Origin of the sequence: Streptomyces sp. NPDC046821 (assembly GCF_040645335.1) — a bacterium.
GTDB lineage: Bacteria > Actinomycetota > Actinomycetes > Streptomycetales > Streptomycetaceae > Streptomyces.
Window position 1 is genome coordinate 1 of the sequence record NZ_JBEYYB010000003.1, and the last position, 55,184, is coordinate 55,184.

Sequence of the window (55,184 nt, forward strand, 5' to 3'; positions counted from 1 at the left end):
GGAGGAGATATCCGCGAAGCGGCCCCCGCGGGGGCCGCTTCGCGGATATCTCCTCCAAAGCCCACGGGCCTGTTACTGGGGGTGTCTGCCGCCTAGCGAGTACACAGAGTGATGGCAGGCGGGGTCACCGGCTTGTAGTGTGCCGGGATCCGTAGCGCAACCTGAGGTCGCGGCGGCTATGAGTGGCAGCGGTGAAGCTCCGGGGTGCTGCTGAGGCCATCGACGTACGTGACCTGGAGAACGTGCCGTTGCCGGTCGCCCGGCAGCAGATCGCGCGGGGCAGCGCGGGCGGCATCATGATCAGGACGTCCCCCGGGTGTGCCGGACTCCGTCGACATCATGTTCTTCGACGGTCAGAGCCGATCTGTCGCAGGCCGGTCAGCGGAAGCTGGACAGGATCTTCGCGCGGCCGGCACGGGCGTCTGAGCGGCCGCCATATACCGGGTGGGTGCGGCGGCCGTGGGTGGGATCGGTTCCTGGTTTGAGTCAGTCAGCCCGGAGCAGGGTGTGCAGCTCGGTGGTGTCGATCATGTGGGCCCGTGAGGGAAAGACATGGTGGAGCAGGACGTTGTGGACTTCGGTGTCTGGGTCGGCCACTCCGTCGGACAGGACGTAGAGCTGGTAGTCGCGGTCGGCCGCGTCGATGACGGTGGACAGGACGGCGCCGCTGGTGCTGACGCCGGAGACGACCAGAGTGGTGATGCCGCGCTCGCGTAGTTGCTGGTCGAGGTCGGTGGTGGACATGCCGCCGTAGCGGATCTTGCGCACGACGATGTCGCCGTCCTGGGGAGCCAGGCGCTCGTGGATGGCGGTGGCAGGGTCCTCGTGGTGCATGACGCGGTGTTGGGCCAGCGGGGCGAAGGACTTGTTGGAGGCCGGGATCGCGTCCCAGTCGGCATCGGTGAAGCCGACGCGTACGTAGGCGATGGTGCCGCCATGTGCGCGAACGTCGGCGATGGCCCCTTCCACCCGACCGAGCAGCGCGTTTCGGTCCTCACCTTCGGGCACAAAGGCCAGGATCGCGGGCTGGTAGTCCATGACGAGAAGAGCGGTGTGGGCGGGGTCAAGCGCGGGGGCAGTGTTCACGCGAGTGTTCTCCTTGCTGGTGGTGTGCCTGGTCGACGCGGATACGCGCTGGCGGACCGGCTGCGGCCTGCGGGTGGCAGGTTGTGGTGCCTCATGAGTGGCTGCGGGACAGTTCCGGCTCGTGTTGCGACGTCTGGTCCTGTCGGGGAAGCAGGAGCGGTGTGGTCAGGATGAGCAGTCCTGCGACCGTGAGAGCGGTACGTGGGCTGGTGACGTCGGCGAGTAGCCCGGCGAGTGCGGTGAGGACGGCGATGGACGCCTGCTGGCCGATCGACCAGGCCGACAGGGTGCGGGCGACGAGATGCTTGGGGGTGTGTTCGAGCCGATAGGTGGCGAGCGCCGGGCTGTACAGGCTCATGTTGATGATGATGGCCAGCTCGACGGCCATCACGGTGACGAGTCCGACGACGCCGGGACGGACAAAGGCCAGGCCGATCAGCCAGATGGCGCGCAGGGTGCCGACGGTCCGGAAGACCCAGTGCCGGCCGAAGCGTGCCACGACACGGCGGGCCAGCCGGGAGCCGATGAGTCCGCCGAGGCAGGGGCCGGCGAAGGCGAGGGCGTACTGCCAGGGTGGGAACCCGAGCTGGCGAAGCAGGAGTACGGCCAGCAGCGGCTCGGTGGCCATGATCAGACCGCCGACGAGCATTTGGTTGAGGTAGAGAGGCCGCAGACCGGGGTGGCCCATGATGTGTCGCCAGCCGTCGAACAGTGCGCCCGCCCGGACCGGGCCCTTGTCGGTCGTTCGCGGTGCTTCTTCCTGGCTGCGGATCGCGGTGATGCCCAACGCGGAGAGCAGGTAGCTGAGCGCGTCGGCCACCACGGTCGTGACCGGCCCGAACAGGCCGATCGCCGCCCCGCCCAGCGGTGGCCCCACTGCGATGGAGCTCCAGTTCGTGGACTCGAACCGTGCGTTGGCGACGAGCAGGTCATCCGGTCGGACGAGGGCCTTGAGGTAGGCGCCGCTGGCTGCGTTGAAGGCGATCTTGGCTGCGGCGACCACGGCCGAGACCACGAGCAGTTGGACGAAACTGAGCCATCCGAAGGCGTAGGCGACGGGGATCGTCGCCATGGCCGCAAACCGGGCCAGGTCCATCATGATCATGACCGGGCGCTTGCGCCGGAACTCCACCCACGGCGCGAGCGGCACCGCGATCAGCGCACCCACCGCAGGCCCCACCGCGGACAGCGCGGACACCTCAGCGGGTCCGGCATGCAGCACCAGCACGGCGATCAGCGGCAACGCCCCGAACCCCAGCCCGGACCCATATGCGCTCACCGCATATGACGCCCACAGCCAGCCGAACTGCCGGCCCAACCGTCTCCTGCCCACCATGCTCAGCGCACTCCCCTTGAGGTCCCGAACAAACTGACGTTGACCAATGAGAGATAAGCGGGCAGGACAACAGCAGGTCAAACAACTGCTCCGCCAGCAATCCACAACAATCAGTTGTTCACTAAGGTGGGTCGGCATGGATCTCGAAGCAGTACGTACCTTTGTTGCTGTCGTGGAAGCGGGCCAGTTCCAGAAAGCCGCCGACGACCTGTCGATCACCCAGCAGGCCGTCTCCAAACGCATCGCCACGCTGGAGCGCACCCTCGGCGTGCGCTTGTTCACCCGTGCCGCACGCGGCGCTGAGCTCACCATCGACGGGCAGGCGTTCCTGCCCCACGCACGCGAGCTGCTGCGCGTCGCCGACCGCGCGGGCGCGTCCGTGCGCCCCGGCCGCCGTCCTCTGCGCGTCGACGTGCTCGCCTCGCGCAGCGCGCAGTCGGGCCTGATGCGCGGCTTCCACCGGGCACACCCCGAGATCGACCTAGACGTGATGATGCTGTTCGACATCGAGACGGCCGTCACTGCCATTCGCTCCGGTGCGATCGACGCGTCCTTCCGCGCCGTCGCCGCGCCCGGCCGCCCCCTTCCCGAGGACATCGCCTCCGTCCGGGTGCTCGACGAGCCGCTCCAACTCCTCACCGGCCCGGCCCACGCGCTGGCAGGCGCCCAGTCGGTGACCCTCGCCCAACTCGTCGGACACCGGATCTGGATGCCCGGCATCGCCCCCGGCACCGAGTGGGCCGCCTACTACGACGGCCTCGTCGCCGAGTTCGGCCTCACCATCGAGGCCACCGGCCCCAACTTCGGCACCGACGCCCTCCTCGACACCATCGCCGACACACCAGCCCTTGCCACCTTCATCGGCGAGCCCACCCGCCTCATCTGGCCCGCCGACCACGGCCTGCGCCGCATCCCGGTGACCGACCCGACGCCCGTCTACCCGCACTCGCTCCTCTGGCACCGCGACAACCCCCACCCGGCGCTGGCCACCCTCCGCACCTACCTCGCCGCCACGACGGCCGGCCACGACGCCGCCGGGACCTGGGCACCGGGCTGGGTGATTCCGCGCTGAACGCCCCGCCCCTGCGGGCCAGCCCTGCCCTGCGTAGGCGGTCAACGGCGGTCGTCGCCGGGGGCGAGCAGGCTGGTCAGCTCGGAGATCGCCTCCGGGGAGGGCTTGAGGCAGCGGCGGACGTTCTCCGGCTTCTTGTGCCGGGACTTCGTCATCCTTTGTTCGATGCCGTCAGGCCGGTTGCGACGATGAGGTCGGGGCCGCGCCCCGGACCGCCTTGGCTCAGCCCAGCGCGTCCATCAGGGAGGTGACATAGGTTTCTTTCCTGCTTTCGTCACCAGGCGCCATCGTTCGACCTGCGATGCAGGCATGGCAACCCGACTTTCCTTGAGCCCGTCTGACGCCTGCAGGTCCACGCCCCGGTCACACGACATTCGCGCGTAGGCGCAGGGTGCTGTCATACGGGCCGGGTGGGATGTGGAGGGTGGCGGTGTCGTAGTCGCCGAAGCGGAGCACGTTGTCCCTGCGGTGCGGGCTGAGCGCGGCGATGTCGTCGGGGTTCGGCTCCCAGCCTTGGGTGGTCATCTGCCGCAGTGCATCGGTCATGTCGACGGTGGTGGAGAAGATGATGCTGCTGGCCATCAGGTCGAGGAACTTGACTGCCTTCTCCTGGAGTTCGGGATCGCGGGAGCGCAGGTAGCCGTCGCCGCCGAAGTGCAGCCACTTCGTGTACCCGTTGTAGGCCTCGGCCTTGTTGGTCGCTCTGGTGATCTGCTCCCGAAGTTGTGGATCCGAGAGATAGCGGAGCAGGACGATCGTCCGGACGGCGCGGCCGACCTCGCGGAAGACCTTGTAGATCTGGTTCTTGTGGGAGTGGTTGTTCAAGCGCCGTAGGAGGGTGATGGAGGACACGGCGCCTTCCCGTACCGACAGGCCGACCTGCATGAGGTCTCTCCATCCGTTCTCGATGAGCTGCCAGTCGATGCAGGTACGCGGATCAGCGGAGAACAACGCGTCGATGTGCTGGTAGCGCGCCTGCGGGTCGGGACGGTGGAAGGTGAGGTCCTGGAAGTTGCGTATCCGCGGCAGCAGGTCGATGCCGAGCAGGTGGGCGAGTCCAAAGACAGGGAAGGACTGGCCCTGGGTGTCGGCATGCACGGTGTCTGGCTTGACCTCCGCGACGTTGGCAAGGAGCGAGTCGATGAGGTAGACCGCCTCCCAGACCCCGCAGGGGATGAACCGGGAGAAGAGCGCGACGTAGGTGTCGGAGACGAGATGGTGGGCGATCCCGCCGTAGCCGCCGTAGCGGATCGAGGTCTCGGCGAGGAGGTTGTCGATGACGGTGTCCATCATGGTGCCGTCCACCGCCGCCACCGACCCGTCACCCCACGCCGCCGTCAAGTCCAGGCCGATGTGGGCGTTGACAATATCGGCCCCGCACCGGTTGAGGACCGGGAGGGTGAAGTGGCGCTTTGCGATCGCGCCGAGCTCGTGCGCCGTCACGCTGCCCCGCATGTGGCGCACGGCCTGGGCGGGGCCGAGCCCGGAGCCGTAGACGAACGCGGTGGTCACGTAGCGCGGCAGGGGTTCCTTGAGTTTCGGCTCGCTGCCCGAGCGGGGGCCGGGCCGTTTCCACCAGTCCGTCCAGTGCGCCGCCCGCGCCAGATGTTCCAGCACACTGCGGGCTGGAAGACGCTCGGAGAGAGCTTCTTCCAGCTTCTCCGCGGAGGCGGTGCGCTCGCCTGCTCTGCGTACGGCAAGAGAGGGGACGCCGGTGACCAGGTCGATGGTGAGGTCCTTGTTGTCCGGATAGCCGGCGTCCACGGTTTCGGCGATCATGGTGAGCCGCTCGCGCAGCCGAACCGTGAACTCGCTCGCGGTGGCCGGGAGGCCGGCCTGCTCGCAGAAGCCCGCGAGCTTGGGCTCGCACTGCTCCCAGGGCAAGAGCATACGGGTCCAGTCACCGTAGTCCTCGGCGCCGATCACGGCGACGTCGCCACAGCGCAGCTCCTCCACGAGGCAGGCGAACACCATGGCCTCGAAATGGCGGCGGACCAGCATCCCCGGCTGTTCACGGGAGTAGACGGTCTTCAGCCACATCTTCGGCGCGAACGACAGGTCCAGCCGTACCGACTCCCCGTTCTTGTCCTTGCGGGTGGGATGGGTGTCCGCCACGAGGGGCCGGGTGAGGTGCTGGTAGGCGAGGACGTGGTCCAGCGAGTCCAGCACGCTGCGGTCGGTCGAGGTCGCGGTGAACGACAGACGGCGGGCGATCTTGAACATGGTCGGCCGGTCCGGCTTGAAGAAGCGCTCTACCAGTGCCGTGTAGTTGCTGCCCCGGTAGGCGTCCAGGGCCTCCAGCTCCGCCAGTTGGGCTTCGAACCCGCCGGCCGCCTCGATGGCAGCCCGGGCGTCCTTCAGCGCCAGCAGGTCATCCAGCGACGCCTCCCCCTCCCACCCGCCGACAGCGGCCTCGCCGCTGCCGCGCAGGGCGGTCAGCACGTCCCGGAAGGTGGTCAGGAGCTGCTCGGTGGTCTCCTTCTGCCGCTTCTCGATCTCCAGCAGCTCTTCCTGGGCCCGCTTGAGGTGCCGGGACAGGCGCTTGGAGAGCATCACCACGGTCTCGTCCCGCACCGCCGCCTGCACCTGCGCGAGCAGGCACACGGTCATCGCGGTGCGGCGGGGCTCGGCGATGTCCTTCATCTCGCCCACCGACAGCACCCTCGCCTGCTCGGCCAGCGCGGCCACCTTCGCCGACGGTGTCTTCCCCACCCAGAAGACGGCATCCCCCAGCCCGTCCACCCTCTCCATCCGCTCCGCATGGGCCCTGAACCGCGACCACGTCGCCCGCCGGGCGGGCTGCTTGATCCACGCGAACAGGCTCTGGTACTCGCCCTCGACGACCTCCAGCATGCCCGCGACCCGCTCCCGAGCCGCATCACTCATGCGCGCGACGATCGCCTCGCACTGCGAGGCTTCCACCTCGGAACGGATACGAGAAGCCATCCGGTCCAGGGTGGAAAATGCGGGCAGCTCCAGCCGCTCCTTCTGCCGGACCAGCTCCTCCAACGCCACATTCACCAGGTCCGCGGTATGCGCCTTCACCGGCGCCGCCACCCGCATCGCCGCCTCCGCGACCGCGCGGGCCTCACCTGGCTGGTACTTCAGCTCCAGCCGGTCACGTACGGCCGACCGGTAGCGCTCCTCACTCCGCTCGGAATCCGCCTCTGGAACCGTCCCCGCGGTGAGCCCCGCCTGATCGTGTACATGGGCCACGACCACCTCGGGTATCTCCCCAATCTTGGGGACACGGCCCAGCCGCGCGGCGGACTTCAGCATCACCAGCAGCGCCAAGACCCGGCCCGGGCGGTCATGCGTACGTTCACGAGCCCACGCCGTCTCCTCCGCCGACGGCGTGAAGTACTCCCGCAACTCCCGTTCCGAGATCAGCCTCTTGAACCTCGGATACGCCGTCCGCTCCAGCGACGCCACACCAACCGCCCCACGCCCGACCGCCTGACAGCGGCCACCATAAACAGCGACGATCCCGGTAGCGGGGCCAGGGTCAGATCACGGAGCGTACGCACACTCACCGTATTTGAGCGTCACGCTCTGCTGTGAAGTGGCGGCTATCACGCGCATCTCCTCCGCCCACCAACGGGCGGATCTCACAGCCTGCCCGCGACTTCGCCCGCAGCCGGCAGCTGGACCTGGTCGACCGGCGCGTGCTTGAGCAGTGGGCCCGCGGTCGGCGCCCGTTGTGGGAGGTCCTCCCTGCCGTCCCGCCGCCGCGGAAACCCCCTCGACTGAGGTAGGGGCCTCGGGCCCTCAAGGCATACAGCGCGAAAGGGTGCCCGCAGCCAGCTCCAATGACTGCGGGCGCCCTTTGTGTGCTCGCGGCGGTCAGCGCTCGACGACGTCCTTGTCGAGGTCGCGTCGGCTACCGGTGCGGGCCCGGACGAATGCCGCACCGCGCAGCGGTGCCCGTCACAGTGCCGCCGCCCGCGCACAGCCCTGCGACGACCGCCGCGTCCCGTATGTCAAGTAACGACGCGCCGAAAGTTCCCGCGGTCAGGGTGAGCTGGCATCAGGAGATCACCTTGAAGGGTTAATAGAAAGTCAATTGCCAATACTAGATATTATTTTGACAGATCATCAGTTACGCGCGGCATGGCGATCGGGTGCACTGCCTACCCCGATCGGCTCTCTGGAAGCAGCGCTCCCGCTCCGCCCGAAATGACAGCCCTGGGGAGTCTGCGTACGTTCAGTCACGGGTCGGCTACCGAGCCGATCTCTCGGTGAGAACAGGAGAACCACCCATGATCATGACCCGTTCCCGCGTCGCTACCGCGGCCGTCGCTGCCGCCGCATCGCTGACCGCGGTCGGCATCACCTACGCCACCGCCGCTCCCGCTCCGCAGGTCCAGACGGCCCCCGCCGCCGCGCACGGCGCCCCGGCGCCCGCCGCCGCGCAGGTCGCCCCGGCGCCCATGGGCGGCGACGGCGGCGGCAAGGGCAACGAGGGCAACGACCGAGGCAAGGGCAACGAGGGCAACGACCGCGGCAAGGGCAACGAGCGCAACGAGCGCAACGACCGCCGCGGCAGGGAATTCGATGAGGGCTGGATCCACATCAACGAGCGGTCCTACTCCGCTCAGCCTGGCGGCTGCATGACCGTGGTCAGCGGCCTGGGCTCCAAGAGCCTGAACATCCGCAACGACAGCCGCAGGACCGTCGAGGTCTTCCGCGGAGTGACCTGCGACAACGGCGCCCCCATCGCCACCGTCGGCCCCCACAGCTCCAGCGACGGGGTCCACCCCGGCCGCACCAAGGGCGTGCACGTCTGGGACGGGGTAGCCGGCAGCTTCCGCGTCATCAACAACCACAGGGGCGACGAGCGCGACTGGTGATTCGCAACCAGCGCACCACCGCACGACACGCCGCATGACGCAGAACCCCGGCCCGCCGTAATCGGGCCGGGGACCGCAGGACGCATCGCATGACGGAGAACCCCGGCCCGCCGTAATCGGGCCGGGGTTCTGCCACTCCATATTAGAGGCGGCCAGCAGGCCCCGCGCGCCTCCTCGAAGGTGCCCTTTGCCCGCCTCGCCGGCTCACCCACCGGACGACTCCCGCCCCACCACGCCCCGTTGACACGAGGGCCCGGGCAACAGCACCCCTGCTTCACCGGTGACCGGGCACACCCGAACAGGTGAACCGCACCTTCCCCACCCGCCACGCTAAAGGATGAGTGACATGAGCATCCGCCTTGTGGAGGACGCGAGCGACGACACCTACGTCCTGGACATCCACGACATCACCCTGATCCCGTCCTAGCCCTCTCCTGCGGCGGCGAGGCGGCGAGGCGACGGTGATGTTCCGTCCGATGACACTGCCCGACGTCGACGTCGACCTCGGGGGACCGGTGGACGCCGTCATCGGTCGTCTGGTCCTGGGCCACGTTCCCGACCCGGTGACGGCGCTGCGCCGTCTGTCCAGGCTCGTACGACCCGGCGGACTCATCGTCTTCCAGGACTTCGACAACTTCCCGCTTCGCGTGGAACCTCACATCCCGCTCACCGGCGCCGTCCTCCAGGCCATTGCCGCCGCCCTCACGGTGAACGGCAGCAGCCTCGGAACGGGGGTGCGCCTACACGGCCTCTTCCGCCGGGCGGGCCTGGCCGTGCCCGGTCTGTCGGCGACGGCACCGATGGGTGGCGCCGAACACGACACCGTTCTCCCTCTCGTCGCCCAGACCTACCGCGCGCTGTCCCAGGCGGCCCTGCCCGGAAACGCCGACGCCGGCGACCGCGTAGCGACCATCGGCGACATCGACACCCTGCTCAACCGGATGCGCACCGAAGCCGCGGAGACGGACGCGGTGGTCGTCATGCCGACCGCAGTGACGGCTTGGAGCACGCTCCCGCTGCTTGAGGACCCCACGACCTGAGTGCCCGTCGCCCGGCTAGTTGCGAGCGTTCGGCGCCGAGCGACCGTTCGGCGCGGCGTGCATCGCGAATGCAGCGCGACCGGGACCGGTGCGAGCCGTGGGTCAGGCTTCTTCTGCGCGGCCGAGCAACTCCCTGACACGCGGAACGACTTCGGTGCCGTACAGCCGGATGGAGTCCATCAGCCAGCTGTGCGGCATCGGGCCCATCCCGTACTTCAGGTCGAAGCGCGAAGCACGCAGGTTCTTCATCGTCCGAGCCACCTTTGAGGCGACCGTGGCCGGTGAGCCGACGTACAGGGAGCCGTACTCGAGCTCGTGCTCGTAGAACTCGCGGGTGATCGGCGGGAAGCCGCGTTCGTAGCGGGCTTCGAGCAGGTACGTCCGGTAGTACTCCCAGTACTGCTCGATCGCCTCCTTGTCGGTGGCCGCGACGTGTCCGGGTGAGTGCACCCCGATGGGGCGCTCCGCGAAGCCGTTCTTCGCCAGGCTCGCCAGGTACAGCTCGGAGAGCTTGGCGAACCGGGCCGGGTTGCCGCCGATGATCGCGAGCATGAGGTTCAGGTCGTGCTTCGCGGTACGCACCACGGACGCCGGGTTGCCTCCGACGCCGACCCAGGTCGGCAGTGACCCGGACTCGGTACGCGGTACCACCGGCAACCCGTCGAGGGCGGCTCGCACGGTTCCGTGCCACTTCACCGGCTGCTCCCGCCGGAGCTCCGCGAACAGGTCCAGCTTCTCCTCGAAGAGCACGTCGTAGTCAGCGAGGTCGTACCCGAAGAGCGGGAACGACTCCTTGCTGGAGCCGCGCCCCAGGATGACCTCCGCGCGCCCGGACGAGAGCGCGTCCAGCGTGGCGTACCGCTGGAACACGCGGACCGGGTCGTCGGAGCTGAGCACGGTCACGGCCGAGCCGAGGTGGATCGTCGAGGTCCGGGCCGCGACCGAGGCCAGTACGAGGTCAGGGGCGGAAAGCGGCATCTCCGCGGTGTGGTGCTCGCCGAGGCCGAAGAAGTCCAGGCCGGACCTCTCGGCCAGCACCCCTTCGTCCACCAGTGCGCGGGTCGCCTCGGCGTCGTGCAGGGGCCGGCCGGTCTCGTCGACCGTGATGTCCCCGAAGCTGTCGATCCCGAACGTGTAGGTGCTCACGGCTTCCTCCCTGGTCAGTTCTGTTTAGTTGACATGTCAATCGTGCCGCCGTACGGTTGACATGTCAACAAGCGAGTTGAGTGAAGGGACCGGCCATGAACGACATCGCCCCCACGATCTCCGTCCTCGGCGCGGGCCGGGTCGGCTCGGTGCTCGCACGTGCCGCCGTGGAAGCCGGGTACGAGGTGAACGTCGCCGCGTCCGGCAGCCCCGCCGACCTTGAGCTGATCGCGAGCATCGTGATGCCGGGGACGAAGCCGATGTGGGCCGCCGACGCGATCGCGGCCGCCGACATCGTCGTGCTGGCGCTGCCGCTGCACCGTTTCTCCACGCTCGACCCCGCCCTGTTCGCGGGCAAGACCGTCGTCGACGCGATGAACTACTGGGAGCCGATCGACGGCCGCCAGGAGTTCTTCGAACGGGACGGCCTGAGCAGCAGCGAGATCGTGCAGCAGCACCTGGCCGCCGCGACTGTGGTGAAGACCTTCAACCACCTCGGCTACCACCAGATCGAGGAGGACCGGCGTCCCTCCGGAGCCCCCGGCCGGCGGGCGCTGGGAGTTGCTGGGGACGAGCCCGTGGCGGTCGACCTCGTCGCGACCCTGGTCGACCGGATCGGCTTCGACCCCGTGATCCTCGGCTCGCTGCACGACGGCCGCGCCTTCCAGCCCGGCGAGCCCGTCTTCGGCAATCCGCTGAGCCGGACCGAGCTGACCGCGCTCGTCGGTCAGCCGGCCGCCGCCTGACCTTCCCAACTGAATCGCGCAAGGAGCGCATCATGGCTGATCAGCCTCGTGACTACACCTTCGGACTGGACACCTTCGGCGACATCTCCAGCGCCGCGGACGGCAGCCCCTTCTCCCACGGGGACGCAATCCGCGCGGTCGTCGAGCAGGGTGCGCTCGCCGACAAGCTCGGCGTCGACCACTTCAACATCGGCGAGCACCACACCACGGACTTCCCGATGCCGGCCGGCGACCTCGTGCTCGGCGCCATCGCCACCCGGACCGAGCGGATCGGGCTCGGCTCCGCGGTGACCGTCCTCAGCTCCGACGACCCGGTTCGCGTCTTCCAGCGCTACTCGACGCTCAACGCGATCTCGGGCGGCCGAGCGGAGGTGACGTTGGGCCGCGGCTCCAGCACCGAGTCGTTCCCGCTGCTCGGGCACGACCTCGCCGATTACGAAGTGCTCTTCGACGAGAAGCTCGACCTGTTCGCCGAGGTCCTCAAGGGCGGCCCGGTCACCTGGGAGGGCACCGTGCGGCCGCCGCTGCACAACCAGGAGGTCGTCCCCGAACTGGACAAGCCGCTGCCCGTGTGGGTCGGCGTCGGCGGCAACCCCAACTCCGTGGTGCGCGCCGCGCGTTACGGCTTCAATCTGCGGCTCGCCATCATCGGCGGCCCGCCGGACCGCTTCGTACCGCTGGCACAGCTCTACACACAGGCGGTCGCGAAGTTCGGGTACGACGCCCGACCCATCGGCATCCACTCGCCCGGTCACATCGCCGCGACCGACGAACAGGCCGTCGAGGAGTTCTGGCCGCACTACCTGGACATGATCACCCGGATGAGCCGGGTCCGCGGCTTCGCGGTCCCGACGAAGGAAATGTTCCTGCACGAGGTCGGCCCGCAGGGCTCGCTGTACGTCGGCTCGCCCGAGACCGTCGCCCGGAAGATCGCGCGCACCGTGCGCGCCCTCGACGCCGGCCGGTTCGACCTCAAGTACGCGATGGGACGCCTCTCCGAGGACCGGCTGCGCACGAACATCGAGCTGTACGCCACCGAGGTCGTACCGCTGGCGCGCAAGCTGCTCACCGGCTGAAGGATCTGCCGGGCGCGGTCCGGTGACCAGCGCATTCGCCACCTCGTAGTGACTTGTCGATAAGGCGCTGTCGGGCGCCTTCCACACCAGAAGGAGTGAGGCACATGACCACCAGCCAGCCCGTCGAGGAGACTCAGGACCACATGTCGCCGAAGGAGGTCGCCGCCGCGTTCTACGCCACCTACAACGGCGATCTGGCCGCGGGTTTCGAGCGGTACGTCTCGAAGGATCTCGTGCTGCACGGCTTCGACGGTCCGAACCAGCGCGATGTGTGGATCGACGGTGACGTCGAGCTCACCAGGTCGCTCTCCAACTACAAGATGGAGATCTATGACCAGTTCGCCGAGGGCGACATGGTCGTCACCCGGTGGGGCTTCGGCGGCGTCCACACGGGCACGATCCTGGGCATCCCGCCGTCGGGGCGCGAGGTCTACCTCAGCGGCATCTCCATCGATCGTGTGGTGGACGGCCAGTCGGTCGAGCACTGGTCGGACGGGAACTTCGGCAGGTTCCTTCAGGAGATCAGCGGCGAGGTGCCGACCGCCGGTCGTGCCGCGCCCGTGCCGCACAAGTGAGGTCGGCACCACTGCCTGACAAGTGCGCCGGGGCCGCGCCCGGGCCCCGGCGGAACACAGCCCCGGCGCCTGCCGGCAGTCGGTCGGATGAGGCCGACGCCGTCGATTCCCGTACAGCAGTGAACTCCGTGAGGAAGAGGTCTCCGAGATGAACAGCACAGCACAGGGGGGCGGGACGGACCGGAAGGTCGCGGTCGTGACGGGCGGTGCCGCCGGTATCGGTCAGGCTTACGCATTGCGCCTGGCGCAGGACGGACACGCGGTGGTCATCGCGGACCTGGGTCCCGCCGACGAGACGGAGAAGCTGGTCCGCGAGGCCGGCGGAGAGGTGCTTTCGGTCGAGACGGACGTCGCCGACGCCGAGAGCGTCGCTCGTCTCGCCTCGGCAGTCGCGAAGCGCTTCGGACGTGCCGACATCCTCGTCCACAACGCGGGCATCTATCCGGTCGTTCCGTTCGAGGAGACCGACTGGCCGACCTGGCGGAAGGTCATGGGCGTCAACCTCGACTCGGTCTACCACCTCACGCGCGCATTCTTGCCCTGGATGAAGGCGAACGGCTGGGGCCGCATCGTCTTCGTCGCCTCTACGGCGTTCCACACGGGGCCGGCCGGGCTCGTCACTTACGCGGCCAGTAAAGGGGGAGTGATCGGCTTCACGCGGAGTCTTGCGACCGAGGTCGGTGACTTCGGTGTCACGGTGAACGCGATCGCTCCCGGCATGGTGCGAACACCCGGTACGCTCGCCGGTCCCCAGCAGGATGCGGGCCTCTTCGACGCCGTGGTGGCGACCCAGGCGGTCAAGCGGGTCGGTGTCCCCGAGGACCTGATGGGCGTGGTCTCGTACCTCACCTCGGAGGCGGCGAGCTTCATGACGGGGCAGACGCTGGCGGTCGACGGGGGCGTCGCGCGCCTTTGACGGGCGACGCCGCGCGGATACTCTCGGGCCGCTGCCTGCGGCGTATCGACGGAGTTCACGACGATATCCTTGACACGTCAACCCCGCAGGAGGGACCGCAGATGAAGGCCGATCGGCACGGCGCCGACACCGGACGCCTGGCGCCGCACGAGATGAAGACGTGGCGGACGCTGATCGACCTGACCGCGGACCTGCGCAAGGTGCTCGGCGCCGAACTGCAGGACGTGGGTGTGTCGCCGGGGGACTACGCCGTACTGCTGGCGCTCAGCGAAGCCGAAGACTGCGCCATGCGTTCCTCGGAGCTGGCCGAGGCCATCGACTGGGAGCGCAGTCGGCTGTCGCACCATCTCGGGCGCCGGATGGAGAAGTTGGGCCTGATCCGACGCGAAGCCTGTGACGGCGGCCGTGGCACGCTCATCGTGCTGACCCCCGCCGGCCGTGACGCGCTCCGGAACGCGTCCGGCCCCCACCTCGCGGCAGTGAAGCGCTACTTCGCCGACGCCCTCAGCCGGGACGAACTTGAGCAGCTCTTCACGCTCCTGGACCGAGTCCGTACGCACTTCGACGGCGCCCGGGAGCGCGCGACCGACGAGGAATGATCCGCGCCCGGGACCCGCCGAGGGTTCTGGCAGGCGACCGTCGAGGGTGCCGTCTCATGGCGTGAGCGCGTGACGCCATTGAATTCGGTGGTCCACACGGTGCGCTTGAACCGAGCAGTCCCGAGCGGTCGTGAGCGAAGCCGGCTGGTGACTGCTGAACAGTCGCTGGATCTCGTTGCAGGTGAGCGGGATGAGCCCGTCAGGTGCGGGGTGCCGGGCGTGTTCGTCGGCGCGGACAACGGCGAGGAAGGCGTGGGCGAGCATGGCCAAGGTGACCCAGCGGGACCAGGAGGTGTAGGGGCGGACTTGGTGCTCGTCGAGTCCGGCCAGGCCCGTTCCGGATTGGAAGGTCTCCTCCACTCGCCACCTTGATGCAGCGACACGGATCAGGGAGGCCAGGGACACTGGGGCGGGTGAGGTGCAGCGGTAGTAGGCGAGTTCACCGGTACTGCGGTTGCGGCGGATCAGCAGCTGACGGCTGCCGGGGCGGGGTTCAGCCAGGTCGATGACGGCCCAGTCGTAGAGTCGGTGCCCCTTGGCGCCGGCTCCGTCCGACAGCTTCTGCCAGGACCGCTTGGACACCTTCGCGGCCAGGGCATCCGCGCGGAACTTCCCTGCATTGGTGGTGACTTCATGTGAGGAGGCGACGGCGAGCACGCAGCACGACCTGGCACTCTTCCAACGCGGTGCGCAGCTTCGGGTTGCCGCCGTAGACCTCGTCGCCTGCGACCCAGCCCACGCGGTGCCCGGCGTCGAGAATCCGGCCGATCATGCGGGCGGCCAGTTTCGGCTTGGTCGCGAAGGCGGTGTCCTCGCCCAGTCCCGCGGCCCGGCAGCGGCGCGGGATGTACAGCTCCCCGGTCCACCATCAAGATCACGGTCTACGGCTGAAGGTCGCGCTGGTACCAGGTGCCTTGCTTGCCGCCGAGATCGGCCGGGGTGGCAGGGCCAACCGGGACGAACCCGGCCTTGGTCAACACCTTCTGGGACGCAACATTGTCGTGGGAGGTGGCAGCCCGCAGGGTGCGCAGCCCGTGCCGCGCGGCCGCCAGCCGGCAAAGCTCCTGGACGGTCGTGGTCGCCATGCCGCGGCCGGCGACCTGCTGCGCGACCCGGTACCCGAGTCTGGCAATGCCGTCCTCCAAGTCGTACAGGTTGAACCTGCCGAGTACCGAGCCGTCCTCGGCGACGAGCACGTAGAAGGCGCAGATGCCGGCCTCCTGCTCGGCCAGCGAGGCGTTGTACCGGTAGGTGAACTGGTCGAAGAAGTCGTCGCCGCGGTCGGAGATCGAGAGAGCGAAGTAGGTGCGATTCGCCAGCTCGAAGGCCAGGACCGCCGGGGCGTGGTCGGCATCCAGCCGCTTCAGCTCGGGCATTGCCCGACTCTACCCAGATCGTTCGCTGAGGCCACCTGAGTTTCCGCCAGTGGCCGACAGCCCCAAGAGCAGGGCACATAACGATCTACGGCTGGAGTACTAGGCGTATGTCAGGTTCGGGCGTGGAGGAATTCCTCGGCGAGGATCCTGTTGTAGCGCTCTACCTTGCCGTTGTGTCTGGGCGTGTAGGGCGTGATGCGCTGGTGGCGTGAGCCGAGTAGTGGATGGGCGATGGAAGGCGTCGGCCCGGTAGCAGGCACCGTTATTTGTGACGATCCTTTCGATGCGGTGTATGCCGTGGGCTGCGAACCACGCGCGAGCTCTGTGCATGAACAAGACGGCGGTTACGGCCTTCTCGTCGGAGAGTGCCTCGGTGTAGGCGAGTCGGCTGAACCCGTCGACGGCGGAGTGGAGGTAGACGTAGCCGCCGCGTTGATTCTTCTTCTTGTGCCGCGCGGCGCTCTTGGCTTGTTCGCTTCCACGCCCGTGTACCCGCCGGCCGCCGTCGTCGGGGATCCGACCCACCTTCTTCACGTCGATGTGAACCATGTGCCCGGGCCTGCGGGCGTTGATCTTCCGTGGTTCCCGGTTCGATTCGCCGTTCGGGTCAGTAGGTGCCGTGAGACGGTTCCGTGACTGGTCGAGACGCCCGCAGACCGCAGCTCAAACGCGATCCGGGACGCCGACCACTTCTGAGTACGGCGGAGCGCCTCGATCCGGGAGGCGACGTCGGGGTCGGTCGCGGTCGGCTGGTGTCGGGGTGTTGACGGCCGGTCCATCAGGCCGAGTGCACCGTTGCGGCAGTAGCGGTTGACCCACTTGGAGGCGCAGGCCCGGGAGATTCCCATCTCGGCAGCCACATGGGCGATCGGGCGGCTCTCGCAGCGTTCGATGAGGCGACGGCGTCCTTCGACGGACTGGGGTGCGTTGGCGTGTGGCGAGGGGAGTCTTCCGGCAGTGATTGCGGAGCATGGGCGCAAGGCGGGATGCGCTTCAGAAGGTGATGAGGATCTTGCCGAGCAGGCCGCCGGCTTCGAAGCGTTCGTGGGCGGCGCGGATGGCGGTGTAGGGGTAGCGGTCGGCGATCCGTAGGTGTAGTTCGTTGGTGTCGACGAGCTTGGCGAGGTGCGCGAGGTCGGTGGCGTTCTCCTGGACGTAGCTCTTGCGGGCGCCGGGTACGTCGGGCAGGGGGTGGTCGGCGATGGAGACGTAGCGTCCGCCGGGGGCGAGGGCGGCAGCTGCGTCGATGCCGGCCGTGTCGAGGATTACCGGATAGCGGCCGTGGGGCAGGTCGTCGCGGCGGTGCCAGACCTCCTGGGCGCCGAGTTCGCGGGCGGCGTGTTCGTGTCCGGGGCGGGAGACCAGAGCATCAACCTGAGCGCCGGTTTGACGGGCGAGTTGGACGGCCAGGCCGCCGACCGCCCCGGCCGCGCCGATGACCAGGATGCGCTCGCCGGCGGTCAACTCGGCGGTGCGTAGGGCCTGCAGGGCGGTCACCCCGGCCAGGGGCAGAGCCGCTGCGTCGGCCAACGGCACCGTGGCCGGCGCGGCGGTCACCAGATGGCCGGGCAGGGCCACGTGCTCGGCCCACGCACCGCGGCCGGTGGCGATCTGCGCGGACATGGCGACCACCGGCCGGCCTACTTCGTGGGCCGGGTCGGTGCTGGCGACGATACGGCCGGCCAGGTCCCAGCCGAGCGTGGCCGGCAACGGCGGGCCGACCTGCCAGGCGCGGGTCTTCCAGTCCACCGGGTTGAGACTGCTGGCCGTAGTGCGGATGAGGACTTCGCCGTCGGCGAGGGCGGGTACAGCGATGTCGCGGACGGTCAGGGCGTCGGGGCCGCCGTGGCGGTCGATCTGAACAGCATGCATGGTCAAGAGAGGACCTTCCGGGGAGGGGTGGATGTTCAAGCGGCGGTAGAGACGGCGGCGTTGTCGGTACGCGACGCGGTACGGGTGCGGGGCAGAATCAGATAGGTCAGGGCCAGACCGGTCAGGCTCAGCACGGCCCCGGCCAGCCCGGTCCAGCGCAGCGCGCCCGCGGCCACGAGGAGCCCGCCAAGAGCGGAGCCGACGGCGGCGCCGAGGTTGAACGCGCCGACGTTGACGGAGACCGCCAGGGCCGGTGCTGCCCCGGCGTGGCGCAGGATCAGGCCCTGCAGCGGGGCGATGGTGGCGGTGGCGAACAGGCCCAGGACGAGAACAGCGAGGACGGCGGTGGGCTGCCAGGCAACAGCGAACGGCATGGCCACCAACACGCCGGTCAGACCGCCGAACACCCCGCGCACGGTTACGGACATGGACTTGTCGGTCAGCTTGCCGGCAACCAGGTTGCCCAGGAAGCTGCCGGCGCCGTAGGCCAGCAAGAGGGCGGAGACGGCGGCCGGGGAGAAGCCGGCGAGGCGGGTGAGCAGTGGCGCGACGTAGGTGAACACGACGGCGACGCCCGAGAAGCCGACCGCGGTCGTGGCGATGGCCAGCAGCACCGGCTTGCGGGTCACCACCCGCAACTCGTCACGCAACCTCGAAGCCGGCGCCTGCTGTTCAGGCAGGGCCAGCGCCAGCAACGCGACGGCGGCCAGGGTGAGCGCGGTGAGCACCGCAAACGGGGCGCGCCAGCCGGCGGCATTCCCCAGCAGCGAGCCCAAGGGCACTCCGAGCAATGTGGCCACGGTGAACCCGGAGGCCACGGTGGCAATCGCCGAACCGGTCTTGTGCTCGGGCACCAAGCTCGTGGCCATCACCAGTGCCAGTGCCAGGAACGCGGCGTGGCTGAGCGAGGAGATCACCCGCCCTGCCAGCAGCATCTCGAACGATGAGGCCAGGGCGCTGAGTGCGCTGCCCGCGGCGAACAGCAGCATCAGACCGAGCGCAAGGCCCTTGCGCGGCAGCCGCGCGGTCGCCATGGTCACCACGGGACCGCCGAGTACCACTCCGAGCGCGTAGGCGGTCACCGCCTGCCCGGCAGTGCCTTGCGACACCTGAAGATCCGAACCCACCTCGGGTAGCAGACCTGCGACCAGGTACTCCGACGTTCCGACAACGAAGACGCTCGCACACAAGGCGGCGAGCGAGGCGAAGCTTTTACTCATACCCGGGACGCTAGAGTCTCACATCGATGTGAGAGTCAAGCGGAGTTGCCGCCGCCACAGCATCCCTAAGGAGAAGCACGTGCGGATCGGTGAGCTGTCCCGCAGAACCGGCGTACACGAACGACTGCTGCGCTACTACGAGGAGCAGCACCTGCTCCAGCCCGAGCGCCGCCCCAGTGGCTACCGCGAATACAACGAGGCGGACGTGGACACCGTGCGCCGCATCCGCAGCCTGCTCGCCGCCGGTCTGAGCACCGCCACCATCGCCACGATCCTGCCCTGCCTGCGCGACGAGGACGAGCGCCTGGTGCCGACCTGCTCCGACCTTCTCGCCGACCTGTTCAAGGAACGCGAGCGGATCACCAAGGCCATCACCGACCTGGAAATCTCCCGGTCCGCGCTCGACAACGTCATCGCCGCAGCCCCCGCCGACGTCGCTGAACGCGCGACCGACGGAACGACGGCTCCCGCATCCGCACGGTGACTGCCACCGTCTGCCCCGGGCAGCGCTGACCGTATGGCGGGGACAGCCGGCTTCTCACCGATGTCAACAACGTCATGTCCCGCAACACCTAGGTGTAGGAGGAGGCGACGACAGTCCAGCCCTCGTTGGAGACGTCCCCGGTGGGGAAGATGGGGAAACTGGGCGTCATTTCCTACTCCTTTGGCACAGATCGTGGCTTGAATCAGATGGGATTCGATGGCTCTTCGCCCTGCCTGAGGGAGGGGCGTCGCGATATTCCGTCGTACAGGAAGCAGCGGAGTCATTCACTCCGAATGGGCACGTGGAGGCAGAAGTTGAAAAAAGCTCTGCATTGACATGCCGATCGATGCAAGAATCCGTCCGTCGGTAGATGTTGATCGATTCAGCCTTTAAAGCTAGGAGACTTCATGTCCGCACGCACACTTCTCCGTCTCGGTGCCCTGGCTGCTGCGGCGCTCGGTGTGGTCGGCGCCGTGGCGACCCCCGCAGCTGCTGAGTACAACCACGTCGATATTGTCGACAACGGGAGATATCTCGGGGCGATGTTCTGGAACCGTGACCCGTGGAGCGGCACCCCGGGCGACTCATTGCAGATGTGCGACGACTACCCAGACGGCATTGGTCTCGAAGCCCGCTTGATTGTTGGCGGTAAGGTCGACCGTGTCGCCTCTACCGCTGGCCACAACTCCCCCTATTGCAGCCCGTGGAAGTCCGGTGACCTGCCCGAGGGCCATCACTACATCGTGAAGGTGTACAAGGTTAAGGGTGGCGTCTACACCTGGTGGAATGACTACGACGTCTGGAGCTGACGTCACCAGGCCGAGAAGTGATGGTCTGTCTTTGGTTGTGGTCAAAGCTCGGTGATCGCAGCCCAAGACCGGCCCTAGGTCAGGCGGCAACCAGTTCCTTTGCTGAGCATGATGCGCAGCTTCGGGAGCACCTCGCTGTCGAGCTTCTCTACCGAGTGCTTGCGACAGGTCGTCAGAACCGTGCTGCTGGGCGAAGGCCCGGTGGCCTGACCTCTGACTTCAGGGCCCGGTGCCGGGTGCCGCACTCCAATGTGTGCGCGCTCGGCCACCGAGAAATGAGCTGGCTCGCGGAGCGTTGCTGACTTGAAGGGGATTTTGCGCGGGGTTCCCGCAAAGGCATTGCCAGACTCCGAGAGCGTATTTGCCGCCGTCGGACGTCTCGCGGTCGAAGCCGAATCGGGCCCAGTCCGAGTCAGGCGGTGAGCCGACGCATTGTTTGCGATGCTCCACGTCGAGCAGCACCGTTGGCCCCGCGTCAGCAGGTCACTTGGTGACCGCCTGTGCCACCTCTTTCAAGGCGTCGAGACTGGTCGTAAATCTCCCGGAGGAGGCTGACTTGTGTGGAGATTCCCCATGCTTCAGCGTTTTGAGTTCGGATGACCGGGCGGTGACGATGGTTCCAGATGCATTCGTGTCGAGAATTCCCTGGTCGCCGCCGACCGGAGTCCAAATGTCCTGTGTGATGCTCGTGATTCCAGGGTGCTCCGCCACGGAAAGATCCGTTCCGTACATGACGACATAGCTACCTGGCGTCAGCGGGGAGGTGCTTTCGAGGTCAACCTTGGTGGTGTCGACATTCCCGATGATGATCTCTTGCCTGTCGACGGGGTCGGTGCCTTGATTCATGGGAGGGACATAGATTTCGTACAGGATGGTGGCCCTGTAGAAGACCATGGGGAGGCAGTCGGCGTTCGGTGCTTCCCCGCCCTCGTTGCCTTGAGGCGGCGGGCTGACACGCGGGGTGGGAGAGGCGTCCTCTGGGTCGGTGTCCTCGGGGCCGGGAGTCGGTTCTCCTCCATGCCCCTTGGCGTCACCGCCATCGTCGCACTCTCTGCCGACTTCGTTGCCGATCTTGACTTGATAGGCGGCGCTCGAAGCTGTTGTCAGGTCTTCGATGCTGGAGTAGACCTCGTAGTCGGCGGCACCCTGCAGCTTCCCCTCCTGCTCACTGTTTCCGCCGGAGGAGCAGGCAGCCGCGCACAGCACCATGGTGGCCGACAGTGCGGCCAGAGCCAGCTTCTTCGGCATTGATCCCCTCCGTTTCCTGCTCGCGGAGCACACACGTTTTGGTTCACGGGGTGCACTTGACACTGGCGCCCCTGATGTACGCCCGAACAACATCAGCCCGGCCACCCGCGCCCCTCCGTGATCGCTGCGAGAAAGACCGATCGACGGAGGGCCCCGGGCGCCCCCAGGGGCGAGGCTAATCGAACGCCCCGCTCAAAGCCGCGTCGGGAGCCGCGAGTTGCTTGTCGTCGCGCGATCCTGCAACGCGTCGATGACCAGATCAGTGGCACTCGGCAGGGGTTCGACGATCTCGACGAAGTCCAGGGCCGCAAGACGTCGGGCTGACTCGCTGAGCGGCCCACCCGCGATGATGACCGCCTCGGCGCCGTCCTCCTCAGCGCACGCGCGCACCGCTGCCGCCAACTCCCGGTACTGCCGCTCGGGATCGGCTGCCAGCACCAAGGGTTCCGACCGAGTGAACCGCACCCCGGTGAACGCCTTTGAACCGTCGTGCTCCTCGACGAGCCCCACAAGCGAGCGGGCGAGCAGCGGGGTGCTGGGCGCCATCCCGAACGGACGGCCGATGCCTGACGCCGCCAGGATCGAGGCCTGACCGATACCGACCACGGGAATGTCTAACTGCGCGGCCAGTTCCGAACGCCCGGGATCGCCCACCGCCCCGACAATCACCGCGACAACGGCGCCTCTCGTGGGCTCCGCCAGGCGCCGGAGGACCGTATCGACAACATGCGCAGCAGCATCCGCGAGCGATTCCGGGTCCACGATCATGGAGGGGCCATGGTCGACGGTGACCCCTTCCACCGCCAGACCCATCGGTGCGAGATGCGCCCGCCCCAGGTCGGCCATCATGGTGGTCGTGCCCTCATTCGTGTTCGGATTCACGACGAGGACGATCGGCAAAGCGACTTGCGACAAGGACTGCCCCTCTCCCGGTTGGATTCTTGGTTGAACTGCGGAGTGGCTGGTGAGATCCCGGCTACCGCCCGATCCACACGATGCCGCGTCACTCCCGGAAACCCGCCTCGGAGACAAGGCGGGCATACGCACCGGTCGGTCGCGGGCACATCGCCTCGACCCATGTGCCCAGTTCAAAGAGCGTGGACTCGGCTCCCCAGTCCCCGGCCAACTGGATCCCGACCGGGAATCCGCGATCGTCGCGCCCGCACGGCACCGTGATCGCAGGCTGCCCCGTCACATTGAACGGCATGGTCAGGCTGGAGTACTCGGAGAGAGCCGCTCCCAGGTCACCCTCGTCGAGCGGTCGGGGTCCTACGGGGATCGTCGGACTGGCCAGCGCGTCGAGGCCGTGATCCAACATGACGGACCGGACCGATGCCGCCAGCCGGTCACGCGCAGCCCGCGCTTCCGCGAGTTCCTTTGCGGTGATGCCGGCTCCGGTGGCGAAGGACTCCCGGGTGCGCGGCTCATAGGCGGACCCGCTGGTCTCCAGCAGACGTGCATGGAGGCGATACGTCTCATGCGCGTGGATCGGGCCGAAAGCGGCCTGAGCCTCACCGAGCGCGGGCAGATCCAGGTACTCGACAGTCACCCCTGCGCTCGCGAGCGCTTCGAGGCCGTCCTCGAACGCCGACGCCACCCCGGCCTCGACGTATGTCAGCAGATTGAGGGGAACACCGATTCGCCGCCTCGTGCCCGGTTGCGGTGTGCCGCCAGGGCGGGCCAACGTCTCGAACAGCAGCCGAGAATCCGCGACGGTGCGGGTGATCCACCCCACGTGATCGAGCGACGTCGTCCCCGGCACCACCCCAACCAGTGGGACTGCGCCGCGAGTTGGCTTCAAGCCGACGAGACCATTGAGCGCGGCCGGCTTCCGGACGGAACCGGCGCCGTCGGTGCCGAGCGCCGCAAGACTGGTGCCCAGGGCCACCGAGACCCCACCGCCGACGCTCGACCCTCCCGGATAGCGGTTGAGATCCCAGGGGTAGCGGGTCGGGGGTGTGGCCAGGCCGCAGCCGAACTCGTGGGTCCAGTGCTTACCGTGAATCACGGCCCCGGCCGCCCGGAGCCGACGGACGGCCTCGGCGTCGTAGCGCTCTCCTGCACGCCACCGAACCCTGGAACCCGCGGTGGTCGGCTGGTCGACGGTCTCGAACAGATCCTTCACTCCGATCGGGATTCCGTTCAGAGCCGGCGGGACACCCTCCTCGCGACGCCGATCGGCTGCCCGGGCCTGAACGCGGACGAGATCGGGGTCGAGGTGCACATAGGCGTGCACGATCGGTTCGACCTCGGCGGCCCGGGCCAGCATTGCTTCGGCCAGCCCCACCGCGGTGAGCTCCCCGGTCCCCCTGCTTCCCCCGGTCTCCTCGGTCCCCCCGGTTCGCATCGACGCCAGCGCCGCTTCGATGCTCAACTCCTCGAGGTCCACGCGACCTCCTCGCGGAGGCGAACCCGTGGCAGCGACCGGGTCACACTTCCCCATGCAGCTCCTCCAACCCCCGGCCGAACGTTTCCGGGACGAACGGTGCGAGGAACACCACCACGGCGTACATCACCGCGACGAGGATGAAGACCGACACCGTGCCCGAGAAGTCCAGGAGTTTGCCACCCAGGAGCGGCATCAGGGCCATGGCCAGCGAGCCCACATTGACCACCAAGGAAGTGCCGAAGGCGCGCACCCGGGTGGGGTACAGGCTGGGTATCCACGCCCAGACCGTGGTGTTGAGCAGCAGTACGAAGAACTGGAAGACGGCACCCAGGATCAGCGTCGAGACCACACCGCGTGACAGGAATCCGAACGCGAGGGCGGCCGCGAACGCGACCACCGCTCCGATCGTGACGATCCGTCGGAACGGCACCCGCGAGGTGAGCCGTGCCGCGACGAGGGCCCCGGCCAGGCTGCCCATCTGCATGACGAAGGTGAAGCCCAGGCTGGACGCGATGTTGTACCCACGATCGACCAGGATGATCGGCATCAAGGTGAGGACCACCAGTTGCGCGCCGAAGCACATCCACGTGACGAGGCTGATCTTGAGCGTGTCGCTCCCCAGCTTCCCTCTCGCCACCTCGGCCAGCCGAACCTTCTGGGCCTTCGCCAGCTTCTCCGTCGTGGAGACGAAGTCTCGCGTCAACAGCCCCTTGGGATTCAGCCGTCCGGACTCGAGCACCGACAGCACTCTGTTCGCCTCATCGATCTTCCCCTTGGCCACCAGGTACCGTGGCGTCTCCGGCAGGTGTCTGCGCAGGTAGAGGACCAGGAGCGCCGGCAGCGCCAAGGTGCCGTAGTACCACCGCCATGAGTACGCGTTGCCGCCCAGTGCGGCCCCGAACATGCCCATGAAGACGAATCCGTAAGCGAAGGCGAGTGGGTTGCCGAGGCCGCCGGCGCCGACGTTGAACATCGACACGGCCGACCCGCGGAACGAGGTCGGCATCAGCTCGCTGAGCAGCGTGATGGCGATGGCGAGTTCGCCACCGAGCCCGAGCCCGACGACACCACGACCGACCAGGAGGACGTCGTAGTTCGGCGACAGCGCGCAGAGAAGCCCACCAACGCTGTAGATGGCCAGGTTGAAGGTGAACAACGTCTTACGGCCGGCGAGGTCTCCGATCGCGCCACCGAGAATGCCACCGACGACCAGGGCGATGAAGGTAGCGGTGTTGAGAAGCCCGATGTCGCCGTTGGTCAGGTGCCACGTCGACTTCAGCGCGGGCGCGACAATGCCGATGCTGTCCTGCTCGAAGACGTCGAAGAATCCGCCCATCATGACCAGGGCCAAGATGACTTTGTGCGCGCGGGTTAGCCCGATCTCGTCGAGCACCTCGCCGACGTTCTTGGTGCGTGCGTTCTCCGGGTGTGGCCGACTGTCGTGTTCCGGCAGCGGTAGTGGGCTTGCGTCAGCCATTTCCGAGTCCCTCGATTCTTGAGTGCGCAACGTTGTCCGCGGCGTCAGCCGGTGCCCTGGTGAGGTGGCTCTCCGGTCGGACGGCGACCTGGATCGGCAAAATCCCTGTGAAGTCTCAGCGCCTACGAGCGGTCACATGTCCCCTCCCGACCACCGTCGACGAGCACGTACAACTGCGAAGCCGCGACCCATCACCGTGCGCTGCTCAGGCTTGCTCCATTCCGGAACACACCTTGTTTACGCACGCTGCGTCTGGCCGGCGGGGCTCCGCCGTGGTTTGACGAAGCCCGACATGAAGGCCATCGGCCCGGAGCCGCGTTCCTCACCGCGTGCTCCAGCCTTCCGTGATACGGAAGTGATGACCCATGAGGAATTAGGAACTTGGGATCCCATGACGGTAGTCCCGGCTGCGCGGCGCCGTCAATGGGCGGGATCATCCCGAAATTGAAGTCTGACGCGACCCATTTTCGGCACGGGTGCTTGTCGAGGTTCGGGCTGTACAGGGGCCGTTGGTGATCAGGGGGGAGTACTCCCGGTGCGTGGCGTTGTCGGCAGCGTCAGAGTGGTCGCGGGCCCACCCGCCCATGCGCGAAGCCCTGCGCGCAGGCGCACTCGGCTACGTACTCGCGTTCTCCCGCTGCCACCACATCCCCACCCCGGTCGGCCCGCAGCGCGCCGCGACCTGGACGGGCACATCCCGCGCCGGTCCTGACGGGAGCTGTCCGCCGGGAGCCGGTGTCAAGGATCAGGGATGCTGCGGTCCGGTGCAGGTGTGGATCAGGCTGAGGAGGGTCCGGCGCAGCTGCTCGGGCGTGAGCCGGTGTGGGGCTGCCGCCGTCAGCTGGTTGAAGAGTATGCCGTCTAGGAAGGCCACGAACGCGTTCGACTGAGCTGCGGGGTCAAGCGCGCCCGCGGCGGCGAGCATGTTCTCGGCCACGGCCCGGTGGCGACTGCCCGCGGTGTGCAGGGCTGCACGGAGTTCGGGGCGGCGGGGCGCTTCCAGGGCCAGTTCGTAGCGGGCCAGCATCCGTTCGCGTCCAGCGGTGGTCCAGTGCTCGATGAGGCCCGCGGTGGCCTCCGTGATCTGGGCGATGCTCGCGGGCCCGGTGAGGGCGGGGCGCTCGTCGATCTCGGCGATATCCAGTTCAGCCAGGCGCTCGACGGCGGCTTGCAGGAGCTCTTGGCGGGTGCGGAAGTAGTACGAGCACGAGCCCGCCGGGACTTCGGCGGTCTGGTCGACCGCGCGGTGGGTGAGTCCGCGCATACCGGAACGGGCCAGGGTGCTGATCGCCGCATCGGCCAGCCGTTGCCGCCGGAGCGTGGTGTGGGCCACTGGTTTCCTTCCTCGTCCCGACCTCTGCCTCTACAAGTGTAGAGTCAACTGGGATCCACTACAGACGTAGAGGGAGTTCTGATGGGCAAGGCAGGGCAGGCCGGCGATGCCAGGGAACGCTCCGCGATCGTGGTCGGCGGCGGGATCGGTGGTCTGGCCGCCGGAGTTGCGCTGACGCGGCGTGGCTGGCGGGTGAAGGTGCTGGAGCGCGCCGCCACCTTCGGTGAGGTGGGAGCCGGGCTCTCGCTGTGGCCCAACGGAGTGCGCGCGCTGGACGCGCTGGGCGTGGGAGGCCAAGTGCGCGAGCAGGCCCTGGTCGAGGCCCAGGCAGGCATCCGGGACACGTCCGGCCGTTGGCTGTCGCGGACCGACGCCCAAGAGCTGGCCAGGCGATTCGGACCTGTGGTGATGATTCACCGGGCTCGGCTGTTGGACATCCTGCGCGCGGCCCTTCCGGTGGGCGTGCTGTGCGCGAACGCCAGGGTTACCGGTGTCGGTCTTCGCGAGCGACGGGCCGAGGTTGAGTTCGAGCACGGCACGGGCGCCTCTCAGGCTGATCTGCTGGTGGCCGCCGACGGGATCGACTCCACCGTGCGGCGCTCCTTGTGGCCGCAGGCCCCGGCGCCGCGCTATGCCGGGTACACCGCATGGCGCCTCGTCGTCGACACAGGCCGACGGCTGTCAGCTGGAGGCGAGAGCTTGGGGCGCGGTGAGCGAGTGGGGATCGCTCCGCTCGCGGACGGCCGCACCTACCTCTTCGGCGTCGCCAACGCCCCCGAAGGACAACGCAACCCCGGCGGCGAACTTGCCGAGATACGTCGACGCTTCGGGCGTTGGCACGACCCGATTCCTCAATTGCTCGCGGCCGCAGACGACAGCGCGGTGATGCGCCACGACATCTATGAGCTGCCGCCGCTGGCCAGTTTCGTCACCGGGCGCGCCGCACTGCTCGGCGACGCCGCGCACGCCATGACCCCCAACATGGGCCAGGGGGCCAACCAGGCGCTGGAGGACGCAGTCACGCTGGCCGTGCTCCTGGACGCATCCCCAGACGTGGAGTCCGGGCTTGCCGCCTACGACCGGCACCGACGCCCCCGCACCCAGCTGATCGCCCGTCGCTCCCGCTGGATCGGCATCGCCGCGCAATGGCACTCAGCGCCTGCCGCCACCCTGCGCGACCTGATGCTCCGCCGAACTCCCGGTTCGACCATGCTCAACGCCCTCGCCCCGGTCCTCAACTGGCAGCCGCCCGACCGCGACAACCTCATCACGGATCACGTCGGCTGAGACCCACAGAGGCGACGACACGCAAGGGGCGGCAGCCGAACAGAACTTTCTGGCCCGCGCCGTTGGTCGTCGGTGTTCACCGCGGCTGTTGTTCCGTGATGACCGCCCAGTCGTCCGCCCCGCGACCGTCGGCGATGGCCTCGTCGAAGACAGTGCGCAGAAGTTGACCGATCGGGAGAGGAATGCCTTGGTCGGTCGCTGCGTCGAGCGCGAGGTGGAGGTCCTTGCGGCCCAGGATCGTGGTGAATCCGGCAGGCTGGTACCGCCGTTCGGCAATCATCGGCCCGTAGCCGGTGTAGACGGCTCCCGGGAAGAGCGTCGAGGTCAGCAACTCGATCAACTGGCCGGAGTCGACACCGGCGCCCTCCGCGACGCTGACGGCCTCGCCCAGCGACTGGATGGCGCAGGCGATCAGGTAGTTCCCGAGGATCTTCACGATGTTGGCCTGCTCCGGGCGGTCGCCCAGTCTCCAGGTCCGCGAGCCGATCACGTCGAAGAACGGCTGCACGCGGTTGAGCAGCGCGTCCTCGCCGGCCGCAAGGACGTTGAGCGCCCCGGCTTCAGCGACCGGAACACGGCCGAAGACCGGTGCCGCGACATATCCGACACCATGCTCGGCGTGTGCTGCGCCTGCACGGCGAGCCAGGTCCGTACTCACCGTGGCGAGGTTGACGTGAACAGTCCCGCCCGGGGTCTGAGCGAGGACACCGGAGTCGATGAACGTCTCAGTGACCGCCCGGTCGTCGGACAGGGCCGAGAAGACCATCGGCGCCTGCATGGCCTCGGCCACCGAGGCGGCACGACGGGCACCCACGGCGACCAGTTCGACCGTGGGACCGTCGGAACGGTTCCACACCACGACGTCGTGCCCGGCCTTCAAGAGGTTGCGCGCAATAGGTCGCCCCATGGCTCCCAAACCGATGACCGCAATGCTGCTCACGCCGAACGCCCCTTCCCTTGAACCGTCTGAAGCGGTTCAAGGATGCCATGGAGTTACGATCGCCATGAACCGTCTCAAGCGGTTCGGCATGTGTTGGGTGCTCACTGCGGAGGCTGGAATGACCGAGGACGTACGTCGTGTGTTCCGGATGGACAACGAGGTCCTGGCGTTCCGGTTCACCGCCACCGTCAGCGATCGCGCGGGCCAGGCGCCGAGGGAGCGGCTGACCGATACCACGCGGCTGAAGATGTGGCTGGGGGCCACGGGGCTCGACGTCACACATGTGTCGCCGACCGACCTGAAGGACGCCGTCGAACTGCGCGAGGCGATCTACCGAATCGGGTCGGCGATCGCCGCAGGTGAACAGTCAGAATCCAAGGATGTCCGCACCCTCAACGCGATCGCTGCCGCTGGGAACGCGAAGGCTGCGCTGGAACACGAACGCGCCGGATGGCGCCTGACGGAGACGACTCGTGTCAGTGACGCCCTCGGGGTCCTGGCCACGGATGCCATCGGCGTCCTGGGTGGCCCCGACCGCGGCCGCATCAAGAACTGCGAAGGCCCCGGATGCGCGGGGCTGTTCCTCGACACCAGCCGCGGAGCCAACCGCCGGTGGTGCTCCATGAACACCTGCGGCAACAAGGTCAAGAAGTCACGCCTCACTGCGAGTTGACCAGCCGGTGCCACGATCGAGCCCGTCAACGCATCGCCGGAACTGCTGGACGCGACGATGCCGTACTGGGACGGTCATCTGGCTGATCTGGTGGCAACAGGCCTCCGCCGAACGGGACTTGCGGGGTTCGGTCTCACCTTGGAACGCTTCCGTTCGAGCGAGATCCCCGGGTCACACACCGAAACCGTTCGGCAGTGATGAGGCAGGCCCGTCGTCGGTGGTGGGGTGGATGGGCTGTTCGGCCCAGATCGTCTTGCCGTGTTGGCCGTAGCGGCTGCCCCAGCGCGTGGTGAGTTGGGCTACGAGGAACAGGCCGCGGCCGCCCTCGTCGGTCGTGTCGGCTCGGCGCAGGCGTGGCTGGGTGTTGCTGGGGTCGGTGACCTCGCAGACGAGTACGTTCTCGCGGATGAGCCGCAGGCCGACCGGGCCTCCGGCGTAGCGGATGGCGTTGGTGACCAGTTCGCTGACCACCATTTCGGTGGTGAAGGAGAGGTCGTCGAGGCCCCAGGCGGCGAGCTGGTCCGTCGTCGCTTTCCGCGCGTCGGACACATGGGTCGGGTCCGCGGGGAATTCCCAGCTCGCGATGTTCTCCGGTGGGACGGCGCGGGTGCGCGCGAGCAGCAGGGCGATGTCGTCGCGGGGTGGCTGGTCCGCTGTGTCCGGGAGGAGGGCGCGGCCTGTCTCGTGCAGAGAGTCGTCGCGGTGGCAGTGTGCGGTGAGGTTGTCGGTCAACTGCCGTAGCCCGGCGGCGATGTCGTGGTTCTCGCCTTCGGTCAGGCCGTTGGTGTAGAGGGCCAGGACGCTCCCGGGTTCCAGTTCGACGGTGGTGCTCTCGAACGGCATTCCGCCGACACCGAGAGGAGGGCCGGGGGAGAGCCCGAGGACTTCGGCGGTGGCGTCCGGCCGGACGGCGATGGGTGGTGGGTGGCCCGCACTGGCCAGGGTGGCCCGGCGGCTGACCGGGTCGTACAGCGCGTACAGGCAGGTGGCGCCGACGGCCTCCCCGGTTCCGGGTGTCTCGGCCGCGATGCGTTGGACGAGGTCGTCGAGGTGGTTGAGGAGTTCGGTGGGTTCGAGCTCCAGGTCGGCGAGGGTCTGGATGGCCGTGCGCAGCCGGCCCATGGTGGCTGTGGCGTGCAGGCCGTGGCCCATGACGTCCCCGACGACGAGGGCGGTCCGCAGTGAGGGCAGGGGGATGACGTCGAACCAGTCACCGCTGATGTCGGCACCGCCACCCGCGGGGACGTAGAAGCCGGCGGTCTCGGCCGCCGACGTCTCGGTGGTGGCGCGGGGGAGCAGGAGTCGCTGGAGTGCCACGGCGGCGCGGTGCTCGCGGGTGTAGCGGCGGGCGTTGTCCACGCCCAGAGCGGCCCGGGAGGCGATCTCCGCCAGCAGTTCTTTGTCCTCCTCGTCGAAGGGATCCGGCCGGTCGACGCGCCAGACCACGGCGACGCCGAGGACCAGGCCGCGTGCGAACAGGGGGGACGAGACGAACGAGTGCCCACGCTCGGGAACGAAGAGCCGGGTGAGCTCCGGGTCGTGGATCATGGGATGTTCGGCCCGGCCGCCCGCCACGGCCATGCCCTGCTGGAGGCTCCGCATGATCGGGCCGTCGGGCAGGGGAGGGCAGGCCGCACCGGGTGGCAGGAGTGGTGCGGGAAAGTTGCCGTCGGCCGCTGCCACCGCTGCCCGGCGAATGTGCCACAGCCCGCCGCCGGCCAGCTTGGGCGGCTCGTCCCCGTCGAACGCGGCTTCGGCGATCTCCACCCATGCCAGGTCACCGAAGGCGGGCACCAGGGTGTCGGCAAGGTCCTGGGCGGTTTCGGTGAGGTCCAGGGAAGTGCCGATCCGCTTGCTGGCCGACTCGATCAGGTCCAGGTGGCGGCGGGATCGCTCCTGTTCGGTCGTGTCGGTGAACACCGTGGCGACGCCGGTCGGGTTCCCCGTCGCGTCCTCCAGCCGGAAGGCGGAAAGGGAGAAGGTCCACTGCCGGCCCGGGACCCGTGGCGACCGCACTCTCTGGGGCCTGTCGACCAGTGGGATGCCCGTGTCCAGTACGTGACGCAGCGCCGACTCGACGTCTTCGGCGTCCTCCGCGGCCAGCACCGCCCGCAGCCGACTGCCGGGAGGCGCGGCCGGCAGCCCGCCGAACATCCCTGTCCTGAGAGTGGTCCGCACGATGTTCAGGTCGGTGTCGTGGATGCCGACCCCGATCCGGTCCTGGGAGAACAGCCCCCTGAAGAAGGCCATGCTCTGTTCCGAGTCCGTCACGTAGCGGGTGGGGGCGGCCATGACCAAGAGCTCGGAAGACCCCTCCAGGGGTACCGCCCGGAAGGCCACGTCGATCGTGTCGCCCGATCGGTGGCGGAGCCGCGTCCGGCCTGCCGCCGGAATCCCGGCGTCGTGACGCGCGGCTTCCGGGGCGGCCTCGCAGGAGAGGTCGTCGTCCAGGAGTTCCCGGACCGGGTGTCCGCAGACCTCCCGGCTCGATCGGTCCAGCAGGTCCGCTGCCGCGCGGGACCAGCGCACCACCGTGCCCTCGCTGTCGAGCACGGCCGTTGCCAGGTGGCTGAGGGGAACAGCCCGGTCGCCCGCTTGGTCCATAGAGGCGCTCATTTCACTCCTCGTCGCGAGTGAACCGCCATGTAGGGACGTTTCCACCATTATCGGCGTTTCACCCTTCTGGTGCGGGCGGGGGTGTCGTCGTCGGCGCCTGCGGCGGGACGGGTGCTGCGGGTTTGTTCGAGCTCTGCGCTCCGCGTTGTGCGAGGAACACGGTGATCATCGATTCGAAAGGTCTCATCGTCATCGTCCGCTGAGGGCTCTGACCAGGGAGAATGGAGAACTGGCGCCGGAGTGCCTAGGGTCACCGCGTGCCTTTTATTATGGTCTGCGAAGATGACGCGGCGGTCCGCGACGTCCTCAAGCGCGCCCTCGAGCACGACGGCCATACGGTCGCGGTCGCTTCCACGGCGGACAGCCTGCTGCGGCGCCTCGAACCGGCACCTCACCTGGTCGTCCTGGATCTGGGGCTCCCGGACGCGGACGGCCGCGATGTCTGCCTGGCCCTGCGGGCACGTGGCGTCGACGTCCCGGTGCTGATGCTCACCGCCCTGGACGGAATGCACCACAAGGTGGGCGGCTTCGAGGCGGGAGCCGACGACTACATGACGAAACCGTTCGACATCCCTGAGCTGCTGGTGAGGGTCCGCGCCCTGCTGCGCAGAACGACCGCGACGACCCCGCCGAACGGCGTCGTTCTCGATCCGGCGAAGCACGTCGTGATCCACGGTTCGACGAGCGAGAGCCTGACGCCGACCGAGTTCCGGCTGCTGGGCAGGCTCATCGCCTCGCAGGGCGACGCCGTACGCCGCCACGCCCTCGTCGCCGCCGGCTGGCCGCACGGCGCACAGGTCAGCGACAACACCCTCGACTCCTACGTCCGCCGGCTACGGACCAAACTCGGTGCGCTGGGCGTGGCCGATCGCCTGGCGACGGTCCGTGGGGTGGGCTATCGATGGGAGTGACGGGCTTCCGCGGGAGGGTCGTCGCGCTTGCGGTCCTGATCGCGACAGCCGTGGTCGCGGTGCTGGTGGTGGTCTCGCACGTGCTGCTGAGCCAGGTGAGCGACGCCGACGCGAACGCTCTGGCGCATACGCGTGCGGAGGCGGTGGCGACGAACGTGACCGTACGCAAGGGCCACGTCGCGCTGATCGAGAGCGGCAACGAAGCGCTGGACACGGTCTCGTGGGTGTACGCCGACGGTCACCTCGTCGACGGGCTCGTGCCGGGCGGCATCCGTGACCGCGTCGACGCGCTCGCCGACTCCGGGCGCTCCCGGTCCATCACGGTCGGCGACTACCTTCTGCACGCCCAGCCGATCCCGCTCGACGGCCACCACGTCGTGGCCGTCGTGAGGGTGGATCTCACGCCGTACGAGACGTCGGAGCAGCGCAGCCTGGCGATGTCGCTCATCCTGGGTGGCCTCTCGATCCTGCTCGCAGGTGTCGTCGCACGCGTCGTGGTGGGTCGTGCGTTGCGCGTGGTTCACGAGATGGCCGCTCTCGCCGACGACTGGGGCGATCACGAACCCGGACGCCGGTTCGACCTCGGCGTGCCCCGCGACGAGTTCGGGGAGCTCGGGCGAACCCTCGATCGCCTGCTCGACCGCGTGGACAACGCGCTCGCGGACGAGCGCCGGCTCACCGATGAGATCGCCCACGAGTTGCGGACGCCTTTGACGGCGCTGCGGGGCGAGGCGCAGTTGGCGCAGCTCTCCGGTCACCAGGTGCCACCCGAGGCTGTGCTGACCGAGGTCGACCGCCTGAACACGGCGATCACGACGATTCTGAGTGCCGCCCGGACGCGCATCGACGGCGGTACCCGTTGCGATCTCAGGGCGGCGGCGCGGCAGGCGATCGCGGGCCGCGCCATCGAACTCGCCGTCCCGGCCGACGTCGACGTCGCCGTGGCAGGCGAACTCGTCGTCGCTGTGTTGTCACCTCTGCTGGAGAACGGCCTGCGGCACGCGAATTCGCGTGTCTGGGTCACAGCGCGCGTCGAGCCCGAGGGCGTATCGGTCGATGTCCTCGACGACGGCCCGGGGTTCGATCCGGCGGAGGTCGACCGGGTCTTCGAAGCGGGCGTGACCAGCGGCGACGGGCAGGGTCTCGGACTGGCCGTGGTGAAGCGTCTCGCCGCGTCCGCGGGTGTGGCGGTCCGTGCGGTCGCCGACGGCCACGGTCGCGTCGAGGTGACCTTCCCCACGCCTGAGGCGGCCGCGTAGTCAGGTTGTGTGCAGGTTCCCCACGGGAACCTCCCTGCATGACAACGACAACGGAAGCGCCCCCACGCAGCGGGCGGCTCATGCTCAACAAGGTCCCCGAGGTCACCATCTGGTTCTGGGTGATCAAGATCTTGTGCACGACCGTCGGTGAGAGCTTCGCCGACTGGATCAACATGAAGCTGGGCGTCGGCCTGGTGAACACGGCATGGATCTTCACCGCCGTGTTCGTGGTGGTTCTGGCCGTGCAGCTCCGGCTGAAGCGGTACGTGCCGTTCCCGTACTGGCTGACCGTGGTCGTTGTCAGCGTGACGGGCACGCTCTACACGGACATCCTGACCGACCAGCTGAACGTGCCGCTGTGGATCAGTTCCGCGGTCTTCTCCGTGCTGCTCGCCGTGGTCTTCGGCGTGTGGTGGCTGCGTGAGCGCACGCTGTCGATCCACTCGGTCACCACGCTTCCGCGTGAGTCGTTCTACTGGCTGACCGTCCTGGTCACCTTCGCGCTCGGCACCGCGACCGGCGACTGGACCCTGGAGCTGACCGGCTGGAGCCCGGGTGTCTCGGTTCTGCTGCCGCTCGGCCTGATCGCGGCGATCGCGCTGCTGCGGAAGTACGGCGCCAACCCGGTGCTGTCGTTCTGGCTCGCGTACATCCTGACCCGCCCGCTCGGCGCCAACATCGGCGACTGGCTCGCCTCCCCCAAGGTCGCCCAGAGCCCGGGTGACCCGACCGGTCTCGACCTGGGCACGTTCACCACCAGCCTGATCTTCCTCGGCCTGATCCTGGCGACGGTCGTGTACCTGACCGTGACGCGCTCGGACGTGACCGAGACCTACGAGGCGGCCCACGCCGCTCAGGCCGCCGGCAACCCGCGCAAGGAACGCGTCGCGCTGGCCGGCTTCGGAGTGCTGGCCGCCGCCACCGCGGCCCTGCTGATCTGGGCCCATGGGCAGCCGCACGTCGGACCGGCGCCGGAGACGGACGCCACCTCCGCCGTCAAGCTCGCCCCCGGCCAGGCCGTGAAGAAGTTCCCGCCGAAGAAGGTCGACGCACTCAAGGCACTCGCGTCGACGTCGCTCAAGGACGCACAGTCGGGGAACGCGAAGGGGGCCCACGCGGCCGCCCAGTCCCTGCGCGACCTCTGGGACGCCGACCAGGCCTCGCTGCAGCCGCTGGACAACACCGGCTGGACGTCCATCGACGCTCAGATGGACCAGGTCCTGAAGACCTTCGGCATCGACCACCCGAACCCGCCGATGTCTCCGGCCCACCAGCAGGCCGAACTCAAGGCCCTCCTCACGGACATGCGCTGACGGCCTCTGATCGGCGGCGACTTCCCTGAGGTCACCGCCGATCAGGCCCTCGCGGGGTGCCGTCCCCTCCGGCCAGGTGCCGCGCGTCCCTTATGGGCGCGCGGCACCGGCGTATGACGAGTCCGCTCCTACGGACGTCGAGACCAGCAGCCAAGTTGCCGTTGATCAGGGCTCGTTGAGCCGTAAGAATGATGGTCAGTGGCACGGTGCGCGTGGTGACGCGTGAGGGACATACGGGGGGGCAGTGGTGACGAGGGGTCGTGGCGCGGGGGCGGTCTTGATCGCGGGGATCGCGGTTCTGGTATCCGCGTGCAGCGGGGGTGACGGCGGTACCAAGGTGCCTCCGCCCCCGACCGCCGCGACCACCCCTGCTTCCGCCACTCCCACGGTCGCGGCGCATCCCGCCGCGACGGATGCGAGCGACCTGAGGTCGTACTGCTCCAAGGACGGTCCCCTCACGCTCCTGACGGGTCAGCCGGCGTACAGGGGCAAGGGGCCGCATCCGGTGCAGCTCGACACCTCGAGTCCGACTCCCTTGAGCGCCACCCAGGCCCCGCTCCCGTCGCCGGGTGAGACGGCGACGCCCCAGGCCCCCGACACGTACCACCCCGATCCGGCGAAGGTGCAGCTCGTCGCCTGTGTGGCCAACGTAGGCAAGGGCAAGCTGGTGCAGACGTGCCGGTACTCCGGCGACTACGTGCGCTACTTCCGGCAGGGGCACTACGACGTCACGGTGTACGAGGCGAAGACCGGCCACAAGCTCGGCACCGCCAAGGTGACGGGGGACGATCACTCCTCGTGTCTGCCCCAGGTGACCTTCTTCCAGGGAGAGCCCCAGTCGAAGACGGAGTGGCTGGACCCGGGCCTCCCGGCGTTCCGCAAGGCGCTGGCTCCCTGGGTGAACGCGGCGAAGTCGTAGGCGTACGTCCCTGGTGGGCGCCGCTCCTACGTCGTGTCCTCGGGCCGTACCGTGCGGGCCCGGAGGTGTGCGCGTTCTCCCTGGTGGCCGAGGAGGCTGAGGACTTCGACGGGGTTGTCGTCGGCGTTGCCGAACCAGTGGGGCGTACGGGTGTCGAATTCGGCGGCTTCTCCGGGCCCCATGACGAGATCGTTGTCGCCCAGGACCAGGCGCAGGCGTCCGTCGAGGACGTAGAGCCATTCGTAGCCTTCGTGGCTGGACGGTTCGGGCTCGGTCGGGCGCAGCCTGGGCGAGATGATCAATTTGTACGCTTGCAGGCTTCCTGCCCGCCGGGTGAGCGGCAGCATGGTCATGCCGTGGCGGGTCACGGGTTTGAGGTGCAGGCGTGGGTCGCCGGTCTGCGATGCCCCGATGAGCTCGCCGATGTCCACGCGCAGTTCGCGTGCGAGGGGGAGCAGAAGCTCCAGGGTGGGGCGGCGCTGACCTGATTCCAGTCGCGAGAGGGTGCTCAGGGAGATCCCGGTGGCCTGCGCCAGGGAGGTCAGCGACCAATTGCGCTGTGCACGCAGCCCCTTGAGACGGGGGCCGACGGCCGCCATCGTCGACGCGGTCTCATCATCCATCCCTCAACCTTGCCACCGCGGCAAGGATCTTTGCATCTCCGCTCGGGTGGGCCGACGGTGTCGGCAGGCGCCCCGACACGGGCGAACGACGCCGCAGGACCGGAGATGCGTGATGACCCGAGACAGCTTGCCCACCGCCCCGGTGGGTGGGACCGACACGCAGCCGGCGCCACCGGCGAGGGCGATGGTGGGCGTTCGGCGCGGCTCGGTGACGTCGGCCGTGGTGATCCTGGTGCTGACCCAGCTGATGTTCGTCGTGGACACCTCGATCGTGAACGTGGCCCTGCCCGACATCGGCCGTGACCTGGCGTTCTCCAGCACCGGCCTCTCCTGGGTCGTCACCGCCTACGCGCTGACCTTCGGCGGCCTGATCCTCCTCAGCGGAAAGATCGGCTCCATGATCGGTCCGCGCCGGGCCCTCGTCCTCGGGGTGACGCTCTTCGTGATCGCCTCCGTCGCCGGAGGTCTTGCCACCTCGGCTGTGTTCCTCGTGGCCGCGCGCGCTCTGCAAGGAGTGGGGGCCGCCGTGGCCGCGCCCAGCGTGATGGTCCTGCTCATGGGCATCACCACCCCCGGCCCGCAGCGCTCACGGGCGATGGCGATGTTCGTCCTCGCCGTCGGCGCCGGAGCCGCGGTCGGCCTCCTCGCCGGCGGGGTGCTGACGCAGACGCTGGGATGGCGATGGGTGATGTACGTCAATGCCCCGATCGGCGTCCTGGTCCTGGCCGGCGCCCTGCGCAACCTGCCCGAGACGGTACGTCGGCGTACCTCCCTGGACGTCGGCGGAGCCGCTGCCTCGATCCTGGCGATGGTGGCCCTGGTCTTCGCTTTCACCTCCGCCGCCGACCGAGGTTGGGCCAGTTCCCTGGCGCTGGGTGCGTTCACCGTCGCCGGGGTGTCCCTCGTCGTGCTGGTGGTGTGCGAGCGCAGGCATCCGCACCCGGTGATGCCGCTGGCGTTCTTCACCGCCGCGCGCAGTGCGGGACCCCTTCTGGCCATGCTGGTCGTCCCGGCCGGTCAGGTCGGGTTCCTGTTCTTCACCACGCTGCTGACCCAGCAGGTCCTCGGCTTCACCCCGATCCGGACCGGGCTCGCGCTGGTGCCCTTCACCTTCGGGCTGATCGCCACCAACCAGCTCACCCCGAGGCTGCTGCCGCGACTGGGCGAACGTGTCATCGGCAGCGCCGGCCTTTCCGGTCTGGTGCTGGGAATCGTCTGGATGGCGCTGGTGGCCGCGGACGCCGGCCCGGACACGTCGATCGTCACGGTGCTGCTGCCCTCGGTCCTGCTCGGCGCGGGTGCGGGCGCGACCTTCGCACCGGTCACGGCCGTCATCATGCATCAGGCCCCGGCCGAGCACGTGGGCGCCGCGGCCGGCCTCAACCAGGGCCTGCAACAACTCGGCGGAGCGATGGGCCTGGCCGTCCTCACCAGCGTCCTGGCCGCCACCGGAGGCCTGAAGCACGGGCTTGGCGCGACCCTCTTGGCCACCGCTGCCTTCCCGCTGGCCGGCCTGGCCCTCTTCGGAGTGTGGGCGCGCCGCATACCCGCCCCCGACCCCACCCACGCGTGATCGTTTTTCACCAGTCGAAGGAGTATGTGATGACCGAGCACGACCCGCGCTTCAGTGCCGAGTTCTGGGACCGGCGCTACACCGGCCCCGACCGGGTGTGGAGCGGTGAACCCAATCCCGCGCTCGTCGAAGAGGTCACGCCCCTTGCGCCCGGGACCGCGCTGGAGGCGGGATGCGGTGAAGGCGCGGACGCCATCTGGCTGGCCGGGCAGGGCTGGCAGGTCACCGGCGTCGACTTCGCCTCCCAGGCGATTCATCGGGCCGCCGAACACACCCCCGCCCACCTGGCCGGACACATGTCCTGGCAGCAGGCGGACATCCGCGAATGGCAGCCAGGCGAAGGCCCCCGCTACGACCTGGTCACCGCATCCTTCATGCATTTCCCGCCGCCGGTACGCCGCACGGTCTTCGCAGCCCTCGCCGCCCGAGTCGCTCCCGAGGGGCATCTGGTGATCGTCGGCCACCACCCCAGCGACCTCGACACCGCCATGCCCCGACCGCCCGAGCCCGAACTCTTCTACACCGCCGACGACCTCGCGGCGGACCTCCCCGAAGGCGATTGGCAGATCCTCACCCGAACCGCGCGCGCCCGGACGGCCACGACGCCCGACGGCGCACCGGTGACCATCCATGACACGGTCCTCACCGCTGGGCGCACTCACTGAACCGGTGGCCGTCAGTCTCGTCAGGCTGCTGCATCCGGACGTGTCTGCGTCACGGACGGCGGCGGCGAGGCCCGTACGGCAGCCAAGCCCGTCTACGGTGGCAAGGGGTCGGCCGAGGCCGTGATGCCGATGGGCCGCCCGGACCGCATCGGCCTCGTCGAGGTCGGCGGCGAGCTCGAACTCCTGCCTCCCAACGATCACGGAGTCGTCATGACCGACCACATCCCGACCGCTCCCGTTCTGGAGCCGGCCGCGGCCGAGTTCGCCGCCGCCACGGCCAACCCGCCCTACCTCTTCGGCCTCGGCCCGGTCGAGGGCCGCAAAGCGGTCGACGAAGTCCAGTCCGGTGACATCTCCATGCCGCGGGTGGACGAGGAGTGGGTCACGGTTCCCGGCGGTCCGACCGGGTCGGTTCGCGTGCGGATCGTCAGGCCCGCCGGAGTCGCCGGCGCGCTCCCCGTCATCATCTACATCCACGGAGCCGGCTGGGTGTTCGGCAACGCCCACACCCACGACCGCCTCGTCCGTGAACTGGCCACCGGCACCGAAGCGGCCGTCGTCTTCCCCGAGTACGACCTGTCTCCCGAGGCGCGCTACCCGGTCGCCATCGAGCAGAACTACGCCGTCGCCCAGTGGGTCGTCCGCGAAGGTTCCGGCAAGGGCCTGGACCCGACACGGATGGCCGTGGCCGGTGACAGCGTGGGCGGCAACATGAGCGCCGCCCTCACCCTGATGGCGAAAGAACGAGGCGACGTGCGTCTTGTCCAGCAGGTGCTCTTCTACCCCGTCACCGATGCCGCGTTCGACACCCCGTCCTATCACCAGTACGCCGAGGGGTACTTCCTGCGCCGCGACGCCATGCGGTGGTTCTGGGACCAGTACACCGACGATTCCGGTCAGCGCGCGGAGATCACCGCGTCCCCGCTGCGGGCCACCACCGGGCAGCTCAGCGGCCTGCCGCCGGCGCTGGTGATCACCGGCGAGGCGGACGTGCTCCGCGACGAGGGAGAGGCGTACGCGAACAAGCTCCGCCAGGCGGGTGTGGAGGTCACAGCCACCCGGTACCAGGGCATCATCCACGACTTCGTGATGCTCAACCCCCTGCGTGGCACCCACGCCGCACAGGCCGCCATCACCCAGGCCGTCACGGTGCTCCGCGACGCCTTTGCCACCACCCGCTGACGCAGGGCCCGTTGCGATCCGGCACGCAAGAGCGCTCCGCTGTCCCGCGCGGCCGCCCGGCTTGCCCCGCGCCTCGGCCGAATGACCTGGTCGGTGCCGGACGGCTCGCCGGCTCCGGCTACGGCCTGAGCACGATCTTGCCGTGGGTGTGGCGGCGTTCGAGTTCGGTGTAGGCCTCGCGGACCTGTGCCAGGGGGTAGACGTGGGCGATCGGTAGTTTGAGCTGTCCGTCGGCGATCAGGGCGGCCAGTTCGGCGAGCACCTCCGCGCCCGGACCGGCCGCCACGCCTCCGTCCGTCTTCACCCCGTACTTCGCCGCGGCCGCGAAATCGGCGATGGTGTCGATCCGCTCCTTCGCGACGCCGAGAGCGAGTGCCAGCTCCACGTACCCGCCGCCGTACAGGTCGACGAACGCGTCCACACCATGGGGAGCGGCGGCCCTGATCCGGTCCGCGACACCGTCCCCGTACGCGACCGGGATCACGCCGTGGCTCCTCAGCCACTCGTGGTTGCTCTCGCTCGCCAGGCCGATGACCGTGGCCCCGGTGCGGCGCGCGAGCTGGACGGCGAGTGAGCCGACTCCGCCGGCCGCGCCGGAGATGACGACCGTCTCGCCCTTCTCGGGGCGGACGGAGTGCACGGCTCCCCACGCTGTCACGCCGACGACGTACAGGCTGCCGGCGATCTCCCAGGAGACTTTCTCCGGCTTGTCTGTGAGGTCGCCGGCCTCGACCAGCGTCAACTCGGCTTGTGACGCACGCCTGTTGCTGAACCCGATCACCTCGTCGCCGGGCTGGAAACCGTCGACCCCGGTGCCGGTCTCCTCGATGACACCGGCGAGGTCACTGCCCTGCCCGGACGGGAATGTCGACGGGAACATGTCCGTCAACGCCCCCGTGCGGATGATCGCCTCACTGGGATTGATACCGGCTGCCTTCACCCGTACGAGGACCTGTCCGTCCCCGGGCACCGGGCGTTCGACCTCCTCGACCCGCAACACGTCGATCCCGCCGAACTCGTCGTACCTGACCGCCTTCGTCATGATGTCGCTCCTTCAACTGGGGGAGGGCTCAACCGGGTTGACCTGGGTGGGCTATGCCCGACGGAGTTCGAGCACGGGAATGACGCGGACCCCGGCCGTCTTGCGTGCGTAGTCGGCGAAGCCCGGGTAGCGGCTTGCCTGTTCGTCGTAGACGCGGTCGCGTTCGCCGCCGGTCAGATCGCGGACGGTCACCTGGTAGGTCTCGGTGCCACGCTCTACGGTGCCTTCGCCGGCGGTGGTCAGGTTGAGGTACCAGTCGGGGTTGGTGGGTGCTCCGCCCTTGGTCGCGAAGACGTAGATGACATCCGGCTCCGTGTCATGGGGGAGGTACATCATCGGAGTGACGTGCTCCCGGCCGGACTTGCGGCCCCGGTGGTGTGTCAGGACGAGCGGTGCACCCTCGAAGGCTCCGCCGACCTTGCCCTCGTTCGCTCGGAACTCCGTGATGGTCTTCGCGTTCCAGTCCTGCGCTTCAGTCATGTCGGGCTCCTGTTGTAAGCGTGGTGGGGTGCGGGGGTGCGGGGGTGCGGGGGTGCGTTACCTCGGCCTGGGGAGGAGGCATCACGGGAGGGCGGTGATTCCCTCGGCAGGGGCACGACGAGATCGCTGGCAGTACCTGCACGGGCCGGCCACCCCGACCCGGAACGCTTCGTCGCCGACTTCAGCGGCAGCAGCCGTACCGTGGCCGAGTACCTGGTCGCCGAGATGCTCGAACGGCAGCCGCAGGAGGGGCAGGACCTGCTGCTCCGCACGTCGATCCTGCAGCGGGTCAACAGCGAGCTGGCGGACCTGCTCACCGGCCGCTCCGGCGCCGAACGCATCCTCCTCGGACTGGAGGACGCCAACGCGTTCGTCGTCTCCCTCGACCCGGACCGGACCTGGTTCCGCTACCACCACCTGCTCTCCGACCTGCTGCGCCTGGAGCTGCGCCGGACCCGGCCCGACGAGGTGCCCGACCTGCACCGGCGGGCGGCCGACTGGCTCACCGCCCACGGCATGGTCGTCGAGGCCGTACGGCACCTGCAGTCCGCCGGGGACTGGACCGAGGCCGCGGTGCTGCTGACCGATCACTCCTTCGGCATGATGCTCGACGGCCAGGAGGAGACGATGCAGACCCTTCTCAAGGCCTTTCCCGAGCGGCCTGGGCCGGGGTTCCCAGAGCTGAGCGTCGTGCGCGCGATGGTCGAGTTGGCCCACGGCCGCCTCGACGACGCCGCGGCCCACCTCGCCGTCACCGATGCCTGTTCGTCGTACGTGCCCGAGCCGAGCCGCAGACGCCTCCGTACGGCTGTCACCGCGCTCAACCTGTCGCTGGCCCGGCGGCGCGGCGACCTCGCGGACGTGATGAGCCACGCGGACTTCCTCGACACCCCGCCCGCCGGGGGCACCGACGAGGAGATGGCCCCGGGCAGTGACCTGCGCGTGGTGGCGCTGATGAAGCTGGGAACCGTCGAAGCGTGGGCGCTGAAGGACTCCGACGACGGTGTACGCCACCTCCAGGAAGGCGCCGAACTGGCCCGGAAGATCGGCCGCCCCTACCTGGAGGTCGCCTGCCTGGCCCAGCTCGGCTTCGCCGCGAAGCTGCCCGACTTCACGGATGCCCGCCAGTACTGCGAGCAGGCGATCGCGCTGGCCGAGGAGCACGGCTGGGGCACGGCGTTCATCCTGGCCCCTGCCCTGGTGACGCTGGCCTCCGCCATGGTCTGGTCGGGCGAGTTCGACGGCGCCGAACAGTTCCTGCGGCGCGCCGACATCGCCCTGCAGGCCGACAGCGGACCGGGCATCGGAACGCTGCTGCACCTGGCGAAAGGGATGCTCCACGCCGGTCACGGCCGAAACCCCGAGGCAGCACAGGAGTTCACCGAGGCGCACGCCCAGCAGTCGCGGCTGTCGCACCCGCACGCCCTGGCGGGTTACGTGACCGGCTGGCTGGCCGCCACCCGCGCCCGACTCGGCGCCACCGCCGACGCACGCGCCCTGCTCGACACAGTCGATGGTTCGGAGGCGGCCGAGTCCGGTGAGATCCGCAACGCGCGGGCCGTGATCCACCTGGCCGAAGGCGACGCCTCCGCCGCTCTGGCAGCGGTCGCGGCGGTCGTCGACGGGACGGCGCCCTCGGTCCACGTGGCCACCGTCGTCGAGGCCCAACTCCTCGCCGCCCTGGCGCACCGGGAGGCGGGTGAACACGAGGAGGCGCAGGAATCCGTGGAACGCGCACTCGCCCTCGCCGAGCCCCAGCGCCTCGTCCTCCCCTTCGTGATGACAGGAGCGGGCCCGCTCCTGGAGGCCGCACCGCGCCGCCGGTCGGCACATGCCGCGCTGCTCACGGACATCCTCGACGTCCTGCACGGCACGAGCGCGTCACCCGCGCCCGCGGCCCAGGAACTCAGCCCGACGGAACTGCGGGTCCTGCGCTACCTGCCGACCAACCTCTCCCGGCCCGAGATCGCCGACGAACTGTCCGTGTCGGTCAACACGGTCAACACGCACGTACGCAACATCTACGCCAAGCTCCACGCCACCGACCGCTCATCGGCCGTGCGGCGGGCCCGCGAACTGCATCTGCTCGGCCGGTAGCCCGTACTCACCAGATTCCGGCGATGACAGTTCACCAGCCGGGATCCGAACATCAAGACATGAGCGCAGAACCGGCCCTGTACACGATCCGCGTCGAAGGCGACCTCGGCGCCACCACGCTGTCGGCGTTCCCCACCCTCACGGCCGAACACCAGGCCGCGCAGACGATCCTGGTCGGCCACCTCGACCGCTCGGGCCTGTACGGGGTGCTGCTGCAACTGGAGTCACTCGGCCTCGACCTGATCGAAGTCTCCTGCACCCACTGCCCACGGCTCCCTGACGCCTCACCCCCTTCGTGACTCGATGGCCGGGGACGAGGGGGTGCCCCGCCTCCGGGTGAACGGCTCACTCCGGCCACGCGGAGGACTTGATGACCTCCACGAAGTCTCCTCGTACGAAACCGGGCTTGAAGTGGGCGAGGACGTCGGCCTTCACATTGCCGAAGGTCGTTTCGGGGCGGTCCTGGATGCCGTCCGTGAAGGCGGCCAGGATGCGGTTCTTGAAGTCGGGGCGCGGGTGCGCGGCCACGACCGCCGCGCGCTGCTCGTCGGTGACGGAGGCGTAGCCGATGCCGAGGACGTCCAGTTCGACGCCGCGGGTGACCAGGGCGATCTCGGGGGCCATGTGGAGCGGGATCTCCGGGGTGGTGTGCAGTGCGATCGCCGTCCAGACGCGGTCGGCCGGATCGCCGGTGACGCCGTGCCGGTTCAGGAAGCGGCGTGCCTCGTCGGCGCCGTCGATCTCGAACCTCTGGTCGGCGCGGCGGTGCCGCTCCGTGAGCCCGAGGTCGTGGAAGAGCGCGCCGACGTAGAGCAGTTCGGGGTCGAACGTGAGTCCCTGTTCCCGGCCGCGCAGCGCGCCGAAGAGGAACACCCGCCGGGAGTGGTCGAACAGCAGCGGTGACGCCGCGTCCCGCACCAGCTCGGTCGCCTCGCGCGCCAGAGCACTGTCCGGGACCCGTACGCCTGCGATGACCTCGGTCATGACGACAACCCTGCCTCTCCTCGTGGTGCCGGCCGCGTCGGAAGCGTTCGGCGTGGTCTCCAGAGTCGGTTGTGGCCGTACGCTGATGCCATGTCCCTGAAGCCAGCCGTCCCACAGATCCGGACATCGGAAGCGGGGCACCGGGTCGCGTTCCTGGTGTTCGACGGGGTGACGCTGCTCGATGTGAGCGGGCCGCTGGAGGTGCTGCACCAGGCGGGCCGGCTCGGTCACGCGTACGTGCCGGTCCTGGTGTCCCCGCACGGGGGTGACGTCACGACGGCCTCGGGGCCAATCCTGGCGCGGACCGTGCGGCCCGCCGACGCAGGCCCTGTCGACACGCTCGTCGTCGCGGGTGCCGATCTGCTCGCCGAACGGCCGTTGGACGACGAGCTCAGGGCGGCGGCCGAGCACCTCGCCGAACGGGCGGCGCGCGTCGCCTCGGTCTGCACCGGCGCCTTCGTCCTCGCCGGTCTCGGCGTGCTCGACGGCCGCCGGGCCACCACGCACTGGCGGCACGCCGCGACACTGGCCCGCCGGCACCCCCGGGTGCGGGTCGAGCCCGACGCCCTGCACATCCGCGACGGCCGGTACGTCACGTCCGCGGGCATCAGCGCCGGCATCGACCTGGCGCTCGCGCTGGTCGAAGACGACCACGGGGCGGACGTGGCCCGCGACGCCGCCCGCGAACTCGTCGTCTTCGTACGGCGTCCGGGCGGGCAGTCCCAGTTCTCCACGGCGCTGGAGACCCCGCCGCCCCGCGGGGACCTGCTGCGCGCCGTGACCGAGGCGGTGCTCGCCGACCCGGCTGCCGACCACGGCCTGCCCGCGATGGCGGCGGCCGCGGCGGTCAGCCCACGCCATCTGACGCGGCTCTTCCGGGCCGAACTCGGCACGACGCCCGCGCGCTGGGTCGAGCGGGTCCGGCTCGACCGTGCGCAGCAGCTGCTCCTCGACGGTCACAGCGTGACGGCGGCGGCGCGGCACAGCGGTCTCGGCAGCGACGAGACGCTGCGACGAGCCTTCGCACGCCACCTGGGCACGATGCCGACGGAGTACCGGACGAGGTTCGCGACGACACGGCCTACGGACGTGAGCTCAGCGCCTTGACGAGGTTCACGACGGTAGGCCGCGAGCGTGGCGGGACCTCTACAGCTGGCCCGGGCCGTCGGCCGTGGCCTTGCGAGGCGGACGCCCGTCCCGAGGCGAAGGCACCGCTTCCGCCTCCGGGGCCGGCGCCGCCGCCATCGTGTTGACGCGAGGCAGCGCGTACGGGTGCTCGTCCGCGAGCCAGCGGATCAGCTGTTCGCGGACCGTGACGCGAACCGTCCAGATGTCGTCCGAGTTCTTGGCGCTGACGACCGCGCGGACCTGGAGCGTGCTCGGCGTCGTGTCCGTGACGGCGAGCGCCCACTTGCGGCCGTCCCAGGCGGGGCATTCGAGCAGGATGGCCTGGAGCTTCTCGCGCATCGCGTCCATCGGGGCGCTGTGGTCGAGGTGGAAGTAGACCGCGCCGGTCATCTGGGCACCGCCGCGCGACCAGTTCTCGAACGGCTGCGACGTGAAGTACGAGACCGGCATCGTGATCCGGCGCTCGTCCCAGGTGCGCACGGAGAGATAGGTCAGCGTGACCTCCTCGATCGTGCCCCATTCGCCGTCGACCACGACCGTGTCACCGATCCGCACCATGTCACCGAACGCGATCTGGAACCCGGCGAACAGATTGCCCAGCGTCGACTGCGCGGCGACACCGGCGACGATGCCGACGATTCCGGCGGAGGCGAGCAGCGAGGCGCCGGCCGCCCGGAACGCGGGGAACGTCAGCAGCATCGCGGCGACCGCGAGCACGCCGACGACGGCCGTGACGATCCGCTGGATCAGCGTGATCTGCGTACGCACCCGGCGTACCCGCTCGGCGTCCTGGTGCTGGTTGGCGTAGCGGGCGTAGGACGACTCGACGACCGCCGTCGAGATCCGCATGAGGAGCCAGGCGGTGGCGCCGATCAGGACGAGGCTGAGCAGCTGGCCGATGGCCGCGCTGTGCTCGCGGGCGAGCTCGGCCTGAGCGTAGGAACCGCGCAACAGGGCTGCGCAGAGCACCAGTTGGTACGGGAAGCGGCACCGGCGCAGCAGGCCCCACAGCGGTGTCTCGTGGTGGCGCCGGTCGGCGCGTTGCAGCAGACGGTCCACGGCCCACCCGACGAGGAGGGTGAGCACGACGGAACCGCCGATGACGATCAGCGGACGCAGTACGTTCTCCATCCCCAGACCGTAACGTGGCCCCGGAATCCGCCGTTCAGCCCCCTCCTGCGAGTGGACCGGCCCCCGACTGCGACGATGGACCGGCGAACTCACGCACCGGACATTCCCGAAGTGAGCGACTACGACGGTTTTGCCGGGGTCGGCTGGGTGAGGTTCAGCGGGTTGCCGTCCGGGTCCTGGATGTGGGCGACGCGCTGTCCCCACGGCATGTCGTTCGGGCCGCCGCTGACCGAGCCGCCCAGCGCCGTCACCCGGCCGAGCGTCTCGTCGACGTCGTCGACGGCGATGCTGAGCAGGATGCGCGGGGCCGCCGCGGTCCCCAGGTCCGTCCTGCTCACCAGCCCGAGATCGGAGTCGCCGATACGCAGTCCGAGGTAGAAGGCCGGGCCTTCCTCCGGTACCCGGAAGACTTGCTCGGCGCCGAACAACTTCGTGTAGAAGCCGAGCAGAACGTCCAGGTCGGCCGTGAGGATCACTGGCTGGATGGTGGACATGGCGGGGCACTCCTGTCGAGAACGGTCGTGTCGCCTTGTAGACCGTTCGTGGACGGCGAACTCATCGGCTCCCGATCCAGGGCCGAGGCCGGAGGCAGGAGCGTGACCGCGACCAGGAGAGGGTCCGGCATGTCCTCGGTGCGGAAACGGAGCAGGCCGGCGTCCGCGAGCCGGTGCAGCGCAGTGCTGACGATCACGGGCGTGACGCCAAGGGCCCGCGCGGCGGGACTCAGCGGGAAGGCCACCGTCGGGGAGCCATGAATCCGGCGCGGGTCAGCCGCGAGATCCACCAGAAGCCCGGCCACCACCGCCCCTTGGGAGACCTTCCTCGCACTGACCGCCCAGGCGAGCGCCCACTGATCGAACGGAAGTCCTTCCACGCAGCACTACCTCACGATCGCTCGAGCACAGCCGGCCTTCCCCCAGAGCCCCTTCGTAAGACTCGGCACTCATTCAGCGGGTCGCAACCGGAGCGGGGCCAGAGGGGTTACCGGGCCCGGCGTGCTCACGCGGGCGTACCCGGGTCGTTCGGATGCGGTTCCAGCGGGGTGACCACGGCGGTCATCCAGGGCCACAGCGGCAGGGTTCCGAGTACGTCGGTGCGCAGCTGCTCCTCGTCCTCGGCGCGCCAGATGCCGACGCTGCGGGTGTCGCCGACGGGACGCCACAGCCTGAACAGCCTTCCGGCGGTGGCCAGTTCACGGGCGCGGACCGTCTCGGCGGCGCGCCTGCGCTCCACCTCTTCGGCGGACACGCCCTGCGGCACCTTCGTAGTGATCTCGACCAGGAAGTCCCTCATGGCCCGGCTCCGTCTCTGCGTCTCGTGTCTGCGTCTCGTGTCTGCGTCTCGTGGGGCATCTGATGGGCGCAGCCTCTCACTGGCCGTACCGTGCGCATTGTGGAACCGCGCCGACTGCGGTATTTCGTCGTTGTCGCCACATCATCACCGTCCGGATGTTTCCCAGGGGGCGTCATATGTGGGTTCAGCGAGTGATCGAGCTGACCGGGTGGGAACCGCTCGGGATCTCCGTCGACTGGGCGGCGATCGAGGGGGAGTTGGGTGTTCCGCTGCCGGCGGACTACAAGGAGCTCTACGAGGCGTTCGGGGGCGGTGTCTTCAGTGACTCCGTGTACTTTCTGGGCCGCGACGAGGGCATCGCGTTCGACTTCCTGGCCCAGTGGAGGGCGGCCCTGTCGGCCGACCGGGACAACAACTCCGGGGGCCTCTCCGCCCTCGATCCCTACGTGACCTACGCGCCGGGCGGCAAGGGGCTGGTCGGGTGGGGGTCCACCGAATGGGCCGACGAGTACTGCTGGCTGGTCGACGCGGAGCGGCCCGGCGACTACGCGATCCTCGCGCGGTCCCATGACGGCGGCCCCTGGCACCGGTACGACATGTCGACCTCGGAGTTCCTCTACCGCGTCCTCGCCGACGCCGATTTCCAGCGGTTCGGGATAGCGCGGTACGAGCTCGACCCGATCTTCGAGCCGCCGAGCTCCGGCAGCGGTGAGTGAGGGTGTGTCCCGCACCTTCCACCCCGGCACCCAGGCCCACGCCCCTCGCCCTCACAGCCCCACGGCGCGCGTTCCGCCGCCGAGTTCGGAGTTCCGGCAGTGCTTTTCGAAGTCACCCGCAGCGAACTCCTCGACATCTTCGGCGAGGACCGGCTCGCGACCCTGCCCGCCATCGCCTTCCCGCCCGCAGGCGCGGACACCGAGGGTGCCCGTCTCCTGCAGACCGTCGGCGCCCCCACCGGGACGTCCCTGCTGCGTGAGCCCGACGCGGGCGACGGCCGGCTGCCCCTCGTCCAGGACGTCGTCGAGACCGAGGGCTTCGAGGACGCTCATGAGGACGAGCGGCGTTGACCCGCTTCCCTTCCGGGACGACGAGACCGTCTGGTCGGTGATCGGCGAGGAGATCGCCGCAGGGCAGCGTTTCAAGGCCGACAGCCCGGGGGGGGGGGGGGGGGGCTCGCTCTATGGGTGACGCGCGTCCAGCGCCAGGTGCGCGGTCCTGGTCAGCCTGGTGAATGGGTAGGCGGCATCGGCGCGTCACGGCGGAGTCGGTCACGGCTGTGACCAAAATTTGAGCATGAGCGACGCGACGAAAGCAGTTCTCGAGGGCGGCCCCGACGATCTCCCTGAGCGGATCGTCTCCGTTCCCACGCCCGGTCCGGACATCAAGATTCCTTTCCGCGGGGGGTTCGAACACTTCCGGTCCACCACGCGTGAGGAGCAGACCTCGCAGGGCCTGTTGCCCGTTTACGAGTGGTGGGAGCGCACGGAGCTGCCGGGCTAGGCCGGCCGGACGCGAACGATTCGGCGTGGCATCCAGGGGTCTCCCGCGCGAGGATGGGTGGAGGAGCCGAGCGATGGCACGGATGTTCGTCGATGGCGATGACCTGGTCGTGCACCTGTCCTGGCGGGAGAAGGCAGCCGCACGCAGAGGTGATGTGCGCGCGCCGCTGACCGCGGTGAGCCGCGTGACCGTGGAACCCGACTGGTGGCGTGCCCTGCGCGGCGTCCCGCGCAGGGGCCTTTGGAGTGCCGGGACGCGGTGTATCGGAACCCGCGTTCATGAGGGGGGAGCGGACTTCGTGGCCATCCGGCACGGCAGGCCGGTCGTGTGTGTCGAGTTGCGGGCCGCCGCTCCCTTCAGCCTTGTCGCCACCTCTGTTCCGACCCTCACGGAGGCCAGGGACACGTCGCGGATGCTCGGCGAGCAGGCCCCCCACCTCGACACCTCCACGCGTTTCCGGCTGCCGCTTCCGGTGCAAGAGGAGCTTCCGGTGCCCGAGGAGGAGTCGCCTCCGTCATGACCGGTGTGGCGCCAGCAGTGCCCGTACGCCCTGGCTGGTGAGGACCAGGCCGTCGTGGTGGCCCGGGTCGATGATGAGGGCCAGGTCATCGTCGGTGGGCCAGTTGGCAGCCAGCAGCCCGAGTTGTATGTGGTGGCTCACGAGAATCTCGGGGAGCGTCTCGCCCATACGTTCCGCAGATGTGAAGACCGGGACGGCACGCAGACGGGGTGGGTCGTCGATGACCGGGAGGGTCAGTCCGCCGTCGTCCGGGTCGTCGTGGGTGTCGAGGTCGGTGGGCTCGGGGACGAGAACGTCACAGGCGGCCAGCGTGTCCAGCGGGGTGAGGTCCTCGGGTGCCCGGTGGAGGTCGCGCAGGGCGTCCTGGGCAGCGGCCGCGAACAGTTCCTCGGGGATGTTGTCGTCACACATCATTGCTCCCCCTCGCGTAGTTCCGAGTGGGCCGCCCGGCGTGGGTTCGCCGGCTGGGGTGTGGTCTGCCCGTCTTTCGCCTCCGGGTACCCGGGAGCGGTCGGGCCATGCCGCGGTACGGCGTGCTGAGTGTGGCCAGGTGCGTACGAGAGTCATGAGGCGCCGCCGGTCACGGTTCACCGCGCTCCCTGACGACGTCGGCCGGATTCTTGTCGGCGCGCAGCCCCAGGAAGCGGGGGTGGCGCAACATGCCGTCGCGTGTCCACTCCGTGAAGGCGATCTGCGCCACGAGCACCGGCTCCACCCAGTGGGCGGTGCGTTCGTCGATGCGGCCCTCGAAGGGGGAGCCGGCCGCCCCGATCCGGTCGAGCCCCTGCCGCAGCGCGAGCAGGGTGGGCCGGTCGAACCCGGTGCCGACCTTGCCCGCGTACCGCAGCAGCCCGTCCTCGTAGTGACCGACAAGCAGCGCGCCGATCCCCACCCGGGTGCCCGCCGGTTCGGTGAAGCCGCCGACCACGAACTCCTGGCCCCGCGCACACTTCAGCTTCAGCCAGTCGTCCGAGCGACGCCCCTGGTACGTGCTGTCCGCACGCTTGGCGATGAGTCCCTCCCAGCCGCGCCCGCACGCGTCGGCCAGCAGTTCGGGACCGCCCTCGTTGCGATGCGTGCTGAACCGCAACGGCTCCGTGAACGTGATCGAGCGGCGCAGGAGCGACTTGCGCGTCCGCAGCGGCAGCCGGCGCACGTCCACGCCGTCGAGGCGCAGCAGATCGAAGACGTAGTACGTCACCGCCACCTTGCTCGCCGCGACGTCGGCGGGGCGGGTGAGCCCCATGCGCTGCTGGAGCCGCCCGAAATCCGTCCGGCCGCGCCAGTAGGCGACGATCTCGCCGTCGATCGTGAAGTCCGTGGTGTCCTGCGCGGCGAGCGCGTCGACGATCTCGGGGAACGTGGCGTCGAGCCGCCGTCCGGTACGGGACCGGAGCGTCACGCCGCCGTTCTCGCGCACCGCGAGGACCCGCATCCCGTCCAGCTTCCGCTCGAAGACCCAGCCCTCACGGAACTCACGGCGGTCGCTGAGCTTCGCCAGCATCGGGGAGGCCGCCAGCTCGATGCCCGGAGCGGCGGCGCTGGTGCGGCGGTCGAGTTCCGGCGGCAGCGCGTCCAGCAGGCCGGACGGGTGCTCCGCGTCGCTCACGGCAGCGCCTCCTTCCGGCCGCGGGTCCGCTGTCGCCGGGTACCCGTGATCGTCGCACGCACACAGGCCCGGGTCCGCGTGGAAGGGGCGTGCGTGACGGCGGGGCCTTCGGGTACCCGGGCCCTCCGGATGCGGGCGTGCTTGCTCGTACCGGGACAGCAGACCGTACGAAAGGAGCAGATGATGGTGACCGCGCGAGAGATCATGACCGCTGACGCGGAGTGTGTCGGCGAGCACGAGAGCGTGGTGGACGCGGCGCGCAAGATGGCCGGACTCGGCGTCGGGGCGCTGCCCATCTGCGGCAGCGACGAGCGGCTCAAGGGCGTTCTCACCGACCGCGACATCGTGGTGAAGGTACTGGGCCAGGGCAAGGACCCGATGCGTACGGAGGCGGGGGAACTGGCCCAGGGCAAGCCCGTGACCATCGGCGCCGGTGACGACGCCGCCGAGATACTGCGCACCATGTCCGCCAACAAGGTCCGCCGGCTGCCCGTCATCGACGGACACATCCTGGTCGGCATGGTCGCGCAGGCCGACGTCGCCCGCGCGCTGCCGGACCCGCAGGTGGGACACCTCCTCGAAGCGCTGTCCACCGACTGACCGCCGCACGTCCATCAGGCATCAGGCATCAGACTGGACCCGGCGGGCGGCGCCCTTCCCGGGTCCGGTGACGGCTCACCGGGTCCGCCGGGTCCAGTCACAGTGATCGGGCGAGCGCTCAACTCCCCAGCTGCGGCAGCACCTTGGTGCGGTGGAAGCCGAAGAACCCCTGCTGCTCCTTAGACCTTGAGGCCCGCGGGCCGTCGTGACGAGCCCGTCACCGATCCGGCCCGCCAGTTCCGCGGCCTGGGGGCCGAAGGACTCCGTCATGAAGACTCCTCGAGGGACGCAGGGACTTCCCACCCGAGTGGCCCGTTGGCCGGCGAGGAAACTTCCCCGCGCGAGCGGTGTCATGTGTCACGGCGGTCGCGTCGGGTACCCGGGCAACCGGGGGCGGGTCGGCAGGGTTGCCCTGCTCGTCGGCGGGGTGGCCGTCCTCGTACGCAAGGTGAGCCGTTGCCCGGCAGGTGCTCGCCGCCATCAGGGAGGAGCGACATGAAGTCCCGTCAACTCACCGAACTGGCACAGCAGTTGCGCGTCGACAGTGTCCGCGCCGCCGCGGCGGCCGGCTCCGGGCACCCCACGTCCTCGATGTCCGCCGCCGACCTGATGGCCGTCCTGCTGGCCAACCACCTGCGCTACGACTTCGACCGCCCCGCACACCCCGGCAACGACCGGTTCGTGCTCTCCAAGGGGCACGCCTCCCCGCTCCTGTACGCGACGTACAAGGCGGCAGGCGCCATCAACGACACCGAGCTGCTCACCTTCCGCAGGCTCGGCAGCCGACTTGAAGGGCATCCGACACCCCGGCGGCTGCCGTGGGTCGAGACGGCCACCGGCTCGCTCGGCCAGGGGCTGCCTGTCGGCGTCGGCATCGCGCTGGCCGGCAAGCGGCTCGACCGGACGGGATACCGCGTCTGGGTGCTGTGCGGCGACAGCGAACTTGCCGAGGGCTCCGTGTGGGAGGCCGCCGAACACGCCGGATACGAGCACCTGGACAACCTCACCGCGATCGTCGACGTCAACCGCCTCGGCCAGCGCGGCCCCACCCGTCACGGGCACGACCTGCACTCCTACGCGCGCCGGTTCCAGGCCTTCGGCTGGCACACCGTCGAGATCGACGGACACGACGTCGACGCAGTGGACCGCGCGTACGACGAGGCCGTGTCCACCAGCGGGCAGCCGACCGTGATCCTCGCCCGCACCCTCAAGGGCAAGGGCGTGGCATCCGTCCAGGACCGCGAAGGCCTGCACGGCAAACCGCTGCCCGACCCCGAGGAAGCCATCGCCGAACTCGGCGGCGTACGCGACCTGCGCGTCGAGGTACCCCACCCGCCCGCCGCACGGAGGCTGCACCCCGTGGGCTCGGGCCATGTGGAACTGCCCCGTTACGCGACCGGGGACGAGATCGCCACCCGCGACGCCTACGGCACTGCGCTCGCCGCCCTCGGCACCGCCCGCGGCGACGTCGTCGCCCTGGACGGCGAGGTCAGCGACTCCACCCGTTCCGAGTTCTTCGCCAAGGAACACCCCGACCGTTTCTTCGAGTGCTACATTGCCGAGCAGGAACTGGTCGCCACGTCGGTCGGGATGGCGGCGCGCGGCTGGGTGCCGTACGCGTCCACCTTCGCCGCGTTCCTCACCCGCGCCTACGACTTCGTGCGCATGGCCTCGATCAGCGGGGCCGGGATCAACCTCGTCGGATCGCACGCGGGCGTCTCCATCGGACAGGACGGGCCCTCGCAGATGGGACTCGAGGACCTGGCGATGTTCCGGACGGTGTACGGCTCCACCGTGCTGTACCCGTGCGACGCCAACCAGACGGCGAAGCTCGTCGCGGCGATGGCCGACCTCGACGGCGTCCGCTACCTGCGTACGACCCGCGGCGACACCCCCGTCATCTACAGCCCCACCGAGGATTTCCCCATCGGCGGGAGCAAGGTGCTGCGCGCGTCCGGAGAGGACCGGCTGACGGTGGTCGCGGCGGGCGTCACGCTCCACGAGGCGCTGAAGGCCGCCGAGACGCTCCGCGGCGAAGGTGTCCGGGTCCGCGTGATCGACCTCTACTCGGTCAAGCCCGTCGACGTCCCCACGCTGCGCGAGGCCGCCGAGATGACCGGCTGCCTCCTGACCGTGGAGGACCACCGCGAGGAGGGCGGCATCGGGGACGCGGTGCTCGACGCGTTCAC

The 55,184-nt window shown here is 69.1% G+C and carries 52 protein-coding genes and 5 pseudogenes (1 of these 57 running past the window's edge); 30 read left to right on the forward strand and 27 right to left on the reverse strand.

Features of this window, described 5'->3' with window-relative positions; translation table 11 throughout:
* Positions 1–164: 164 nt before the first annotated feature.
* A pseudogene (locus tag ABZ893_RS06515) lies at positions 165–409 on the forward strand (mannose-1-phosphate guanyltransferase); the annotation flags it as partial.
* Positions 410–486: 77 nt separating this feature from the next.
* Here the strand turns inward: ABZ893_RS06515 and ABZ893_RS06520 are convergent.
* Together ABZ893_RS06520 and ABZ893_RS06525 are read right to left on the reverse strand one after the other, a co-directional pair.
* Positions 487–1,086 (reverse strand): cysteine hydrolase, encoded by a 600-nt coding sequence (locus ABZ893_RS06520; protein WP_361397767.1) that lies wholly within the window; start codon positions 1,084–1,086, stop codon positions 487–489.
* 91 nt (positions 1,087–1,177) lie between these two features.
* Positions 1,178–2,422 carry an MFS transporter gene (locus ABZ893_RS06525; RefSeq protein ID WP_361397770.1) on the reverse strand — a complete coding sequence of 415 codons (1,245 nt, stop codon included), beginning with the start codon at positions 2,420–2,422 and terminating at the stop codon, positions 1,178–1,180.
* A gap of 136 nt (positions 2,423–2,558) precedes the next feature.
* Here ABZ893_RS06525 and ABZ893_RS06530 point away from each other — a divergent pair, with 136 nt between their 5' ends.
* Positions 2,559–3,494 (forward strand): LysR family transcriptional regulator, encoded by a 936-nt coding sequence (locus tag ABZ893_RS06530; protein WP_361397774.1) that lies wholly within the window; start codon positions 2,559–2,561, stop codon positions 3,492–3,494.
* A 41-nt stretch (positions 3,495–3,535) separates the two neighbouring features.
* Here ABZ893_RS06530 and ABZ893_RS06535 read toward each other — a convergent pair.
* Positions 3,536–3,649, reverse strand: a pseudogene (locus tag ABZ893_RS06535) (site-specific integrase); the annotation flags it as partial.
* 208 nt (positions 3,650–3,857) lie between these two features.
* A complete protein-coding gene (locus ABZ893_RS06540; RefSeq protein WP_361397777.1) occupies positions 3,858–6,926 on the reverse strand; it encodes a Tn3 family transposase in 3,069 nt (1,022 codons plus the stop codon).
* A 161-nt stretch (positions 6,927–7,087) separates the two neighbouring features.
* On the opposite strand from ABZ893_RS06540, the pseudogene ABZ893_RS06545 reads away from it, so the two are divergent.
* The 3 genes and pseudogenes from ABZ893_RS06545 to ABZ893_RS06555 form a co-directional block, all read left to right on the forward strand.
* Positions 7,088–7,249 (forward strand): annotated as a pseudogene (locus ABZ893_RS06545) (restriction endonuclease); the annotation flags it as partial.
* Between the two features lie 504 nt (positions 7,250–7,753).
* Positions 7,754–8,344 carry a hypothetical protein gene (locus tag ABZ893_RS06550; protein WP_361397780.1) on the forward strand — a complete coding sequence of 197 codons (591 nt, stop codon included), beginning with the start codon at positions 7,754–7,756 and terminating at the stop codon, positions 8,342–8,344.
* Between the two features lie 476 nt (positions 8,345–8,820).
* On the forward strand, positions 8,821–9,384 hold the full coding sequence (locus ABZ893_RS06555) for a methyltransferase domain-containing protein (protein WP_361397782.1): 564 nt from the start codon (positions 8,821–8,823) through the stop codon (positions 9,382–9,384).
* A 102-nt stretch (positions 9,385–9,486) separates the two neighbouring features.
* Here the strand turns inward: ABZ893_RS06555 and ABZ893_RS06560 are convergent, their stop codons facing one another.
* Positions 9,487–10,530 (reverse strand): LLM class flavin-dependent oxidoreductase, encoded by a 1,044-nt coding sequence (locus tag ABZ893_RS06560; protein ID WP_361397785.1) that lies wholly within the window; start codon positions 10,528–10,530, stop codon positions 9,487–9,489.
* Positions 10,531–10,625: 95 nt separating this feature from the next.
* Between ABZ893_RS06560 and ABZ893_RS06565 the strand changes: the two genes are divergently transcribed.
* From ABZ893_RS06565 to ABZ893_RS06585, 5 genes are all read left to right on the forward strand, one after another.
* Entirely contained in the window at positions 10,626–11,276 is a 651-nt protein-coding gene (locus ABZ893_RS06565) for an NAD(P)-binding domain-containing protein (RefSeq protein ID WP_361397789.1), read from the forward strand.
* A 32-nt stretch (positions 11,277–11,308) separates the two neighbouring features.
* Positions 11,309–12,352: an LLM class flavin-dependent oxidoreductase gene (locus tag ABZ893_RS06570; RefSeq protein ID WP_361397792.1), complete on the forward strand. Its 1,044-nt coding sequence runs from the start codon at positions 11,309–11,311 to the stop codon at positions 12,350–12,352.
* 104 nt (positions 12,353–12,456) lie between these two features.
* Entirely contained in the window at positions 12,457–12,927 is a 471-nt protein-coding gene (locus tag ABZ893_RS06575; RefSeq protein WP_361397794.1) for an ester cyclase, read from the forward strand.
* Positions 12,928–13,075: 148 nt separating this feature from the next.
* A complete protein-coding gene (locus ABZ893_RS06580; protein WP_361397797.1) occupies positions 13,076–13,843 on the forward strand; it encodes an SDR family oxidoreductase in 768 nt (255 codons plus the stop codon).
* A 101-nt stretch (positions 13,844–13,944) separates the two neighbouring features.
* Positions 13,945–14,442: a MarR family transcriptional regulator gene (locus tag ABZ893_RS06585; RefSeq protein ID WP_361397800.1), complete on the forward strand. Its 498-nt coding sequence runs from the start codon at positions 13,945–13,947 to the stop codon at positions 14,440–14,442.
* Positions 14,443–14,598: 156 nt separating this feature from the next.
* Here the strand turns inward: ABZ893_RS06585 and ABZ893_RS06590 are convergent.
* The 5 genes and pseudogenes from ABZ893_RS06590 to ABZ893_RS06610 all read right to left on the reverse strand — a co-directional run.
* Positions 14,599–15,280, reverse strand: a pseudogene (locus ABZ893_RS06590) (IS701 family transposase); the annotation flags it as partial.
* A 43-nt stretch (positions 15,281–15,323) separates the two neighbouring features.
* On the reverse strand, positions 15,324–15,818 hold the full coding sequence (locus ABZ893_RS06595; RefSeq protein WP_361397803.1) for a GNAT family N-acetyltransferase: 495 nt from the start codon (positions 15,816–15,818) through the stop codon (positions 15,324–15,326).
* A gap of 116 nt (positions 15,819–15,934) precedes the next feature.
* Positions 15,935–16,780: pseudogene (locus ABZ893_RS06600) on the reverse strand (IS481 family transposase); the annotation flags it as partial.
* A 31-nt stretch (positions 16,781–16,811) separates the two neighbouring features.
* Positions 16,812–17,690 carry an NADP-dependent oxidoreductase gene (locus ABZ893_RS06605; RefSeq protein WP_361397806.1) on the reverse strand — a complete coding sequence of 293 codons (879 nt, stop codon included), beginning with the start codon at positions 17,688–17,690 and terminating at the stop codon, positions 16,812–16,814.
* A gap of 35 nt (positions 17,691–17,725) precedes the next feature.
* A complete protein-coding gene (locus ABZ893_RS06610; protein ID WP_361397809.1) occupies positions 17,726–18,910 on the reverse strand; it encodes an MFS transporter in 1,185 nt (394 codons plus the stop codon).
* A 79-nt stretch (positions 18,911–18,989) separates the two neighbouring features.
* On the opposite strand from ABZ893_RS06610, the gene ABZ893_RS06615 reads away from it, so the two are divergent.
* Both ABZ893_RS06615 and ABZ893_RS06620 read left to right on the forward strand, forming a co-directional pair.
* Entirely contained in the window at positions 18,990–19,394 is a 405-nt protein-coding gene (locus tag ABZ893_RS06615; RefSeq protein WP_361397812.1) for a MerR family transcriptional regulator, read from the forward strand.
* A gap of 407 nt (positions 19,395–19,801) precedes the next feature.
* Positions 19,802–20,203, forward strand: a complete 402-nt coding sequence (locus tag ABZ893_RS06620) for a hypothetical protein (protein ID WP_361397815.1) — start codon at positions 19,802–19,804, stop codon at positions 20,201–20,203.
* Positions 20,204–20,686: 483 nt separating this feature from the next.
* Here ABZ893_RS06620 and ABZ893_RS06625 read toward each other — a convergent pair whose 3' ends face one another.
* From ABZ893_RS06625 to ABZ893_RS06645, 5 genes are all read right to left on the reverse strand, one after another.
* On the reverse strand, positions 20,687–21,451 hold the full coding sequence (locus ABZ893_RS06625; protein WP_361397818.1) for a hypothetical protein: 765 nt from the start codon (positions 21,449–21,451) through the stop codon (positions 20,687–20,689).
* Between the two features lie 192 nt (positions 21,452–21,643).
* On the reverse strand, positions 21,644–22,333 hold the full coding sequence (locus ABZ893_RS06630) for an aspartate/glutamate racemase family protein (RefSeq protein ID WP_361397821.1): 690 nt from the start codon (positions 22,331–22,333) through the stop codon (positions 21,644–21,646).
* Positions 22,334–22,454: 121 nt separating this feature from the next.
* Complete coding sequence (locus ABZ893_RS06635) at positions 22,455–23,840, reverse strand: amidase (protein ID WP_361397823.1); 1,386 nt, start codon at positions 23,838–23,840, stop codon at positions 22,455–22,457.
* A 40-nt stretch (positions 23,841–23,880) separates the two neighbouring features.
* Positions 23,881–25,233, reverse strand: coding sequence for an MFS transporter (locus ABZ893_RS06640; RefSeq protein ID WP_361397826.1), 1,353 nt, complete (start codon positions 25,231–25,233; stop codon positions 23,881–23,883).
* Between the two features lie 829 nt (positions 25,234–26,062).
* Positions 26,063–26,650, reverse strand: coding sequence for a TetR family transcriptional regulator (locus tag ABZ893_RS06645; protein ID WP_361397828.1), 588 nt, complete (start codon positions 26,648–26,650; stop codon positions 26,063–26,065).
* Positions 26,651–26,731: 81 nt separating this feature from the next.
* Here ABZ893_RS06645 and ABZ893_RS06650 point away from each other — a divergent pair, with 81 nt between their 5' ends.
* On the forward strand, positions 26,732–27,937 hold the full coding sequence (locus ABZ893_RS06650) for an FAD-dependent monooxygenase (RefSeq protein WP_361397830.1): 1,206 nt from the start codon (positions 26,732–26,734) through the stop codon (positions 27,935–27,937).
* Between the two features lie 76 nt (positions 27,938–28,013).
* On the opposite strand, the gene ABZ893_RS06655 is transcribed toward ABZ893_RS06650, so the two are convergent.
* A complete protein-coding gene (locus ABZ893_RS06655; RefSeq protein WP_361397833.1) occupies positions 28,014–28,877 on the reverse strand; it encodes an NAD(P)-dependent oxidoreductase in 864 nt (287 codons plus the stop codon).
* A 148-nt stretch (positions 28,878–29,025) separates the two neighbouring features.
* On the opposite strand from ABZ893_RS06655, the gene ABZ893_RS06660 reads away from it, so the two are divergent.
* Positions 29,026–29,550 (forward strand): ABATE domain-containing protein, encoded by a 525-nt coding sequence (locus ABZ893_RS06660; protein ID WP_361397836.1) that lies wholly within the window; start codon positions 29,026–29,028, stop codon positions 29,548–29,550.
* A 171-nt stretch (positions 29,551–29,721) separates the two neighbouring features.
* On the opposite strand, the gene ABZ893_RS06665 is transcribed toward ABZ893_RS06660, so the two are convergent.
* Positions 29,722–32,166 (reverse strand): SpoIIE family protein phosphatase, encoded by a 2,445-nt coding sequence (locus ABZ893_RS06665; RefSeq protein ID WP_361397839.1) that lies wholly within the window; start codon positions 32,164–32,166, stop codon positions 29,722–29,724.
* Positions 32,167–32,423: 257 nt separating this feature from the next.
* Between ABZ893_RS06665 and ABZ893_RS06670 the strand changes: the two genes are divergently transcribed.
* The 4 genes from ABZ893_RS06670 (at position 32,424) to ABZ893_RS06685 (ending at position 36,568) form a co-directional block, all read left to right on the forward strand.
* On the forward strand, positions 32,424–33,077 hold the full coding sequence (locus ABZ893_RS06670) for a response regulator transcription factor (protein WP_361397842.1): 654 nt from the start codon (positions 32,424–32,426) through the stop codon (positions 33,075–33,077).
* Entirely contained in the window at positions 33,068–34,336 is a 1,269-nt protein-coding gene (locus tag ABZ893_RS06675) for a HAMP domain-containing sensor histidine kinase (protein ID WP_361397844.1), read from the forward strand. Before ABZ893_RS06670 ends, ABZ893_RS06675 begins: the two co-directional genes overlap by 10 nt.
* A gap of 38 nt (positions 34,337–34,374) precedes the next feature.
* Entirely contained in the window at positions 34,375–35,649 is a 1,275-nt protein-coding gene (locus ABZ893_RS06680; protein ID WP_361397847.1) for a hypothetical protein, read from the forward strand.
* Positions 35,650–36,184: 535 nt separating this feature from the next.
* Positions 36,185–36,568: a hypothetical protein gene (locus ABZ893_RS06685; RefSeq protein WP_361397850.1), complete on the forward strand. Its 384-nt coding sequence runs from the start codon at positions 36,185–36,187 to the stop codon at positions 36,566–36,568.
* A 26-nt stretch (positions 36,569–36,594) separates the two neighbouring features.
* Here the strand turns inward: ABZ893_RS06685 and ABZ893_RS06690 are convergent, their stop codons facing one another.
* Positions 36,595–37,191 (reverse strand): XRE family transcriptional regulator, encoded by a 597-nt coding sequence (locus tag ABZ893_RS06690; RefSeq protein ID WP_361397853.1) that lies wholly within the window; start codon positions 37,189–37,191, stop codon positions 36,595–36,597.
* 112 nt (positions 37,192–37,303) lie between these two features.
* Between ABZ893_RS06690 and ABZ893_RS06695 the strand changes: the two genes are divergently transcribed.
* The 3 genes from ABZ893_RS06695 (at position 37,304) to ABZ893_RS06705 (ending at position 40,611) form a co-directional block, all read left to right on the forward strand.
* Positions 37,304–38,764, forward strand: coding sequence for an MFS transporter (locus ABZ893_RS06695; RefSeq protein ID WP_361397856.1), 1,461 nt, complete (start codon positions 37,304–37,306; stop codon positions 38,762–38,764).
* Between the two features lie 29 nt (positions 38,765–38,793).
* Positions 38,794–39,429 (forward strand): class I SAM-dependent methyltransferase, encoded by a 636-nt coding sequence (locus tag ABZ893_RS06700; RefSeq protein ID WP_361397859.1) that lies wholly within the window; start codon positions 38,794–38,796, stop codon positions 39,427–39,429.
* 210 nt (positions 39,430–39,639) lie between these two features.
* Positions 39,640–40,611: an alpha/beta hydrolase gene (locus tag ABZ893_RS06705; RefSeq protein ID WP_361398979.1), complete on the forward strand. Its 972-nt coding sequence runs from the start codon at positions 39,640–39,642 to the stop codon at positions 40,609–40,611.
* Between the two features lie 118 nt (positions 40,612–40,729).
* On the opposite strand, the gene ABZ893_RS06710 is transcribed toward ABZ893_RS06705, so the two are convergent.
* Complete coding sequence (locus tag ABZ893_RS06710) at positions 40,730–41,653, reverse strand: NADP-dependent oxidoreductase (protein WP_361397862.1); 924 nt, start codon at positions 41,651–41,653, stop codon at positions 40,730–40,732.
* Positions 41,654–41,704: 51 nt separating this feature from the next.
* Positions 41,705–42,133, reverse strand: coding sequence for a nitroreductase family deazaflavin-dependent oxidoreductase (locus ABZ893_RS06715; protein ID WP_361397865.1), 429 nt, complete (start codon positions 42,131–42,133; stop codon positions 41,705–41,707).
* Positions 42,134–42,334: 201 nt separating this feature from the next.
* Between ABZ893_RS06715 and ABZ893_RS06720 the strand changes: the two genes are divergently transcribed.
* Positions 42,335–44,230 (forward strand): LuxR C-terminal-related transcriptional regulator, encoded by a 1,896-nt coding sequence (locus tag ABZ893_RS06720; RefSeq protein WP_361397868.1) that lies wholly within the window; start codon positions 42,335–42,337, stop codon positions 44,228–44,230.
* A gap of 59 nt (positions 44,231–44,289) precedes the next feature.
* Positions 44,290–44,529 (forward strand): hypothetical protein, encoded by a 240-nt coding sequence (locus ABZ893_RS06725; protein ID WP_361397871.1) that lies wholly within the window; start codon positions 44,290–44,292, stop codon positions 44,527–44,529.
* A gap of 46 nt (positions 44,530–44,575) precedes the next feature.
* Here ABZ893_RS06725 and ABZ893_RS06730 read toward each other — a convergent pair whose 3' ends face one another.
* Positions 44,576–45,214 carry an HD domain-containing protein gene (locus tag ABZ893_RS06730; protein ID WP_361397874.1) on the reverse strand — a complete coding sequence of 213 codons (639 nt, stop codon included), beginning with the start codon at positions 45,212–45,214 and terminating at the stop codon, positions 44,576–44,578.
* Between the two features lie 90 nt (positions 45,215–45,304).
* On the opposite strand from ABZ893_RS06730, the gene ABZ893_RS06735 reads away from it, so the two are divergent.
* Positions 45,305–46,321: a helix-turn-helix domain-containing protein gene (locus ABZ893_RS06735; RefSeq protein ID WP_361397876.1), complete on the forward strand. Its 1,017-nt coding sequence runs from the start codon at positions 45,305–45,307 to the stop codon at positions 46,319–46,321.
* Between the two features lie 39 nt (positions 46,322–46,360).
* On the opposite strand, the gene ABZ893_RS06740 is transcribed toward ABZ893_RS06735, so the two are convergent.
* The 4 genes from ABZ893_RS06740 to ABZ893_RS06755 all read right to left on the reverse strand — a co-directional run bounded on the left by ABZ893_RS06740 (position 46,361) and on the right by ABZ893_RS06755 (position 48,766).
* Positions 46,361–47,473: a mechanosensitive ion channel domain-containing protein gene (locus ABZ893_RS06740; RefSeq protein WP_361397879.1), complete on the reverse strand. Its 1,113-nt coding sequence runs from the start codon at positions 47,471–47,473 to the stop codon at positions 46,361–46,363.
* A 119-nt stretch (positions 47,474–47,592) separates the two neighbouring features.
* Entirely contained in the window at positions 47,593–47,967 is a 375-nt protein-coding gene (locus tag ABZ893_RS06745) for a VOC family protein (RefSeq protein ID WP_361397882.1), read from the reverse strand.
* On the reverse strand, positions 47,946–48,347 hold the full coding sequence (locus tag ABZ893_RS06750) for a helix-turn-helix domain-containing protein (protein WP_361397885.1): 402 nt from the start codon (positions 48,345–48,347) through the stop codon (positions 47,946–47,948). Before ABZ893_RS06750 ends, ABZ893_RS06745 begins: the two co-directional genes overlap by 22 nt.
* 125 nt (positions 48,348–48,472) lie before the next feature.
* Complete coding sequence (locus ABZ893_RS06755; protein WP_361397887.1) at positions 48,473–48,766, reverse strand: muconolactone Delta-isomerase family protein; 294 nt, start codon at positions 48,764–48,766, stop codon at positions 48,473–48,475.
* Positions 48,767–48,942: 176 nt separating this feature from the next.
* Between ABZ893_RS06755 and ABZ893_RS06760 the strand changes: the two genes are divergently transcribed.
* The 4 genes from ABZ893_RS06760 (at position 48,943) to ABZ893_RS06775 (ending at position 50,786) form a co-directional block, all read left to right on the forward strand.
* Entirely contained in the window at positions 48,943–49,482 is a 540-nt protein-coding gene (locus ABZ893_RS06760; protein ID WP_361397890.1) for an SMI1/KNR4 family protein, read from the forward strand.
* Between the two features lie 99 nt (positions 49,483–49,581).
* Positions 49,582–49,833, forward strand: a complete 252-nt coding sequence (locus ABZ893_RS06765; RefSeq protein ID WP_361397893.1) for an SUKH-4 family immunity protein — start codon at positions 49,582–49,584, stop codon at positions 49,831–49,833.
* A gap of 226 nt (positions 49,834–50,059) precedes the next feature.
* The gene (locus ABZ893_RS06770) at positions 50,060–50,266 is read left to right on the forward strand and encodes a DUF5988 family protein (protein ID WP_361397896.1); all 207 of its coding nucleotides are present in this window, start codon (positions 50,060–50,062) and stop codon (positions 50,264–50,266) included.
* Between the two features lie 73 nt (positions 50,267–50,339).
* Positions 50,340–50,786 (forward strand): hypothetical protein, encoded by a 447-nt coding sequence (locus tag ABZ893_RS06775; RefSeq protein ID WP_361397899.1) that lies wholly within the window; start codon positions 50,340–50,342, stop codon positions 50,784–50,786.
* On the opposite strand, the gene ABZ893_RS06780 is transcribed toward ABZ893_RS06775, so the two are convergent.
* Together ABZ893_RS06780 and ligD are read right to left on the reverse strand one after the other, a co-directional pair.
* On the reverse strand, positions 50,781–51,200 hold the full coding sequence (locus ABZ893_RS06780) for an SseB family protein (RefSeq protein ID WP_361397902.1): 420 nt from the start codon (positions 51,198–51,200) through the stop codon (positions 50,781–50,783). The two genes, ABZ893_RS06775 and ABZ893_RS06780, sit on opposite strands and share 6 nt — an antisense overlap.
* Before the next feature lie 166 nt (positions 51,201–51,366).
* Positions 51,367–52,290 carry a non-homologous end-joining DNA ligase gene (gene ligD, locus ABZ893_RS06785; RefSeq protein WP_361398982.1) on the reverse strand — a complete coding sequence of 308 codons (924 nt, stop codon included), beginning with the start codon at positions 52,288–52,290 and terminating at the stop codon, positions 51,367–51,369.
* 288 nt (positions 52,291–52,578) lie between these two features.
* Here ligD and ABZ893_RS06790 point away from each other — a divergent pair, with 288 nt between their 5' ends.
* Both ABZ893_RS06790 and ABZ893_RS06795 read left to right on the forward strand, forming a co-directional pair.
* Positions 52,579–52,995: a CBS domain-containing protein gene (locus ABZ893_RS06790; RefSeq protein WP_361397905.1), complete on the forward strand. Its 417-nt coding sequence runs from the start codon at positions 52,579–52,581 to the stop codon at positions 52,993–52,995.
* A gap of 495 nt (positions 52,996–53,490) precedes the next feature.
* A protein-coding gene (locus ABZ893_RS06795; protein WP_361397908.1) for a transketolase crosses the window boundary here: on the forward strand, positions 53,491–55,184 show its 5' portion. 154 nt of this gene lie beyond the right edge of the window; the window shows 1,694 of its 1,848 coding nt (coding positions 1–1,694); it begins with the start codon at positions 53,491–53,493; its stop codon lies beyond the right edge, outside the window.

What these genes read in the sequence shown, in the direction of transcription:
- ligD (WP_361398982.1), bottom strand. Translation starts at nt 52,290, where the DNA reads ATGCTGGCGAAGCTCAGCGACCGCCGTGAGTTCCGTGAGGGCTGGGTC.
- ABZ893_RS06620 (WP_361397815.1), top strand. Translation starts at nt 19,802, where the DNA reads ATGTCCGCACGCACACTTCTCCGTCTCGGTGCCCTGGCTGCTGCGGCG.
- ABZ893_RS06760 (WP_361397890.1), top strand. Translation starts at nt 48,943, where the DNA reads ATGTGGGTTCAGCGAGTGATCGAGCTGACCGGGTGGGAACCGCTCGGG.
- ABZ893_RS06745 (WP_361397882.1), bottom strand. Translation starts at nt 47,967, where the DNA reads ATGTCCACCATCCAGCCAGTGATCCTCACGGCCGACCTGGACGTTCTG.
- ABZ893_RS06680 (WP_361397847.1), top strand. Translation starts at nt 34,375, where the DNA reads ATGACAACGACAACGGAAGCGCCCCCACGCAGCGGGCGGCTCATGCTC.
- ABZ893_RS06565 (WP_361397789.1), top strand. Translation starts at nt 10,626, where the DNA reads ATGAACGACATCGCCCCCACGATCTCCGTCCTCGGCGCGGGCCGGGTC.
- ABZ893_RS06665 (WP_361397839.1), bottom strand. Translation starts at nt 32,166, where the DNA reads ATGAGCGCCTCTATGGACCAAGCGGGCGACCGGGCTGTTCCCCTCAGC.
- ABZ893_RS06735 (WP_361397876.1), top strand. Translation starts at nt 45,305, where the DNA reads ATGTCCCTGAAGCCAGCCGTCCCACAGATCCGGACATCGGAAGCGGGG.
- ABZ893_RS06730 (WP_361397874.1), bottom strand. Translation starts at nt 45,214, where the DNA reads ATGACCGAGGTCATCGCAGGCGTACGGGTCCCGGACAGTGCTCTGGCG.
- ABZ893_RS06780 (WP_361397902.1), bottom strand. Translation starts at nt 51,200, where the DNA reads ATGATGTGTGACGACAACATCCCCGAGGAACTGTTCGCGGCCGCTGCC.
- ABZ893_RS06660 (WP_361397836.1), top strand. Translation starts at nt 29,026, where the DNA reads ATGGACAACGAGGTCCTGGCGTTCCGGTTCACCGCCACCGTCAGCGAT.
- ABZ893_RS06585 (WP_361397800.1), top strand. Translation starts at nt 13,945, where the DNA reads ATGAAGGCCGATCGGCACGGCGCCGACACCGGACGCCTGGCGCCGCAC.
- ABZ893_RS06555 (WP_361397782.1), top strand. Translation starts at nt 8,821, where the DNA reads ATGACACTGCCCGACGTCGACGTCGACCTCGGGGGACCGGTGGACGCC.
- ABZ893_RS06715 (WP_361397865.1), bottom strand. Translation starts at nt 42,133, where the DNA reads ATGACTGAAGCGCAGGACTGGAACGCGAAGACCATCACGGAGTTCCGA.
- ABZ893_RS06530 (WP_361397774.1), top strand. Translation starts at nt 2,559, where the DNA reads ATGGATCTCGAAGCAGTACGTACCTTTGTTGCTGTCGTGGAAGCGGGC.
- ABZ893_RS06710 (WP_361397862.1), bottom strand. Translation starts at nt 41,653, where the DNA reads ATGACGAAGGCGGTCAGGTACGACGAGTTCGGCGGGATCGACGTGTTG.
- ABZ893_RS06610 (WP_361397809.1), bottom strand. Translation starts at nt 18,910, where the DNA reads ATGAGTAAAAGCTTCGCCTCGCTCGCCGCCTTGTGTGCGAGCGTCTTC.
- ABZ893_RS06525 (WP_361397770.1), bottom strand. Translation starts at nt 2,422, where the DNA reads ATGGTGGGCAGGAGACGGTTGGGCCGGCAGTTCGGCTGGCTGTGGGCG.
- ABZ893_RS06625 (WP_361397818.1), bottom strand. Translation starts at nt 21,451, where the DNA reads ATGCCGAAGAAGCTGGCTCTGGCCGCACTGTCGGCCACCATGGTGCTG.
- ABZ893_RS06580 (WP_361397797.1), top strand. Translation starts at nt 13,076, where the DNA reads ATGAACAGCACAGCACAGGGGGGCGGGACGGACCGGAAGGTCGCGGTC.
- ABZ893_RS06740 (WP_361397879.1), bottom strand. Translation starts at nt 47,473, where the DNA reads ATGGAGAACGTACTGCGTCCGCTGATCGTCATCGGCGGTTCCGTCGTG.
- ABZ893_RS06650 (WP_361397830.1), top strand. Translation starts at nt 26,732, where the DNA reads ATGGGCAAGGCAGGGCAGGCCGGCGATGCCAGGGAACGCTCCGCGATC.
- ABZ893_RS06725 (WP_361397871.1), top strand. Translation starts at nt 44,290, where the DNA reads ATGAGCGCAGAACCGGCCCTGTACACGATCCGCGTCGAAGGCGACCTC.
- ABZ893_RS06775 (WP_361397899.1), top strand. Translation starts at nt 50,340, where the DNA reads ATGGCACGGATGTTCGTCGATGGCGATGACCTGGTCGTGCACCTGTCC.
- ABZ893_RS06755 (WP_361397887.1), bottom strand. Translation starts at nt 48,766, where the DNA reads ATGAGGGACTTCCTGGTCGAGATCACTACGAAGGTGCCGCAGGGCGTG.
- ABZ893_RS06700 (WP_361397859.1), top strand. Translation starts at nt 38,794, where the DNA reads ATGACCGAGCACGACCCGCGCTTCAGTGCCGAGTTCTGGGACCGGCGC.
- ABZ893_RS06675 (WP_361397844.1), top strand. Translation starts at nt 33,068, where the DNA reads ATGGGAGTGACGGGCTTCCGCGGGAGGGTCGTCGCGCTTGCGGTCCTG.
- ABZ893_RS06595 (WP_361397803.1), bottom strand. Translation starts at nt 15,818, where the DNA reads ATGCCCGAGCTGAAGCGGCTGGATGCCGACCACGCCCCGGCGGTCCTG.
- ABZ893_RS06770 (WP_361397896.1), top strand. Translation starts at nt 50,060, where the DNA reads ATGAGCGACGCGACGAAAGCAGTTCTCGAGGGCGGCCCCGACGATCTC.
- ABZ893_RS06690 (WP_361397853.1), bottom strand. Translation starts at nt 37,191, where the DNA reads ATGGATGATGAGACCGCGTCGACGATGGCGGCCGTCGGCCCCCGTCTC.
- ABZ893_RS06705 (WP_361398979.1), top strand. Translation starts at nt 39,640, where the DNA reads ATGACCGACCACATCCCGACCGCTCCCGTTCTGGAGCCGGCCGCGGCC.
- ABZ893_RS06570 (WP_361397792.1), top strand. Translation starts at nt 11,309, where the DNA reads ATGGCTGATCAGCCTCGTGACTACACCTTCGGACTGGACACCTTCGGC.
- ABZ893_RS06695 (WP_361397856.1), top strand. Translation starts at nt 37,304, where the DNA reads ATGACCCGAGACAGCTTGCCCACCGCCCCGGTGGGTGGGACCGACACG.
- ABZ893_RS06790 (WP_361397905.1), top strand. Translation starts at nt 52,579, where the DNA reads ATGGTGACCGCGCGAGAGATCATGACCGCTGACGCGGAGTGTGTCGGC.
- ABZ893_RS06605 (WP_361397806.1), bottom strand. Translation starts at nt 17,690, where the DNA reads ATGCATGCTGTTCAGATCGACCGCCACGGCGGCCCCGACGCCCTGACC.
- ABZ893_RS06575 (WP_361397794.1), top strand. Translation starts at nt 12,457, where the DNA reads ATGACCACCAGCCAGCCCGTCGAGGAGACTCAGGACCACATGTCGCCG.
- ABZ893_RS06550 (WP_361397780.1), top strand. Translation starts at nt 7,754, where the DNA reads ATGATCATGACCCGTTCCCGCGTCGCTACCGCGGCCGTCGCTGCCGCC.